The 57671-nt window shown below is 72.5% G+C and carries 48 protein-coding genes (2 of these 48 running past the window's edge); 22 read left to right on the forward strand and 26 right to left on the reverse strand.

Going from position 1 to position 57671, the window contains the following annotated elements; translation table 11 throughout:
- Together ESG85_RS13880 and ESG85_RS13885 are read left to right on the forward strand one after the other, a co-directional pair.
- Positions 1 to 215: the 3' portion of a heavy-metal-associated domain-containing protein gene (locus ESG85_RS13880; RefSeq protein ID WP_128979021.1), read on the forward strand. 4 nt of this gene lie to the left of the window's left edge; the window shows 215 of its 219 coding nt (coding positions 5–219); its start codon lies off the left edge, out of view; its stop codon occupies positions 213 to 215.
- Between the two features lie 86 nt (positions 216 to 301).
- Positions 302 to 2551, forward strand: a complete 2250-nt coding sequence (locus ESG85_RS13885) for a heavy metal translocating P-type ATPase (RefSeq protein ID WP_128979023.1) — start codon at positions 302 to 304, stop codon at positions 2549 to 2551.
- Positions 2552 to 3055: 504 nt separating this feature from the next.
- On the opposite strand, the gene ESG85_RS13890 is transcribed toward ESG85_RS13885, so the two are convergent.
- Positions 3056 to 4345 carry a citrate synthase gene (locus ESG85_RS13890; protein WP_128979025.1) on the reverse strand — a complete coding sequence of 430 codons (1290 nt, stop codon included), beginning with the start codon at positions 4343 to 4345 and terminating at the stop codon, positions 3056 to 3058.
- 179 nt (positions 4346 to 4524) lie between these two features.
- Positions 4525 to 6750, reverse strand: a complete 2226-nt coding sequence (gene recD2, locus ESG85_RS13895) for an SF1B family DNA helicase RecD2 (protein ID WP_128979027.1) — start codon at positions 6748 to 6750, stop codon at positions 4525 to 4527.
- A gap of 67 nt (positions 6751 to 6817) precedes the next feature.
- Between recD2 and ESG85_RS13900 the strand changes: the two genes are divergently transcribed.
- Complete coding sequence (locus tag ESG85_RS13900; RefSeq protein ID WP_181019032.1) at positions 6818 to 7060, forward strand: PIN domain-containing protein; 243 nt, start codon at positions 6818 to 6820, stop codon at positions 7058 to 7060.
- Between the two features lie 6 nt (positions 7061 to 7066).
- Here ESG85_RS13900 and ESG85_RS13905 read toward each other — a convergent pair whose 3' ends face one another.
- Genes ESG85_RS13905 through ESG85_RS13915 form a run of 3 tightly spaced genes read right to left on the reverse strand, consistent with a single transcriptional unit; the run spans position 7067 to position 10187 of the window.
- Positions 7067 to 7840: a sugar phosphate isomerase/epimerase family protein gene (locus ESG85_RS13905; protein WP_128979170.1), complete on the reverse strand. Its 774-nt coding sequence runs from the start codon at positions 7838 to 7840 to the stop codon at positions 7067 to 7069.
- A gap of 26 nt (positions 7841 to 7866) precedes the next feature.
- On the reverse strand, positions 7867 to 9033 hold the full coding sequence (locus ESG85_RS13910; RefSeq protein ID WP_246095004.1) for a dihydrodipicolinate synthase family protein: 1167 nt from the start codon (positions 9031 to 9033) through the stop codon (positions 7867 to 7869).
- The gene (locus tag ESG85_RS13915; protein ID WP_128979029.1) at positions 9030 to 10187 is read right to left on the reverse strand and encodes a Gfo/Idh/MocA family protein; all 1158 of its coding nucleotides are present in this window, start codon (positions 10185 to 10187) and stop codon (positions 9030 to 9032) included. Before ESG85_RS13915 ends, ESG85_RS13910 begins: the two co-directional genes overlap by 4 nt.
- A gap of 131 nt (positions 10188 to 10318) precedes the next feature.
- On the opposite strand from ESG85_RS13915, the gene ESG85_RS13920 reads away from it, so the two are divergent.
- Positions 10319 to 11515 carry a LacI family DNA-binding transcriptional regulator gene (locus ESG85_RS13920; RefSeq protein ID WP_128979031.1) on the forward strand — a complete coding sequence of 399 codons (1197 nt, stop codon included), beginning with the start codon at positions 10319 to 10321 and terminating at the stop codon, positions 11513 to 11515.
- 105 nt (positions 11516 to 11620) lie between these two features.
- Here the strand turns inward: ESG85_RS13920 and ESG85_RS13925 are convergent, their stop codons facing one another.
- The gene (locus ESG85_RS13925) at positions 11621 to 12193 is read right to left on the reverse strand and encodes an AAA family ATPase (RefSeq protein WP_128979033.1); all 573 of its coding nucleotides are present in this window, start codon (positions 12191 to 12193) and stop codon (positions 11621 to 11623) included.
- Positions 12190 to 13173 carry an EamA family transporter gene (locus ESG85_RS13930; protein WP_128979035.1) on the reverse strand — a complete coding sequence of 328 codons (984 nt, stop codon included), beginning with the start codon at positions 13171 to 13173 and terminating at the stop codon, positions 12190 to 12192. The genes ESG85_RS13925 and ESG85_RS13930 overlap by 4 nt, the downstream gene beginning before the upstream one ends.
- A 114-nt stretch (positions 13174 to 13287) precedes the next feature.
- Here ESG85_RS13930 and ESG85_RS13935 point away from each other — a divergent pair, with 114 nt between their 5' ends.
- Positions 13288 to 14199 carry a LysR family transcriptional regulator gene (locus ESG85_RS13935; protein WP_128979037.1) on the forward strand — a complete coding sequence of 304 codons (912 nt, stop codon included), beginning with the start codon at positions 13288 to 13290 and terminating at the stop codon, positions 14197 to 14199.
- A gap of 94 nt (positions 14200 to 14293) precedes the next feature.
- Positions 14294 to 16129 carry a glycoside hydrolase family 3 protein gene (locus tag ESG85_RS13940; protein WP_128979039.1) on the forward strand — a complete coding sequence of 612 codons (1836 nt, stop codon included), beginning with the start codon at positions 14294 to 14296 and terminating at the stop codon, positions 16127 to 16129.
- A 175-nt stretch (positions 16130 to 16304) separates the two neighbouring features.
- Here the strand turns inward: ESG85_RS13940 and ESG85_RS13945 are convergent, their stop codons facing one another.
- The 8 genes from ESG85_RS13945 to speB form a co-directional block, all read right to left on the reverse strand.
- Positions 16305 to 17750, reverse strand: a complete 1446-nt coding sequence (locus ESG85_RS13945; RefSeq protein WP_128979041.1) for an alpha/beta hydrolase family protein — start codon at positions 17748 to 17750, stop codon at positions 16305 to 16307.
- 87 nt (positions 17751 to 17837) lie between these two features.
- Positions 17838 to 18194, reverse strand: a complete 357-nt coding sequence (locus ESG85_RS13950; protein WP_246095006.1) for a hypothetical protein — start codon at positions 18192 to 18194, stop codon at positions 17838 to 17840.
- A gap of 164 nt (positions 18195 to 18358) precedes the next feature.
- Positions 18359 to 18760, reverse strand: coding sequence for a hypothetical protein (locus ESG85_RS13955; RefSeq protein WP_128979045.1), 402 nt, complete (start codon positions 18758 to 18760; stop codon positions 18359 to 18361).
- A gap of 150 nt (positions 18761 to 18910) precedes the next feature.
- Entirely contained in the window at positions 18911 to 22717 is a 3807-nt protein-coding gene (locus tag ESG85_RS13960) for an ABC transporter ATP-binding protein (protein WP_128979047.1), read from the reverse strand.
- Between the two features lie 135 nt (positions 22718 to 22852).
- Positions 22853 to 23275, reverse strand: a complete 423-nt coding sequence (locus tag ESG85_RS13965; protein WP_128979049.1) for a PIN domain nuclease — start codon at positions 23273 to 23275, stop codon at positions 22853 to 22855.
- Complete coding sequence (locus tag ESG85_RS13970) at positions 23272 to 23481, reverse strand: type II toxin-antitoxin system VapB family antitoxin (RefSeq protein WP_128979051.1); 210 nt, start codon at positions 23479 to 23481, stop codon at positions 23272 to 23274. Before ESG85_RS13970 ends, ESG85_RS13965 begins: the two co-directional genes overlap by 4 nt.
- A 111-nt stretch (positions 23482 to 23592) precedes the next feature.
- Entirely contained in the window at positions 23593 to 25275 is a 1683-nt protein-coding gene (locus tag ESG85_RS13975; protein ID WP_128979053.1) for a thiamine pyrophosphate-binding protein, read from the reverse strand.
- 237 nt (positions 25276 to 25512) lie between these two features.
- Positions 25513 to 26490 (reverse strand): agmatinase, encoded by a 978-nt coding sequence (gene speB, locus ESG85_RS13980; RefSeq protein ID WP_128979055.1) that lies wholly within the window; start codon positions 26488 to 26490, stop codon positions 25513 to 25515.
- Positions 26491 to 26589: 99 nt separating this feature from the next.
- Between speB and ESG85_RS13985 the strand changes: the two genes are divergently transcribed.
- Positions 26590 to 28224 (forward strand): PucR family transcriptional regulator, encoded by a 1635-nt coding sequence (locus tag ESG85_RS13985; protein ID WP_128979057.1) that lies wholly within the window; start codon positions 26590 to 26592, stop codon positions 28222 to 28224.
- A 7-nt stretch (positions 28225 to 28231) separates the two neighbouring features.
- Here ESG85_RS13985 and ESG85_RS13990 read toward each other — a convergent pair whose 3' ends face one another.
- Entirely contained in the window at positions 28232 to 28837 is a 606-nt protein-coding gene (locus ESG85_RS13990; protein WP_128979059.1) for a hypothetical protein, read from the reverse strand.
- A gap of 164 nt (positions 28838 to 29001) precedes the next feature.
- Between ESG85_RS13990 and ESG85_RS13995 the strand changes: the two genes are divergently transcribed.
- The 3 genes from ESG85_RS13995 to ESG85_RS14005 all read left to right on the forward strand — a co-directional run bounded on the left by ESG85_RS13995 (position 29002) and on the right by ESG85_RS14005 (position 32539).
- Positions 29002 to 30390, forward strand: coding sequence for a helix-turn-helix domain-containing protein (locus ESG85_RS13995; protein WP_128979061.1), 1389 nt, complete (start codon positions 29002 to 29004; stop codon positions 30388 to 30390).
- Between the two features lie 115 nt (positions 30391 to 30505).
- Positions 30506 to 31663, forward strand: a complete 1158-nt coding sequence (locus ESG85_RS14000; protein WP_128979063.1) for an acyl-CoA dehydrogenase family protein — start codon at positions 30506 to 30508, stop codon at positions 31661 to 31663.
- On the forward strand, positions 31664 to 32539 hold the full coding sequence (locus ESG85_RS14005; RefSeq protein WP_128979065.1) for an acyl-CoA thioesterase: 876 nt from the start codon (positions 31664 to 31666) through the stop codon (positions 32537 to 32539).
- Positions 32540 to 32555: 16 nt separating this feature from the next.
- On the opposite strand, the gene ESG85_RS14010 is transcribed toward ESG85_RS14005, so the two are convergent.
- From ESG85_RS14010 to ESG85_RS14020, 3 genes are all read right to left on the reverse strand, one after another.
- On the reverse strand, positions 32556 to 35255 hold the full coding sequence (locus ESG85_RS14010) for a SpoIIE family protein phosphatase (protein WP_128979067.1): 2700 nt from the start codon (positions 35253 to 35255) through the stop codon (positions 32556 to 32558).
- A gap of 117 nt (positions 35256 to 35372) precedes the next feature.
- Positions 35373 to 36155 carry a phosphatase gene (locus tag ESG85_RS14015; RefSeq protein ID WP_128979069.1) on the reverse strand — a complete coding sequence of 261 codons (783 nt, stop codon included), beginning with the start codon at positions 36153 to 36155 and terminating at the stop codon, positions 35373 to 35375.
- A 143-nt stretch (positions 36156 to 36298) separates the two neighbouring features.
- The gene (locus ESG85_RS14020; RefSeq protein ID WP_128979071.1) at positions 36299 to 36892 is read right to left on the reverse strand and encodes an SACE_7040 family transcriptional regulator; all 594 of its coding nucleotides are present in this window, start codon (positions 36890 to 36892) and stop codon (positions 36299 to 36301) included.
- A 112-nt stretch (positions 36893 to 37004) separates the two neighbouring features.
- Here ESG85_RS14020 and ESG85_RS14025 point away from each other — a divergent pair, with 112 nt between their 5' ends.
- From ESG85_RS14025 to ESG85_RS14040, 4 genes are read left to right on the forward strand one after another with little or no spacing between them, the layout of a single operon-like run.
- Positions 37005 to 38612, forward strand: a complete 1608-nt coding sequence (locus tag ESG85_RS14025; RefSeq protein ID WP_128979073.1) for a carboxyl transferase domain-containing protein — start codon at positions 37005 to 37007, stop codon at positions 38610 to 38612.
- Positions 38613 to 38638: 26 nt separating this feature from the next.
- Positions 38639 to 40570: an acetyl-CoA carboxylase biotin carboxylase subunit gene (locus ESG85_RS14030; RefSeq protein ID WP_128979174.1), complete on the forward strand. Its 1932-nt coding sequence runs from the start codon at positions 38639 to 38641 to the stop codon at positions 40568 to 40570.
- Positions 40567 to 41505 (forward strand): hydroxymethylglutaryl-CoA lyase, encoded by a 939-nt coding sequence (locus tag ESG85_RS14035; protein WP_128979075.1) that lies wholly within the window; start codon positions 40567 to 40569, stop codon positions 41503 to 41505. The genes ESG85_RS14030 and ESG85_RS14035 overlap by 4 nt, the downstream gene beginning before the upstream one ends.
- A gap of 2 nt (positions 41506 to 41507) precedes the next feature.
- On the forward strand, positions 41508 to 42668 hold the full coding sequence (locus ESG85_RS14040; protein ID WP_128979077.1) for an acyl-CoA dehydrogenase family protein: 1161 nt from the start codon (positions 41508 to 41510) through the stop codon (positions 42666 to 42668).
- Between the two features lie 1130 nt (positions 42669 to 43798).
- On the opposite strand, the gene ESG85_RS14050 is transcribed toward ESG85_RS14040, so the two are convergent.
- From ESG85_RS14050 to ESG85_RS14070, 5 genes are all read right to left on the reverse strand, one after another.
- Positions 43799 to 44311 carry a hypothetical protein gene (locus tag ESG85_RS14050; protein ID WP_181019033.1) on the reverse strand — a complete coding sequence of 171 codons (513 nt, stop codon included), beginning with the start codon at positions 44309 to 44311 and terminating at the stop codon, positions 43799 to 43801.
- A 78-nt stretch (positions 44312 to 44389) separates the two neighbouring features.
- Positions 44390 to 44833 (reverse strand): glycine-rich domain-containing protein, encoded by a 444-nt coding sequence (locus ESG85_RS14055; RefSeq protein ID WP_128979081.1) that lies wholly within the window; start codon positions 44831 to 44833, stop codon positions 44390 to 44392.
- Between the two features lie 309 nt (positions 44834 to 45142).
- Positions 45143 to 45973, reverse strand: a complete 831-nt coding sequence (locus ESG85_RS14060; protein ID WP_128979083.1) for a helix-turn-helix domain-containing protein — start codon at positions 45971 to 45973, stop codon at positions 45143 to 45145.
- Positions 45970 to 46491 (reverse strand): DUF6879 family protein, encoded by a 522-nt coding sequence (locus ESG85_RS14065; RefSeq protein ID WP_128979085.1) that lies wholly within the window; start codon positions 46489 to 46491, stop codon positions 45970 to 45972. The genes ESG85_RS14060 and ESG85_RS14065 overlap by 4 nt, the downstream gene beginning before the upstream one ends.
- Positions 46478 to 46669 carry a hypothetical protein gene (locus ESG85_RS14070; protein WP_128979087.1) on the reverse strand — a complete coding sequence of 64 codons (192 nt, stop codon included), beginning with the start codon at positions 46667 to 46669 and terminating at the stop codon, positions 46478 to 46480. The genes ESG85_RS14065 and ESG85_RS14070 overlap by 14 nt, the downstream gene beginning before the upstream one ends.
- A gap of 346 nt (positions 46670 to 47015) precedes the next feature.
- On the opposite strand from ESG85_RS14070, the gene ESG85_RS14075 reads away from it, so the two are divergent.
- From ESG85_RS14075 to ESG85_RS14100, 6 genes are all read left to right on the forward strand, one after another.
- Positions 47016 to 48071 carry an ABC transporter substrate-binding protein gene (locus ESG85_RS14075; RefSeq protein WP_128979089.1) on the forward strand — a complete coding sequence of 352 codons (1056 nt, stop codon included), beginning with the start codon at positions 47016 to 47018 and terminating at the stop codon, positions 48069 to 48071.
- A gap of 3 nt (positions 48072 to 48074) precedes the next feature.
- Entirely contained in the window at positions 48075 to 48926 is an 852-nt protein-coding gene (locus ESG85_RS14080) for a siderophore-interacting protein (RefSeq protein WP_128979091.1), read from the forward strand.
- A gap of 235 nt (positions 48927 to 49161) precedes the next feature.
- Entirely contained in the window at positions 49162 to 50625 is a 1464-nt protein-coding gene (locus tag ESG85_RS14085; RefSeq protein ID WP_128979093.1) for a pyridoxal phosphate-dependent decarboxylase family protein, read from the forward strand.
- Positions 50612 to 51895 carry a lysine N(6)-hydroxylase/L-ornithine N(5)-oxygenase family protein gene (locus tag ESG85_RS14090; RefSeq protein ID WP_128979095.1) on the forward strand — a complete coding sequence of 428 codons (1284 nt, stop codon included), beginning with the start codon at positions 50612 to 50614 and terminating at the stop codon, positions 51893 to 51895. The genes ESG85_RS14085 and ESG85_RS14090 overlap by 14 nt, the downstream gene beginning before the upstream one ends.
- Entirely contained in the window at positions 51892 to 52491 is a 600-nt protein-coding gene (locus tag ESG85_RS14095; RefSeq protein ID WP_128979098.1) for a GNAT family N-acetyltransferase, read from the forward strand. Before ESG85_RS14090 ends, ESG85_RS14095 begins: the two co-directional genes overlap by 4 nt.
- A complete protein-coding gene (locus ESG85_RS14100; protein ID WP_128979099.1) occupies positions 52488 to 54272 on the forward strand; it encodes an IucA/IucC family protein in 1785 nt (594 codons plus the stop codon). The genes ESG85_RS14095 and ESG85_RS14100 overlap by 4 nt, the downstream gene beginning before the upstream one ends.
- Before the next feature lie 120 nt (positions 54273 to 54392).
- On the opposite strand, the gene ESG85_RS14105 is transcribed toward ESG85_RS14100, so the two are convergent.
- A complete protein-coding gene (locus tag ESG85_RS14105; protein ID WP_128979101.1) occupies positions 54393 to 54842 on the reverse strand; it encodes a hypothetical protein in 450 nt (149 codons plus the stop codon).
- Positions 54843 to 54937: 95 nt separating this feature from the next.
- Here ESG85_RS14105 and ESG85_RS14110 point away from each other — a divergent pair, with 95 nt between their 5' ends.
- The gene (locus ESG85_RS14110; RefSeq protein ID WP_128979103.1) at positions 54938 to 55777 is read left to right on the forward strand and encodes a helix-turn-helix domain-containing protein; all 840 of its coding nucleotides are present in this window, start codon (positions 54938 to 54940) and stop codon (positions 55775 to 55777) included.
- Complete coding sequence (locus ESG85_RS14115) at positions 55774 to 55983, forward strand: DUF397 domain-containing protein (protein WP_128979105.1); 210 nt, start codon at positions 55774 to 55776, stop codon at positions 55981 to 55983. Before ESG85_RS14110 ends, ESG85_RS14115 begins: the two co-directional genes overlap by 4 nt.
- Positions 55984 to 56046: 63 nt before the next feature.
- Here ESG85_RS14115 and ESG85_RS14120 read toward each other — a convergent pair whose 3' ends face one another.
- Positions 56047 to 57671, reverse strand: partial view of a beta-N-acetylhexosaminidase gene (locus ESG85_RS14120; protein WP_128979107.1) — the 3' portion only. 61 nt of this gene lie beyond the right edge of the window; 1625 of the gene's 1686 nt are visible here — the last part of the coding sequence; the start codon falls outside the window, past its right edge; the stop codon is at positions 56047 to 56049.

Here is a 57671-nt window from a genome sequence, read left to right on the forward strand (position 1 = left end):
CCACCACCGTCGTCTACAAGGTCAGCGGAATGACCTGCGGCCACTGCGAGGGCGCGGTCACCGAGGAGATCTCCGGGATCGCCGGCGTCTCCTCGGTCAAGGCCGTCGCCGCCACCGGCGAGGTCACCGTGACCTCCGCCGCGCCGCTCGACGAGGAGGCCGTCCGTGCCGCCGTCGACGAGGCCGGCTACGAGCTGGTGGGCCCGGCCGCCTGAGCCCCGGGCGGACGACTTCCCGAAGCACCCCCGCAGGGCCGTACGGTGACTACGTACGGCCCTGCTCCCGTTTGGAACCCCGCCCCATGGACACGCTCACGACCTCCGCCGTCACCGAGCTCACGATCGGCGGCATGACCTGTGCCTCCTGCGCCGCCCGCGTCGAGAAGAAGCTCAACCGCATGGAGGGCGTGACCGCGACGGTCAACTACGCCACCGAGAAGGCGCGCGTCGAACACCCGGCCGACCTGCCGGTCGCCGACCTGATCGCCACCGTCGTGAAGACCGGCTACACCGCCGAGCAGCCCCCGCCACCGGAGCCCGAGCCCGCACCCGCGCCGGAGGGCGCCCCCGGGACGGGCGCGGCGCCCGAGCCCGACCCGGAGCTCGCCTCGCTGCGGCAGCGGCTCACCGTCTCCGCCGTGCTCTCGCTGCCGGTCGTGCTCCTCTCCATGGTCCCGGCCCTCCAGTTCGACGACTGGCAGTGGCTGAGCCTCACCCTCGCCGCGCCCGTCGTGGTCTGGGGCGGGCTGCCCTTCCACCGGGCGACCTGGACGAACCTGCGGCACGGGGCCGCCACCATGGACACCCTGGTCTCGGTCGGCACCCTCGCCGCCTTCGGCTGGTCGCTGTGGGCGCTCTTCCTCGGCGATGCCGGCATGCCCGGCATGCGCCACGACTTCGACCTCACCGTCACCCGCGACCACGCCTCCTCCACCATCTACCTGGAGGTGGCGGCAGGAGTGGTCACCTTCATCCTCCTCGGCCGCTACCTGGAGGCCCGCGCCAAGCGGAAGGCCGGCGCCGCCCTGCACGCCCTGCTGCGGCTCGGCGCCAAGGACGTGGCCGTCCTGCGCGACGGCACGGAGGTACGGGTGCCGGTGGCCGCGCTGCGGGTCGGCGACCGGTTCGTCGTACGGCCCGGCGAGAAGGTCGCCACGGACGGCACCGTGACCGAGGGCGCCTCCGCCGTCGACGCCTCCCTGCTCACCGGCGAGTCCCTGCCGGTCGACGTGGTCCCGGGCGACGCCGTCACCGGCGGCTGCGTCAACGCCTCGGGCCGGCTGGTCGTCGAGGCCACCCGGGTCGGCGCCGACACCCAGCTCGCCCGCATGGCGAAGCTCGTCGAGGACGCCCAGAACGGCAAGGCCGCCGTCCAGCGGCTCGCCGACCGCATCTCCGCCGTCTTCGTGCCCGTCGTGCTGCTCCTCGCCCTCTGCACCCTCGGCTTCTGGCTGGGCACGGGGCAGGGCCCGACCGCCGCCTTCACCGCGGCCGTCGCCGTGCTGATCATCGCCTGCCCCTGCGCGCTCGGCCTGGCCACGCCGACCGCCCTCATGGTCGGCACCGGGCGCGGCGCGCAGCTCGGCATCCTCATCAAGGGCCCGGAGGTCCTGGAGTCCACCCGCCGCGTCGACACGGTCGTCCTCGACAAGACCGGCACCGTCACCACCGGCCGCATGGAACTGACCGGGGTGCACGTGTACGGAGGCGCCTACGGCACCGCCCGCACCGACGAGAACGAACTGCTGCGCCTCGCGGGCGCCCTGGAGCATTCCTCGGAGCACCCGGTCGCCCGCGCCGTCGCGGCCGGCGCCGTCGCGCGGGTGGGCGAGCTGCCCGTACCGAAGTCGTTCGAGAGCGTGCCGGGCCTCGGCGTGCGCGGCTCGGTCGAGGGGCATCTCGTGCTCGTCGGGCGCGCGGCGCTGCTCGCGTCCGAGGAGATCGAGGTCCCGGCGGAGGCCGGCCCCGGCGTCGTGCACGTCGCCTGGGACGGGCGGGCCCGCGGCACCCTGACCGTCGCCGACACGGTCAAGGAGACCAGCGCCGAGGCGGTGTCCCGGCTGCGCGCCCTGGGCCTGCGGCCGGTGCTGCTGACCGGGGACGGTCCGGCGGTGGCCGAGCGGGTGGCGGCGGAGGTCGGCATCGACGAGGTGATCGCCGAGGTGCTGCCGCAGGACAAGGTGGACGTGGTGCGGCGGCTGCAGGCCGAGGGCCGCATGGTGGCGATGGTCGGCGACGGCGTGAACGACGCGGCGGCGCTGGCGACGGCCGACCTGGGGCTCGCGATGGGCACGGGCACGGACGCCGCGATCGAGGCGAGCGACCTCACCCTGGTGCGCGGCGACCTGCGGGTCGCGGCCGACGCGATCCGGCTGTCCCGGCGCACCCTGGCCACGATCAAGGGCAACCTGGGCTGGGCCTTCGGGTACAACGTGGCGGCGCTGCCGCTGGCCGCGGCGGGGTTGCTCGACCCGATGATCGCCGGGCTCGCGATGGCCTTCTCGTCGGTCTTCGTGGTGACGAACAGCCTGCGGCTGCGCCGCTTCCGCTGAGCTCCCGCCGGGCGGCGCGCGGCCGGCGACCGCGCGCCGGTCCAGACCGGGCCGAGGCATGCCAAAACCGGACCAAGATCACGCCATGCCCACGTCACCATCACTCCTCGATCATGCGAATTCACCTACACGTGACGCACAGGACCTTCACAAAGAGATCTAGATCACAGATATTGGGGGGTAACCATCTGGGCTGTTCGCGAGTCTAAGTGGGCGATGCCGAGAACGTCTTGGGGGACGTTCATGGAGAGGTCTTGGGGGACGTCTCCAGGCAAGCGCGGCCGGGGCACGTGCACCGGGGAGCTTTGAGCGGCCCTCCCGTACGTACCCCGGCAGACCGCGCGAGCAGACGCCCGGCCCGGATCCCGTGGGGGGAATCCGCACCGGGGAAATGGGAAGCGCCCCGCTCGCCGACCCGTGGGGGGATCGGCGGCGGGGCGCTTTCGTCACGTACGGCGGCCGTACGGGGCGCGAACGCCGCGTACGGAAGCGGGCCGGCCTCGGTCAGCGGCTCTCGACCGGGACGAAGTCGCGGAGGACCTCGCCGGTGTAGATCTGGCGCGGGCGGCCGATGCGGGAACCCGGCTCCTTGATCATCTCGTGCCACTGGGCGATCCAGCCCGGGAGGCGGCCGAGGGCGAAGAGCACGGTGAACATCTCGGTCGGGAAGCCCATCGCGCGGTAGATGAGGCCCGTGTAGAAGTCCACGTTCGGGTAGAGGTTGCGCGAGACGAAGTAGTCGTCGGAGAGCGCGTGCTCCTCGAGCTTCAGCGCGATGTCGAGCAGCTCGTCGGACTTGCCGAGGGCCGACAGGACGTCGTGCGCCGCCGCCTTGATGATCTTGGCGCGCGGGTCGAAGGACTTGTACACCCGGTGGCCGAAGCCCATCAGGCGGACGCCGTCCTCCTTGTTCTTCACCTTGCGGATGAAGGAGTCGACGTCGCCGCCGTTGGCCTGGATGCCCTCGAGCATCTCCAGGACGGACTGGTTGGCGCCACCGTGCAGGGGGCCCCACAGGGCCGAGATGCCGGCGGAGATCGAGGCGAACATGTTCGCCTGCGAGGAACCGACCAGGCGGACGGTGGACGTCGAACAGTTCTGCTCGTGGTCCGCGTGCAGGATCAGCAGCTTGTCGAGCGCGGAGACCACGACCGGGTCCAGCTCGTACTCCTGGGCCGGGACCGAGAAGGTCATGCGCAGGAAGTTCTCGACGTACCCGAGGTCGTTGCGCGGGTAGACGAAGGGGTGGCCGATCGACTTCTTGTACGCGTACGCAGCGATCGTCGGCAGCTTGGCGAGCAGCCGGATCGTGGAGAGGTGGCGCTGCTTCTCGTCGAACGGGTTGTGGCTGTCCTGGTAGAAGGTGGACAGCGCGGAGACCACGGAGGACAGCATCGCCATCGGGTGGGCGTCACGCGGGAAGCCGCGGAAGAAGTTCTTGACGTCCTCGTGGACCAGCGTGTGCTGGGTGATCTCGTTCTGGAAGGTGGAGAGCTCCTCCGCCTTCGGCAGCTCACCGTTGATCAGCAGGTACGCCACCTCGAGGAAGGTGGACTGCTCGGCCAGCTGCTCGATGGGGTAGCCGCGGTACCGCAGGATGCCCTGCTCACCATCGAGGTAGGTGATGGCGGATTTATAGGCGGCGGTGTTGCCGTATCCGCTGTCCAGGGTGACCAGCCCGGTCTGGGCCCGGAGCTTCCCGATGTCGAAGCCCTTGTCGCCGACGGTGCTCTCGACCACCGGGTAGGTGTATTCACCGTCCGCGTACCGCAGTACTACAGAGTTGTCGCTCACGTCATCCCTCACCGACGTAGTGCCTCTTCTTCGAGGTGCCCTGACTGTCTCTACCATCCCCCATTTGGCTCAGCAGAGTGCACTCGGGGTCGACCATTGGGCCAATTGGCGGCACTCAGTGCCGTCAACCTGCTCATCCTGCCCCCTTCGCCCCGGTTCCGGAAGTCCTCCGTGATCTTTCACACCACACTGTCCCCTGTGAGCCGATATGCGAGTGCGGTGAAGCGGCGCCCCGCCGAGACCGTGCGCACCGCCTGGGCGATCGCCTTGCGCGACCCCACCAGGACGACGAGCTTCCTGGCCCGGGTGACGGCCGTGTACAGCAGGTTCCGCTGGAGCATCATCCAGGCGCTCGTGGTGACCGGGATCACCACCGCCGGATACTCGCTGCCCTGGGAACGGTGGATGGTCACAGCGTAGGCATGCGCCAGCTCGTCCAGCTCGTCGAACGCGTACGGCACCTCCTCGTCCTCGTCGGTGCGCACGACCAGCCGCTGCTCGACCGGGTCGAGCGAGGTGACGACGCCCACGGTGCCGTTGAAGACGCCGTTGGCGCCCTTCTCGTAGTTGTTGCGGATCTGGGTGACCTTGTCGCCGACCCGGAACACCCGGCCGCCGAAGCGCTTCTCCGGGAGGTCCGGCCGGGCCGGGGTGATCACCTGCTGGAGCAGCCCGTTGAGCGTGCCGGCTCCGGCCGGACCGCGGTGCATGGGCGCGAGGACCTGGATGTCGCGGCGCGGGTCGAGCCCGAACCTGGCCGGAATCCGCCGGGCGGCGACCTCCACGGCGACCCGGGCGGCGTCCTCGGTCTCCTCCTCGGCGAAGAGGAAGAAGTCGGGCAGACCGTGCGTCACGGGCGGCAGGCCCTCGTTGATCCGGTGCGCGTTGGTGACCACCCCGGACTGCTGGGCCTGACGGAAGATCCGGGTGAGCCGGACGGCCGGCACCGGGCCGCCGGGGGCGAGGAGGTCCGCGAGGACCTCGCCCGCGCCGACCGACGGCAGCTGGTCCACGTCGCCCACGAGCAGCAGGTGGGCACCCGGTGCCACGGCCTTGACCAGCTTGTTCGCGAGCAGCAGGTCCAGCATGGAGGCCTCGTCGACGACGACCAGGTCGGCGTCGAGCGGCCGGTCCCGGTCGTACGCGGCGTCGCCGCCCGGCTTCAGCTCCAGGAGCCGGTGCACCGTCGACGCCTCGGCGCCGGTCAGCTCCGCGAGCCGCTTGGCGGCCCGGCCGGTGGGCGCGGCGAGCACCACCTTGGCCCGCTTGGCCCGCGCCAGCTCCACGATCGAGCGGACCGTGAACGACTTGCCGCAGCCCGGGCCGCCCGTGAGCACCGCGACCTTACGGGTCAGGGCGAGGCGCACGGCCTGCTCCTGCTCCGGCGCGAGCGAGGCGCCGGTGCGGTCGGCGAGCCAGGCAAGGGCCTTGTCCCAGGCGACGTCCCGGAAGGCCGCGAGCCGGTCCTCGTCCGCGGCGAGGAGCCGGCGGAGCTGCCCGGCGAGGGACAGCTCGGCCCGGTGGAACGGGACGAGGTAGATCCCGTTGACGGGCAGCCCCTCGGGGCCCGGCACCTTCTCCCGCACGACGCCCTCCGGATCCCCGGCCAGCTCGCCGAGGCACTCGATGACGAGCCCGGTGTCGACCTGGAGCAGCTTCACGGCGTCGGAGATGAGCCGCTCCTCGGGCAGGAAGCAGTGGCCCTGGTCGGTGGACTGCGACAGCGCGTACTGCAGCCCCGCCTTGACCCGGTCGGGGCTGTCGTGGGGTATGCCGACGGCCTGGGCGAGCCGGTCGGCGGTGAGGAAGCCGATGCCCCAGACGTCGGCGGCCAGCCGGTAGGGCTGGTTCTTCACCACGGAGATCGAGGCGTCCCCGTACTTCTTGTAGATCCGCACGGCGATGGACGTGGAGACGCCGACGCCCTGGAGGAAGACCATCACCTCCTTGATCGCCTTCTGCTCCTCCCAGGCCGCGGCGATGTTCCCGGTGCGCTTGGGGCCGAGGCCCGGGACCTCGATCAGGCGCTGCGGCGACTCCTCCAGGATCGTGAGGGTGTCCAGGCCGAAGTGGGTCGTGATGCGGTCGGCGAAGACGGGCCCGATGCCCTTGATCAGGCCCGAGCCGAGATAGCGGCGGATGCCCTGGATGGTGGCGGGCAGGACGGTCGTGTAGTTCTCGACGGTGAACTGCCGCCCGTACTGCGGGTGCGAGCCCCAACGGCCCTCCATGCGCAGGGACTCCCCCGGCTGGGCGCCGAGCAGCGACCCGACGACCGTCAGGAGATCACCGGAACCGCGTCCGATGTCGACGCGGGCGACCGTGTACCCGTTCTCCTCGTTGGCGTAGGTGATCCGCTCCAGGACCCCTTCGACCACTGCGAGACTGCGGACTTCGCTGGACATGATCCGACGGTAGCGAAGGCCACGGACAACGGGGGCGGCGGTGTGGACGACGCCCGGTCGTCAGCGCATGCCGTCGGCCCTGTTCGCCACCGTCCGGGTACCGAAGGACGCCTGGCGACGGGTGGGGACCGCCCCGTACGAGCTCACCCGGAAAAGGCGGCACCGCGCGGCCGGGGTCGTCGGTCTTCCCGTCTGCGCCACGGCCGACCACCACGGGCTGACGATCCTGCACAGGGACGACGACTTCGCGACGGTCGCCCGCGTGCTCAAGGAAGTCGACCAGCAGGACGTGCGGCGGGCCGGAGGCTGACCGTGTTCAGAGGGCGAGGTACGCCTCCAGCGTCTCCTCCAGGGCCTCCACGCCGTCCCTCGACCACAGGTCGTCGTTGAAGAGCTCGACCTCCACCGGGCCCTCGTAACCCGCCTTCGCGACCAGTTCGCACCAGGCCGGCAGGTCGATCGTGCCCGTGCCCAGCTGGGCCCGGCCGTTGAGGACTCCGGCCGGGAGCGGGGTGGTCCAGTCGGCCAGCTGGAAGGAGTGGATGCGGCCGGCCGCGCCCGCGCGGGTGACGGCGGCGGGGGCGCGGTCGTCCCACCAGAGGTGGTAGGTGTCGACGACCACGCCCACCTGGCCGGCGGGGAAGCGTTCCGCGATGGCCAGGGCCTGGTCCAGGGTGGAGACCGCGCAGCGGTCGGCGGCGTACATCGGGTGGAGCGGCTCGATCGCGAGCCGGACGCCCCGCTCTCCCGCGTACGGGGCCAGGGACCCGATCGCGTCCGCGATGCGGGCCCGCGCCCCCGCCAGGTCGCGGCTGCCGGGCGGCAGGCCGCCCGAGACGAGGACCAGGGTGTCGGTGCCGAGGGCCGCCGCCTCGTCGATCGCCGCGCGGTTGTCGGCCTCCCACCCGTCGTTCGTGAAGAAGCCGCCGCGGCACAGGGTGGTGACGGCGAGCCCGGCGTCCCGTACCAGCGCGGCCGCCGCCTCGACCCCGTACTCCCTGACGGGTTCGCGCCACAGGCCGATGCCGGGGATGCCCAACCGCACGCACTGGGCGACCAGTTCGGGCAGCGGCAGCTGCTTGACGGTCATCTGGTTGATGCTGAAGCGGTCGATGTTCACCGGGGGACTCCGTGGACGTCCAGCAGGGAGCGCATCCTGGCCTCGGCGCGCGCCGGGTCGGGGAACAGGCCGAGGCCGTCGGCGAGTTCGTACGCCCGGGCCAGGTGCGGGAGCGAGCGGGCGGACTGGAGGCCGCCGACCATGGCGAAGTGGTCCTGATGGCCGGCGAGCCAGGCGAGGAACACCACGCCCGTCTTGTAGAAGCGGGTCGGCGCCTGGAAGAGGTGGCGGGAGAGCGCCACCGTCGGGTCCAGGAGCTCGCGGAAGCCGGCCACGTCGCCCGTGTCGAGCGTCCGCACCGCCTCCGCCGCCAGCGGGCCCAGCGGGTCGAAGACGCCCAGCAGTGCGTGGCTGAACCCCTGGGCGTCCCCCGCGATCAGCTCCGGGTAGTGGAAGTCGTCGCCCGTGTAGCAGCGGACGCCCTGCGGCAGCCTCCGCCGGAGGTCGACCTCGCGCCGCGCGTCCAGGAGCGAGACCTTGATGCCGTCGACCTTGTCCGGATGCGCGGCGATGACCTCCAGGAACACCTCCGTGGCCGCGTCCAGGTCGCCCGAGCCCCAGTAGCCCTCGAGCGCCGGGTCGAACACCGGACCCAGCCAGTGCAGGATCACCGGCTCGGCCGCCTGCCGCAGGAGGTGGCCGTAGACCTCCGCGTAGTCCTCCGGGCCCTTCGCCTCGGCGGCCAGGGCGCGCGAGGCCATGAGGACCGCCTGGGCGCCCGATTCCTCGACGACGGCGAGCTGTTCCTCGTACGCCGCCCGGATCGCGTCCAGAGACCCGCCGGTGCCGGTGAGCTGGTCCGTCCCGACTCCGCACGCGATCCGCCCGCCGACCGCCTTCGCCTCGGCGGCGGACCGGCGGATCAGCTCCGCCGCCCCCGCCCAGTCCAGGCCCATGCCGCGCTGCGCGGTGTCCATCGCCTCGGCGACGCCGAGACCGTGGGACCACAGGTGCCGGCGGAAGGCGAGCGTCGCGTCCCAGTCGACGGCGGCGGGAGAGTCGGGGCTGGTGTCGGCGTACGGGTCGGCGACGACGTGGGCGGCCGCGAAGACCGTACGGGAGGTCAGCGGGCCGGTCCCGGAGGGCGCGAGCGGTTCGGCGCGCGGCGCGTACGCCCGCAGCTCGCCGCCCGCGTGGGGCAGCAGGATCACGGACGGACTCACAGCGAGACCTCCGGGACCTCGAGCCGGCGGCCCTCCGCCGCCGACCGCAGGCCGAGTTCGGCGAGCTGGACGCCGCGCGCGCCCGCGAGCAGGTCCCAGTGGTACGGCTCGCCGAGCGCGACGTGGCGCAGGAACAGCTCCCACTGCGCCTTGAAGCCGTTGTCGAACACGGCGTTGTCCGGCACCTCCTGCCACTGGTCGCGGAAGGACTCGCCGGCGCTCAGCGGGAGGTCCGGGTTCCACACCGGCTTCGGGGTGGCGGCGCGGTGCTGGATCCGGCAGCCGCGCAGCCCGGCGACGGCGGAGCCGTGGGTGCCGTCGACCTGGAACTCGACCAGTTCGTCGCGGTGGACGCGGACCGCCCAGGAGGAGTTGATCTGCGCGACGGCCCCGCCCTCCAGCCCGAAGATGCCGTAGGCGGCGTCGTCGGCCGTCGCCTCGTACGGCTTGCCCGCCTCGTCCCAGCGGCGCGGGACGTGCGTGGCGACCTGGGCGGTGACCGAGGTGACCCGGCCGAAGAGCTCGTGGAGCACGTACTCCCAGTGCGGGAACATGTCGACGACGATGCCGCCGCCGTCCTCGGCGCGGTAGTTCCAGCTGGGGCGCTGGGCGTCCTGCCAGTCGCCCTCGAAGACCCAGTAGCCGAACTCCCCGCGTACGGACAGGATCTCGCCGAAGAAGCCGCCGTCGACCAGCCGCTTGAGCTTGCGCAGGCCGGGCAGGAACAGTTTGTCCTGGACGACGCCGTGCCGGACGCCCTGTTCCTCGGCCAGGCGGGCGAGTTCGAGCGCGCCGGCGAGGTCGGCGGCGGTGGGCTTCTCGGTGTAGACGTGCTTGCCCGCCGCGATGGCCTTGGTGAGGGCGTCGGCGCGGGCGGAGGTGACCTGGGCGTCGAAGTAGACGTCGACGCTGTCGTCGGCGAGCACGGCGTCGAGGTCGGTGGACCACTCGGTCAGGCCGTGGCGCTCGGCCAGGGCGCGGAGCGCGTGCTCCCGGCGGCCGACGAGGACCGGCTCGGGCCAGAGGGTCGTGCCGTCGCCGAGGTCGAGGCCGCCCTGCTCGCGCAGGGCGAGGACCGAACGGACGAGGTGCTGGCGGTAGCCCATGCGTCCGGTGACGCCGTTCATGGCGATGCGGACGGTTCTGCGTGTCACGAAGGTGGTCCTCTCCTGGGCGCACACGTGCGTCGCGCTCACCGGAAACACGGATGGAAAGCGCTTTCTATCGGGCAGGACGCTAGCCTGCCGACATCACCGCCGACAAGGCCTCTGGAGGTACGCACGCGATGACCGTCACCCTGGCGGACGTGGCCGCCCGCGCCCGGGTCTCCCCCGCGACCGTCTCTCGCGTGCTGAACGGCAACTACCCGGTCGCCGCCGCCACCCGCGAGCGGGTCATGCGCGCGGTGGACGAGCTGGACTACGTCCCCAACGGCCCCGCGAGCTCGCTCGCCGCGGCCACGTCCGACCTGGTCGGCATCCTCGTCAACGACATCGCGGACCCGTTCTTCGGGATCATGGCGGGGGCGGCGCAGGGGGCGATCGGGGCCGGCGGGGCCGGCGACGCTCTCACGGAGGCGGGGCGGGCGGCTGCCGGGACGGCGCACGAGAGGCCGACGGGCACGTCGACCGACAAAGCGACCGCCAAAGCGACCGACAAGACAAGCGACAAGACAAGCGAGAAGGTGAGCGAGAAGGCCGGCGGCGAGAAGCTGGCCGTCGTCTGCAACACCGGCGGCTCGCCCGCCCGCGAACTCACCTACCTCACCCTGCTCCAGCGGCAGCGCGCCGCCGCCGTGATCCTCACCGGCGGATCCCTGGAGGACCCGGAACACCTCGCCGCGGTGGCGGCCAAGCTGGCCCGGCTCGCGGAGGCCGGCACCCGCGTGGTGCTGTGCGGGCGGCCGCCGCTCGGAGAGCCCCCGGCCGGCGAGCCGGCGGTCGCCGCGACGCTCGCCTTCGACAACCGGACCGGCGCGCGCCGGCTCACCGAGCACCTGCTCGCGCTCGGCCACCGGCGGATCGGTTACGTGGCGGGCCCGGAGAACCGCACCACCACCCGGCACCGCCTCGAGGGCCACCGCGCGGCGCTCGCGGCGGCGGGAGTGGCCGAGGGGCCGACCGTGCACGGTCGCTACGACCGCTCGTCCGGTTACGAGGCGACCGTCGAACTCCTCGGCCGCGAACCGGACCTGACCGCGGTCGTGTCCGCCAACGACACGGTCGCGCTCGGCGTGTGCGCGGCCCTGCGCGACCGCGGCCTGAGCATCCCCGGCGACGTCTCGGTCGCCGGCTTCGACGACCTGCCCTTCGCCGTCGACGCCGTGCCCGCCCTGACGACCGTACGCCTGCCGCTGCACGACGCCGGCGCCCGCGCGGGCCGGCTCGCGCTCGGCACGGAGGCGCCGCCGCAGGGCGGCGTGGCGACGATCGCGGCGGAACTGGTCGTACGGGGCTCGACGGGGGCCCCACGCGGGGCCTGACGGGCACCACGGCGACGCCTGACGGGACGACGCCATGCCGTTCGGGCCGCCCCGCCCCCGGGACGCCACCCCGTACGGCCCGCCCCCGGGCCCGCCGGCTCCGGCCTACCGCGGAGACCGGAGCCCCCCGAGCCCCGTCGCGTCCAGCACCGCGGCCACGGTCTCCTCGACCGTCTGCCCGGCGTTGTCGATCCAGACGCCCTCGCCCGCGAGTTCGGCGCGCATGGCCTCGTCCAGCGGCGCCCAGTCGGTGGTCAGGCGCTTCTCGCGGGCGTTGTTGCGCTCCCATGCCTTCTCCGGGCCCGGGGCGAGGACGACCAGGTGGAGCGGGCCGTCGCTCAGCCGCGCGCGGTAGTGGTCGAGGTGGGAGCGGCGGACCACCACGTCGTCGACGACCGGCAGGAAGCCGGCCGCGCGGAAGCTGTCGGCCAGCAGGCAGGCGTTGCGGGCGCGCAGCAGGATCTGCCGGTCGGCTTCCGGGTCGCCGTCGGGCGTGGGCCAGTGGCCGCCGCGGACGATCAGCTCCTGGAGCGCGTCGACCTCGATGTGGGCGGAGCGCTCGAAACGAGCCGCGAGGGCCGCCGCGACGGTGCTCTTGCCGCTGCCGGGGATGCCGATGACCAGGACGGTGCCGGGGGCGGGTACGGGGCTGTCGACGGTGACGTTCTCGAAGGTCATGCACGCTCTTCCACGGCGACGCGGGCGGGGTCGGGGCCTGATCCGGTCCGTACGCCCGGGGTCTCGCCCGGGGCGCGCACGGGGTCGGGGCCCGGTCGCACGCTACTGGCTTCCGCCTCCCTCCGCCTCCGGATATTCAGCGACGTCAGTGCCACTCCGCCGACCAGCAGTGCCGCCGCGCACCAGCGCAGCGGGCTCACCGGCTCGTCCAGGACGAGCGCGGCCGAGGTCATGCCGAAGACCGGGACGAGGAGTGAGAACGGGGCCACCGAGGAGGCGGGGTGGCGGCGCAGCAGCCAGCCCCAGGCGCCGAAGCCGAAGACGGTGGCGATCCACGCGACGAAGACGATGACGCCGACGCCCGCGGGGTCGAGCGCGCGCAGCGCGGCCAGGTCGCGTGCGGGGCCCTCCACGAGCAGGGAGAGGCCGAGCAGCGGCAGGACGGGCACGGTGCTGACCCACACCATGAAGTTGAGGGGATCGGGCGGGGCGGCCCTGCGGGTGAGGACGTTGGACACGCCCCAGGCGACGGCGGCCGCGATCACCAGGGCGAAGCCGGTCAGGGAGCTCGACGCGCCCTCGTCGACGGCGGCGACGCCGATGCCGGCGAGGGCCACGGCCATGCCGAGCACGCGGACGCGGCCCGGCCGCTCGCCGAGCGCGAGGAAGGCGAACAGCGCCGTGAACACGGCCTGGACCTGGAGGATCAGCGAGGACAGACCGGCCGGCGCGCCCAGGCTCATGCCGGTGAAGAGCAGGCCGAACTTGGCGACGCCCAGGGCCAGTCCGACGCCCAGGATCCACTTCCAGGCGACCTTCGGCCGGCCGACGAAGAACACGGCGGGCAGGGCGGCGACCAGGAAGCGGAGCGCGGAGAAGAGCAGTGGCGGGAAGTGGTCGAGGCCGATCTCGATGACGACGAAGTTGACGCCCCAGAGGGCGGCGACCAGGGCGGCGAGGGCTACGTGGGCGGGGCGCATGTCCTCGAGGATCACCCCGCCCGACCGTGTAGCACCAGCACGGATTCCTTCATGGTTGGATGAAGCACTGCTACATTCACCCGTCCCGTCCCCTCGGCCGCCAGGGAGGCCTCGGTGCTCGATCTCGGACGCCTGAGGGCGCTGCACGCCGTCTCCGTGCACGGCACGGTCGGCGCGGCGGCCGCCGCCCTCGGCTACACCCCGTCCGCCGTCTCCCAGCAGATCGCCAAGCTGGAGCGGGAGACCCGGACGACGCTGCTGGAGCGCAGCGGCCGGGGCGTCCGCCTCACCGACGAGGCCCGCCGGCTCGCCGCGACCGCCGAGCGGGTGCTCGCGCTCGTCGAGGAGGCCGAGGTGCGCCTGGAGGAGCGGCGCGGGCAGCCGGAGGGCCGGCTGCGGATCGGCTGCTTCCCGAGTGCGGCGCGCGGGCTGATGCCCCGGGTCCTCGCCGACCTGGCGCGCCGTCACCCCGCGCTCGACGCCCGCCTGACGGAGGTGGATCCGCACCTGTCGGTGGACCTGGTGGGCCGCGGCGTGCTCGACCTGGCCGTGGCGCACGACTGGGACATCGCCGCGCTGCCCGTACCGCCGGGCGTGGAGCAGGCGGTGGTGGGCGACGACGGCTGCGACATCCTGGTGCCGCGGGACCATCCGCTGGCGGCGCGGGAGAGGGTGCGGCGCGAGGACCTGAGCCGGGAACGGTGGATCACGCAGCCGCCGGGGACGGTGTGCCACGACTGGCTGATCCGGACCCTGCGGGCGACGGGCTACGAGCCGCTGATCGCCCATCAGGCGGAGGAGAACCACACGCAGGTGGCCCTGGTCGCGGCCGGTCTCGGCATCGCGCTCGTCCCGAGGCTCGGGCGCGGGCCGCTCCCGCCGGAGGTGGCGGCGCTGCGGCTCGAACCGGTGCCGGTGCGGCGGCTGTGGGCCCTGTGGCGGGCCGGTGCGGCGCGGCGGCCCGCGATCACGGAGACGGTGCGCACGCTGCAGGAGCTCTGGCCGGAGGTCTCCGCGGCCAGGTGACGGAAGGGCCTTTCCTTGCGCGGAGCCTTGACCTGGCAGTTACTTTCCGGCTATCCGTGGCACCTTGGAAGTTTCCTTCACGGAAGGAGCACCAGTGCACCACCGCGCCCCGTCCCCCTCCAGACGCACCCTCCTGACGGTGACGGCCGCGACCGCCGCGGCCGCCGTCACCGGAACCACCCCCGCGCACGCCACCCCCGCGCACACCGCCGGCCACGGCCAGGACGCGAGGCTGCGCGCCCTCCTCTCCCGCATGTCGCTGGAGGAGAAGGTCGGTCAGCTGTTCGTCATGCGGGTCTACGGCCATTCCGCCACGGCCCCCGACCAGGCCGACGCCGACGCCAACCTCAAGGAGATCGGCGTCCGCACCGCAGCCGAGCTGATCGGGCGTTACCACGTCGGCGGCATCATCTACTTCACCTGGGCGCACAACACCCGCGACCCGCACCAGATCGCGGACCTGTCCAACGGCATCCAGCGCGCCGGGCTCGCCCAGCCCACACCGGTCCCGCTGCTGATCTCCACCGACCAGGAGCACGGCATCGTCTGCCGGGTCGGCGAGCCGGCGACGCTGCTGCCCGGGGCGATGGCGCTCGGCGCGGGCGGGTCGCACGCCGACGCCCGCAGGGCGGCGCAGATCGCGGGCGCGGAGCTGGCCGCCGTCGGCATCCGGCAGAACTACGCGCCGGTCGCCGACGTCAACGTCAACCCGGCCAACCCGGTCATCGGCGTCCGTTCCTTCGGCTCCGACCCGCAGGCCGTGGCCGGTCTGGTCGCCGCCCAGGTCAAGGGCTACCAGCGGGCCGGCGTCGCGGCCACCTCCAAGCACTTCCCGGGGCACGGCGACACGGCCGTGGACAGCCACTACGGTCTGCCGGTCATCACCCACACCCGCGCGCAGTGGGCCGAGCTCGACGCGCCGCCGTTCCGCTCGGCGATCGCCGCCGGCATCGACTCGATCATGACCGCGCACATCGTCGTGCCCGCGCTCGACCCGAGCGAGGACCCGGCGACGCTGTCCCGGCCGATCGTCACCGGCATCCTCCGCGAACAGCTCGGCTACGACGGCGTCGTCGTGACCGACTCGCTCGGCATGGAGGGCGTGCGGACCAAGTACGGCGACGAGCGCGTCCCGGTCCTCGCGCTCAAGGCGGGCGTGGACCAGCTGCTCAACCCGCCGGACCTCGCCGTGGCCTGGAACGCGGTCCTGAAGGCCGTCAGGGACGGCGAGCTGACCGAGGCCCGGCTCGACGAATCGATCCTGCGGATCCTGCGGCTCAAGGCGAAGCTGGGCCTGTTCAAGGGCCCGTACGTCAGCCACGCCGACGTGGACCGCACCGTCGGCACCGCGGCCCATCTGGCCCACGCCGACCGGATCGCCGAGCGGACCACGACGCTGCTCGTCAACGAGGGCGGCTTCCTGCCGGTCAGCCGGCGCAGCCATCCCCGGGTGCTCGTGGTCGGCGCCGATCCGGCCTCCCCGTCCGGCACCACCGGCCCGCCGACCACCACCCTGGCCGGCGCGCTCACCGAACTCGGCTTCACCGCACGGGCGTTGTCCACCGGCATCACCCCGACCGCCGCGAGGATCGAGGAGGCGGTGGCCGCGGCGGCGGGACAGGACCTGGTCGTCGTCGGCACGTACAACGTCTCGGCCACCAGCCCGCAGCGCACCCTCGTCTCCCGTCTCGTCGCGACCGGCGTGCCCGTCGTGACGATCGCCATCCGCAACCCTTACGACGTCGCCCGGGTCGACGGCCAGCGGGCCACGCTCGCCGGCTACTCCTGGACGGACGTCGAACTGCGCGCCGCCGTACGGGTGCTGGCGGGCCGGGCCGAACCGCGCGGCCGGCTGCCCGTGCCCGTTCAGAGCGCGGACGACCCGGCGAAGGTGCTGTATCCGGTGGGCCACGGGCTGACCTACCGCTGAGCCCGCGCCGGGAGACGGGCCCGCAGACGCCCGCGGACGCGCCGGCCCCCGTCCGTACGGTCACGGACGGGGGCCGGCGCGTCAGCCGCGCGCGAGGCGCACGAGGCGCACGAGGCGCACGAGGCCCGCGAGGCCCGCGAGACGTGCGGCGGGCGCGGGGCGCGTCAGGCGCGGGTCACGGGCGCAGGCCGTGCGCCTTGGTGGCGTCCTCGTCGACCGGCTTGTCGATGCGCGCGTCGAAGCGGGCCAGCGGCTTGGCGGCCTGGACGGCGGGCGCCTCGACGCCGGCCCAGGCGAGGATGCGAGCGGTGGCCCTGGCCTTCTCCGCCTCGACCAGACCGGCCACGTTCGCCCCGTGGTTGGCGCCCGGCGCGACGTAGACGTAACTGTCACGCGCACCCTTGCCGAGGTGGAACTTCTCCGAACCCCATGGGTCGTTGCCGCCGTAGACGAACAGCATGCGGTTCGCGTTGTGGCGGACCCAGTTGTCGACGTCCCGCATCACCCACGGCTTGAAGCGCATCGGGATGTCGCTCGGCACGAAGTTCCGGGCGGGCTGGTAGCCGTAGCGGCTGAGGCCCTTGAGGTGGGGCTGCCGGATGGTCGGCGAGCCGAGCTCGGTGGCCGCCTGGTAGTAGTACGGGGTGTACCCCTCCAGGCCCTGGTCGGTGTACGCGGACCAGCCGGAGTAGGCGTCGATGGTCTCGTAGACGGTGTCGTCGCTCGCGGTGGCCGCGTCCGGGATCCGGTCGCAGACGTCCTGGCCGTAGTACTGCCAGAAGCCCCACACGAAGTCGAGGACGACGGCCTCGTAGGCCTTGTCGAGCGAGCCCAGCGTGTTGAAGGTGGCGCCCTCGTCCTTCGCCCAGGCGGCCAGCTTCTTCTGCAGCGGCTCGCGGCGCACCAGCGCCTCGCGCTGCATGGCGTTCAGCCGGTTCCGGCAGTCCGCGGTGCCGACGGTCGCGAAGAACCGGTCGTAGGCCGAGTCCTCCTTCTCGACCACGTCGTTGGGCGCCACGTACGCCACGACGCCGTCCATGTCGCGCGGGTAGAAGCGCTCGTAGTAGGTGGCGGTCATGCCGCCCTTGGAGGCGCCGGTGGACAGCCAGTTCTTGCCGTAGATCCGCTTCAGCGCGGTGAAGATGCGGTGCTGGTCGCTGGCGGCCTGCCAGATGTCGAGCTTCGACCAGTCGGCGGGCTGCGGCCGGGACGGCGTGAAGAAGCGGTACTCCATGGAGACCTGGTTGCCGTCGACGATGCGGGTCGGTTCGCTGCGGCTGGGCGTGGTGCTCAGCGAGTAGCCGCTGGTGCGGAAGACGGTGGGGCGGTCGGTGTCCTTGTGGAGGACGGAGATCCGCTGCGGGAACGTGCCGGCCCACGGGCGGCGGTGGTCGACCGGCTGCTCGTACTCGAGGACGAAGAAGCGGTAACCGGCGTACGGCTTCTCCTCGATCAGGCTCATGCCGGGTATCGCCAGGATGCGGTCCTTGATGTCCGCACTCTGCGAGTCGGCGACGGCCTTGCTGTCCACGTCCGGTTCCGCGGCGGTGGCCACACCGGTGGAGCCGACGGTGCCTATGAGCACCGACAGCGACAGCAGCCATCTGAGCGACTTGCGCATTCACCCTCCCCTTGGTTCACAACGGTGTCGCGAACCTAGCGGGGGTAACGTGCGGGCCGCCAGACCCGGTTGAGCCTTACCTATGCCTCAGCACAGGATCCAGCCGGTGGACGTGCCCCGGCCGGAGACGGTGGCGGACGCCCGGACGCAGCGGTTGAGGGCGTGGACGGTGACCGGTCCGGCCTGCCGGGTGAAACTGCCGGAGTTGACGGCGGCCCGGCCGCCGCGGGGCTGCAGCGACACCGACATCGCCTGCCGCGGTCCCGGCTTCTTCGTCACGGCGAGCGCGCAGACGTACTGCCGGGTGCGGTAGAGCCTCAGCTCGCCGGTGGCGAAGCCGACGGTCCGGGTGGGCCGCCCGGCGCAGACGGACGCGGCGTCCGCGCTGCCGGCCGCGGGCCCCGCCAGGACGAGGAGCCCGGCCGCGACGACCAACGTCAGCACGTACGCGGCCGCCCGGCGAACCGCTCTCCCCGCAACCCCACCGAACACCCGCACTCCTCCCCTGCACCGGCCGTACACGCATACGACGCGACGGGGGCGGGTTCGGTTGCCGCCGGCCGCCCCCGGTGGGGGCGCGGTGGCCGGGATCGGCCCCCGCGCGGCGGTCAGCCGGCGAAGTGGACGACCAGGAGGAAGAGGAAGAAGACCTCGGCGCCGACCAGGGTCCGGTACGCGGCCTTGCGGTGGGGCGCGGGCGAGACCGGAGCGGCGTCGTCGGCGTCCGCGGAGCGGGCGTCCGCGGCGGACGGGCGGGGCTCCGGGGTGGTCAGGGCCCAGATCCAGGCGACTCCCGCCACGGCGAGGGTGGCGAGGTACACGGGCCCCGGGACGTCACCGCAGGGGCCCACCATGACGCAGGCCGTCCCCTGCTCGGTGGCGAGCATGAGGATCACCACGAGGAGCGTCGCCGGGGCGAGGGCGAGGCCGGTCCACAGGGCACGGCCGCGCAGCCGCGTGGCCTCGGACGTCGGGCCGGGCGGTGCCGGCGGGTGGCGGAACTCGTTCATGACGCCGATTCCACCGGCGCCGCCGGATGGCCGGAATGCGCTGTCGTACTCAGACGACCGGGTTCCCGGGCTCAGAACGCCCCGGGCGCGGACGGGCCCGGACCCGGGCCACCCTTCGCCCGCCGGTCCGGTCCGGCCCGGGCCCCCGGCTCAGACCGTCTCGACGCTCGCCGGTTCCTGCTCCGTGTCCTCGCCGATGAACGTGCGCCACAGGGACGCGTACCGGCCGTCGCGGGCCAGGAGTTCGTCGTGGGTGCCGTCCTCGGCGACGCGGCCGTGGTCCATGACGACCACCCGGTCCGCCCGGGCCGCCGTGGTGAGGCGGTGGGCGACGACCAGGGTGGTGCGGCGGCCGGCGAGGCGGTCGGTGGCCGCGTTGACCTGGGCCTCGGTGGCCAGGTCGAGGGCGGCGGTGGCCTCGTCGAGGAGCAGCACGTCCGGGTCGACCAGTTCGGCGCGGGCCAGGGCGATCAGCTGGCGCTGGCCGGCCGACAGGTTCCGGCCGCGCTCGGCGACCTCGTGGAGGTAGCCGCCGTCGAGGGTGGCGATCATGTCGTGGGCGCCCACCGCGCGGGCCGCGGCTTCCACCTCGGCGTCGGTGGCGTCCGGGCGGCCGTACGCGATGGCGTCGCGGACGGTCCCCTCGAAGAGGTACGCCTCCTGCGGCACGACGCCGAGTCGGTGCCGGTACGCGGTGAGGTCGAGCTCGCGCAGGTCGGTGCCGTCGGCGGTGACCCGGCCCGCCGTCGGATCGTAGAACCGGGCGACCAGCTTGACCAGTGTCGACTTGCCCGCGCCGGTCTCGCCGACGAAGGCGACGGTCTGGCCGGCCGGGATCCGCAGGTCGATGCCGGTGAGGGCGTTCTCGCCGCCCGGTCCCTTCGCGCCGTCGTCACCGGCCCCGGCGGAGCCGTAGCCGAAGGAGACGTTCTCGAAGGCGATCTCGCCGCGCAGCGACGGCACGGCGCGCGGGGCGTCGGCGGCGGCGGTGGAGGCCGGCTCCTGGAGCAGCTCCTGCATCCGCTTCAGGGACACCGCGGCCTGCTGGTAGCCGTCGAAGACCTGCGACAGCTGCTGCACGGGCGCGAAGAACAGGTCGATGTAGAGGAGGTAGGCGACCAGCGCGCCGGTGGTCAGCGTGCCCGCCTCGATGCGGTTCGCGCCGACGATCAGGACGGCGGCCGCGGCCGCCGAGGACAGCAGGGTGACGAACGGGAAGTAGACGGAGATCAGCCACTGGCCGTGGACGCGGGCCCCGCGGTACGCCTCGCTGCGGGCCGTGAACCGCTCGGCGCCCGCGTGCTCGCGCCGGAAGGCCTGCACGATCCGCAGGCCGGCGACGGACTCCTGGAGCTCCGCGTTGACCACGCTGATCCGCTCGCGGGCCAGCTCGTACGCCTTCACGCTGGCGCGGCGGAAGAAGTACGTGGCGACGGCCAGGACCGGCAGGGTCGCGAAGACCACGAGGGCGAGCTGGAGGTCGAGCACGAGCAGCGCGACCATGATGCCGAAGAAGGTGACGACGGAGACGAAGGCCGTGACCAGACCGGTCTGGAGGAAGGTCGACAGGGCGTCGACGTCGGTCGTCATCCGGGTCATGATGCGGCCGGTGAGCTCGCGCTCGTAGTAGTCCAGGCCGAGCCGCTGCAGCTGGGCGAAGATCTTCAGGCGCAGCGCGTAGAGGATCCGCTCGCCGGTCCGGCCCGTCATCCGGGTCTCGGCGGTCTGCGCGACCCACTGCACGAGCACGGTCACCAGGGCGAGCGCGGACGCGGCCCACACGGCGCCGATCGCGAGCCGGTTGACGCCCTCGTCGATGCCGTGCCGGATGAGGACCGGCAGCAGCAGACCGGCGCCCGCGTCGAGGGCGACCAGGCCGAGGCTGATCAGCAGCGGAAGCCCGAAGCCGCGGAGGAGGCGGCGCAGGCCGTAGGAGTCCTCCGGGGAGACGGCCCGGGTCTCGTCGACGTCCGGGACGTCGACCGCGGGCGGCAGGGCCTCGACGGCGGCGAGCAGCTCCGGCGTGGCCCCGGGCGCCGCGGTCTCGCGGTCGTCGGTGTCCTCGCGCACCCACAGGGCGGGCGTGATGCCGCGCTCCGCGTCGAACTCGGCGTCCAGCTCGGCCCGCAGCGTGCGGTCCTCCGGCGGTTCGACGGGCAGCGCGTGTCCGGGCGAGACGGCGCCCAGCTCGTCGGGGTCGGTGAGGAGGCGCCGGTAGAGCGCGGAGCCGCGCTCCAGCTCCTCGTGGGTGCCGATCGCGGCGAGCCGGCCGCCGTCGAGGACGGCGATCCGGTCGGCGAGGCCGAGGGTGGAGCGGCGGTGCGCGATGAGGAGGGTCGTGCGGCCCGCCATCACCGACTTCAGGGCCTCGTGGATCTCGTGCTCCACCTTGGCGTCGACGGCGGAGGTGGCGTCGTCGAGGACGAGGAGCCGCGGGTCGGTGAGGATGGCGCGGGCCAGCGCGATGCGCTGGCGCTGGCCGCCGGACAGGGTGAGTCCGTGCTCGCCGACCTTGGTGTCGTAGCCGTCGGGGAGCTCGGCGATGAAACGGTCGGCCTGCGCGGCGCGCGCGGCGGTCTCGATCTGCTCCTGGGTGGCGTCGGGGACGCCGTACGCGATGTTGGCGCGGACGGTCTCGGAGAACAGGAAGCTGTCCTCGGGGACCATGCCGACGGCCGCGCGCAGCGAGTCGAGGGTGAGCTCGCGGACGTCGTGGCCGCCGACGAGGACGGCGCCGCGGGTCACGTCGTAGAAGCGGGGCAGGAGGAGCGAGACGGTGGACTTGCCGGAGCCGGAGGCGCCGACGACGGCGACGGTCTCGCCGGGCCGGATCTCGAGCGAGAAGCCCTCCAGGACGGGGTTGGCCTTGCCGTCGGCGCTCTCGTACGCGAAGGACACGTCGTCGAACTCGACGGTGGCGGGCGCGTCCGCCGGGAGCTCCTTGGTGCCGTCCTCGATGCTCGGCTCGGTGTCGATCAGCTCCAGGACCCGCTCCACGCCGGCCCGGGCCTGCTGCCCGACGGTGAGGACCATGGCGAGCATGCGGACCGGGCCGACGAGGGAGGCGAGGTACGAGGAGAAGGCGACGAAGGTGCCGAGGGTGATCTGCTGGCGGTAGGCGAGCCAGCCGCCGAGCGCGAGCACGGCGACCTGGCCGAGCGCGGGCACGGCCTGCAGGGCGGGCGTGTACCGGGCGTTGAGCCGGATGGTGCGCAGCCGGCCCGCGAACAGCTTCCGCCCGGCCTCGCGGACCTTGCCGGTCTCCTGCTCCTCCTGGCCGAAGCCCTTCACGACGCGCACGCCGGTCACGGCGCCGTCGACCACACCGGCGACGGCGGCGGCCTGCTGCTGCGCGTACCAGGTGGCGGGGTGGAGGCGGGTGCGGCTGCGGCGGGCGATCCACCACAGGGCGGGGGCGACGGCGAGGGCGACGAGGGTGAGCGGGAGGGACAGCGCCGCCATCACGCCGAGCGATATGAGGAACAGCAGCACGTTCCCGATGGTCATCGGGAGCATGAAGAGCAGGCCCTGGATCAGCTGGAGGTCGCTGGTGGCCCGCCCGACGACCTGCCCGGTGGACAGCTCGTCCTGCCGCCGCCCGTCGAGCCGGGTGATGGTCCCGAACATCTCCGTGCGCAGGTCGTGCTGGACGTCGAGGGCGAGGCGTCCGCCGTAGTAGCGGCGGATGTAGGTGAGGACGTAGACGACGACGGCGGAGGCGAGGAGGAGACCGGTCCACAGGCCGAGGGAGCCGGAGCCGTCACCCTTCGCGCCGATGACGTCGTCGATGATCACCTTGGTGATGAGCGGCGCGAGCGCGAGCACGGCCATGCCGGCCAGGGAGGACCCGAGCGCGAGCACCACGTCGGTCCTGTGCCGCCACGCGTACCCCCACAGCCTGCGCGCCCATCCGGGCCCGCGCTCCCCCGCCTGCTTGTCCTGCCCCACCGCCGCCACGTGGCGCCTCCCGTTCGTCCTGCCCTACCGGAAGCCCCAACACGGCCGACGTGCGATTTCATCCCGCCGCAACGATCCGGAGGCGGGGAGTGGGGCCGGTGAGGCGCCCGGCGGGGCGCGCCCTGGGGCGTTCGGTCACGCGGTCCCCGGCGGCGCGACCCACCGCATCGGCTGCCCGGTGACGCGGGCGATCACGTCGAAGTCGCGGTCGTAGTGGAGCAGGGTGAGTCCGGACAGCTCGGCCGTGGCCGCGACCATGAGGTCCACCGGCCCGGCGCTGCGGTGCTCGCCCCGTTCGGTCAGCATCTCCTGGACGCGACGGGCACGGGAGTAGACGCCGTCAGGGACGGCGGTCCAGGTGAAGAGTCGTTCGAGGAGCTGTTCCTTGGCGAGCCGGTCGGGGGCGGACCGGGCCGAGTAGAGGATCTCCAGCTCGGTGATGTCACACAGGGCGACGACACCTTCGGTCGTGAACTTCCGCCACTCGTCCTGGACGTGCTTCCTGGCGATGATCCTTACCGCGGCCGAGGTGTCCACCAGGTAGGTGGCGACGTTCATCGGCGGTAGTTGGCCTTGTCCATGAGGAGGTCGAAGTCGCCGCGCTCGGCCATCTCCGTGAGTTCTTCCAGCGCCCGCAGCCGCTCGTGGCGCCGCGCGACCTCGCGCAGGGCCGCGTTGACCGTGTCCTTCTTGGTCTTGGTGCCCAGTATCTCCGCCGCCTCGGCGAGGGCCAGGTCGTCGACCTCGACGTACAGATTCGACACGGGACGACCTCCATATGCGGGCAACACCTGAAGCATATGTCCGGGGCGATCGGGGCGGCAACGCGCGGCGGCCTCGTTCGCTCCCACGGGTGATGCCCGACCGGGCCGGGGTCAGAGGTGGGTCGGTTCGAACATGCGGAGGAGGGCCGGGAGGACGACCACCGACGGGCCCGGGGTCTTCAGGGCCTCGGTGAGGTCCTCGGCCAGGGTGTCCGGGGTGGTGAGGGTCGCCGGGACGTCGAAGGACCGGGCCAGGGAGACGAAGTCGGGGCGGGCGAGTTCGGTAGCCGTGGCCTCGCCGAAGGAGTCCGTCATGTACTCGCGCAGGATGCCGTAGCCGCCGTCGTCGACGATCAGCCACGTCACGTCGAAGCCGTGCTGCTTCGCCGTCGCCAGCTCCGCGATCGAGTACATCGCGCCGCCGTCGCCGGAGACCGCGAGCACCGGCGTCGTCGGATCCGCGGCGGCCGCGCCCAGCGCGGCCGGGAACGCGTAGCCGAGGCCGCCCGCGCCCTGCGCCGAGTGCATGGTGTTCGGGCGGCGGGCGTCGAACGCCGACCAGGCCCAGTACGCCAGGATCGTCATGTCCCAGAAGCTGGGCGCCGTGTCCGGCAGGGCCTTCCGGACCGCCGTCACCACCTGCTGCTCCAGCTCCAGGCCCTGGGCCGCCAGGCGGTCCGCGACCTTGGCGAGGACCGCCGCCACCCGCTGCGGTGCCGTGGCGTCCGAGCGCGTCTCCACCGTCTCCAGGAGCGCCTGGAGCGCCAGCCGCGCGTCCGCGTGGATGCCCAGGGCCGGGTGGTTCGACTCCAGCTTCCCGGCGTCGGCCTCGATCTGGATCACCCGGCCGCGCGGCGCGAAGGTGTGGTAGTTCGACGACAGCTCGCCGAGGCCCGAGCCGACCACGAGCAGGACGTCCGCGTCCTCCAGGAAGTCCGTGGTGTGCCGGTCCTCCAGCCACGACTGGAGCGACAGCGGATGCCGCCACGGGAACGCGCCCTTGCCGCCGAAGGTCGTGACCACGGGTGCGTCGATCCGCTCCGCGAGCGCGCGGAGCTTGCCCGAGGCGTCCGCGCGGACCACCCCGCCGCCCGCGATGATCGCCGGGCGCTCCGCGTTCGCCAGCAGGTGCGCCGCCACCGCCGTCAGCTCGGGCCGGGGTGCCGGCTCGTCGGGCGTCGCGTCCACGGCCGTGACCACCGGCAGGATCGTCTCGGCGAGCAGCACGTCCTGCGGGATCTCGACCCACACCGGGCCGTGCGGCGCCGTCAGCGCCGACTTCCACGCGGCGGCGATCGCCGACGGGATCTGCGACTGCGTCCTGACCGTGTGCACCGACTTCACGACGTCCCGGAACGACGCCTGCTGGTCGCGCAGCTCGTGCAGATAGCCGTGCCGGCCGCCGCCGAGACCCGCCGTCGGGACCTGCGCGCCGATCGCGAGCACCGGCGCCGACGCGGCCGCCGCCTCCTGCAGCGCCGCGAGCGACATCAGCGCGCCGGGGCCGGCGGAGAGCAGCAGCGGGGCCGCCTCGCCGGTGACGCGGCCGTACGCGTCGGCCGCGAAGCCCGCGTTGTTCTCGACGCGGAGGCCGACGTAGCGGAGGGAGGAGCGGCGCAGGGCGTCGAACACGCCGAGGGCGTGCTGGCCCGGGAGCCCGAAGACCGTCGTCGCGCCGAGGCCGGAGAGGGTCTCGACGACGAGGTCGCCGCCGGTGCGGCCGGGGGGCGGCGTGAGCGCGGCGGCGGTCTGGGCGGGGGTGGGGCGCAGGACGAGGTCGTGGTCGTGGGTCATGCGGGGTCCCTTGGGGCGGCGTGCTGCGTGCGGGTTGGTGTGGGTGGCGGGGCGGGACGGGGGCGAGGCGGGACGGGGGCGGGACGGGGCGGGGGCTTGTCCGGGGCTTCGTCCCGGACCCCTCCCCGCCATCATCCGCTCCCCCTGGACGGGGGGATGAGGCGGGCCCCCTCGCCGTCGTCCGCTTCCCTGACCCGTGGGAGTCGCGAGACGGCGAGGGGCGGCCCCGCGTCGGGCTTACTTGTCCGTGCGGCTCGCCGCGATCTGGCGGGACATGATCGTCGTCAGCTCGTACGCCGTGTGGGAGGCGGCGACCGCCGTGATCTCGGCGTGGTCGTAGGCCGGGGCGACCTCGACGACGTCGGCGGAGACCAGGTTGCAGGAGGACAGGCCGCGGAGGATCTCCAGGAGCTCGCGGGAGGTCATGCCGCCCGCCTCCGGGGTGCCCGTGCCCGGCGCGTGGGCGGGGTCGAGGCAGTCGATGTCGATGGAGATGTACAGCGGGCGGTCGCCGATGCGCTGGCGCAGCTGGTCGGCGACCTCGTCGGCGCCCCGGCGGTAGATGTCGGCCGAGGTGACGATGCCGAAGCCCATCTTCTCGTCGTCCGTCAGGTCCTGCTTGCCGTACAGCGGGCCGCGGGTGCCGACGTGGGAGAGGGCCTCGGTGTCGAGGATGCCCTCCTCGACGGCGCGGCGGAACGGGGTGCCGTGGGTGTACTCGGCGCCGAAGTAGGTGTCCCAGGTGTCGAGGTGCGCGTCGAAGTGGAGCAGGGCGACCGGGCCGTGCTTCTTGGCGACGGAGCGGAGCAGCGGCAGGGCGATGGTGTGGTCGCCGCCCAGGGTCATCATGCGGGCGCCGGTGCCGAGGATGTCGTCGGCGGCGGCCTCGATCGTCTCGACGGCCTCGTTGATGTTGAACGGGTTCGCCGCGATGTCACCCGCGTCCGCGACCTGCGCGAGCGCGAACGGCGAGGCGTCCTGCGCCGGGTTGTACGGGCGGAGCAGGCGCGAGGCCTCGCGGATGGCGTTGCCGCCGAAGCGGGCGCCCGGGCGGTAGGAGACGCCGCTGTCGAAGGGGACGCCGACCACGGCGACGTCGGCGGTGCCGACCTCGTCGAGTCGCGGCAGCCGGGCGAACGTCGCGGGACCGGCGTACCGCGGGATGCGGGACGAGTCGATCGGGCCGCGCGGCGTGTTCTGGTCGCTGCTGCTCATGGTCGGGTCCTCCTGGGGATGTCGGTGGGGTCCGGATCGACGGTAAGTGGCCCGAAAGCGACATTGAAGTGTACGTTTCCTCCACTGTACGGGCGGTCGATGGAGGAAGGGTCCACAGTCGTGTCGGACGTGAGTGCCGTGCCCCCGCCGGAGCCCTCCCCGCATCCCGCGCCGCCGGTCCCGCTCGCCTCGCTGCTCGCCCGCGCGGAGCTCGGCCTGCGCCTGCGCGCCGGTTCGCCCGAGGTCTCGCTGCACTGGGTGCACACCTCCGAGATGGCCGACCCCTATCCGTACCTCCTCGGCGGCGAGCTCCTGCTGACGGCGGGCGTCCAGCTGACCGATCCGGCGCGGTACGTCGAGCGGGTCGTGGAGGCGGGCGCGGCGGCGCTCGGCTTCGGCGTCACGCCGGTGTACGACACGGTGCCGCCCGCGCTGGTGGAGGCGTGCGCCGCGCAGGGGCTGCCGCTGATCGAGGTGCCGCCGCGGACGCCGTTCACGGCGGTGGCCCGGGCGCTGTGGCGGCTGATGGCGGAGGCCCGGCTGCACGAACTGCGCCGGGTCAGCGAGGCCCAGCAGTCCCTCGCGACGGCCGCCGCCCGCCCGGCGCCGGTGCCCGCCGTCCTCGGCGCCCTCGCCTCCCGCCTCGGCGGACGGGCCGTCCTGTTCGGCCCGAACGGTACGGAGTCGGCGGTGGCCGGCCGCGAGATCCCGCCGGAGGCCGGCCGGGCGCTCGCCGATCTGGCGCGCGTCCTCGGACCCCGGCCCGGCGGACCCGCCTCCGCGAGCGGCGAGGGCGGCGGGCTCCGGCTCGCCGCGTACGCGCTGGGCGGCGGCGAGGGGCTGACCCTGGGAGTGGCCGCGGAACGGCGCGCGCCGGGCGACCACACCATCGCGGGCGTCGCCGTCGTCCTGCTGTCCCTGCTCACGGCCCCGCACCGCGCCGCCGGCGTCACCGCCCGCGACACGGCCCTGGTCCGTCTCCTGCTCGGCGCCACCCCCGTGGACGCCGCCCAGGCCCTCGGCCCCGGCCCCTGGACCGTGGTGCACGCCTCCGGCGGCGACGGCACGCCCTTCGCGGCGTCGGCCCTGGCGGCGGCACTGGGCACGCCGCTGCTCGACGCGGGCCGGGCCGACGGGTCGAGCGGGGCCGTGGGTGACGCACCGCCCGGGGCCGGGGGCGACGCCGCCGGGAGCCGTGCGGCCGGAGACGTACGGTCCGGGGCCGGGGGCGACGCCGCCGGGAGCCGTGCGGTCGGAGACGTACGGTCCGGGGCCGTACCGTCCCGGGGCGGCCGGCCGCCGGCCGTGCGGCTGCTGCTGCCCGCTTCCTCCGCCGTCACCGCCCAGCCCGGCTGGATCCTCGGCGTGAGCGCGCCCGCCGAGGCCGGCGCGCTCGCCGCCGCCGACGCCGAGGCCGCCCGCGCCCTGCGCCGGGCCGAGGCGACCCGGACGCCGCTCGTACGGCACCGGGCCGCCGGGTTCGCGGGCCTCGTCGACCCGGACGAGGCGGCGGCCCACGCCCGTACCCTCCTCGCCCCGCTCTCCCCCGTGCTGGCCGACACCCTGCGCACCTGGCTGTCGCTGCACGGCAGCTGGGACCGGACGGCGGTCGCGATGGACATCCACCGCAACACCGTCCGCCAGCGCATCGCCCGCGCCGCGACGCTCCTCGACCGGGACCTGGACGACCCGGACGTCCGGATGGAGCTGTGGTTCGCGCTCAGGTCCGGCTGACCGCCGGTCAGTAGAGCTTGTTGACCGCGGTCTTCGTCGTGGTGCGGAACGCGGTCAGCGGAGCGTCCTTGAGGTCGCCCATCTGGCCCCAGCGGACGAGGGTGACGGTGCGGCCGTCGCGGCCGACGGAGAAGAGGTGGATGTCGGTGCTGCCGATCTGCGGCTCGGCGGTGTCCAGGCTGTAGACCCAGGCGCCCTCCTCGACGGCGAGCTTGCCGTGGTACGCGCTGACGGCCTTCAGGCCCGGGTTCTGCCGCTCCAGCTGCGCGCCGCAGCCGGCCAGGGACTTGCGGAGGGCGTCGACCAGCTTCACGGCGTCGGCCTCGGTGCGGGCGACGTTGGTGACCTGGACGGCGTTGGTCTCGAGCTCGGTGCGGAACTCGCGGTAGCGGCTGTTCTGCGCCGGGATCTTGTACGAGGCGCAGAGGACGCCGCCGTTCTCCGGGACGCCGGTGAATATCCGGGTGGCGGTCCACGGCGTCGACGACGCCGGCATCTGGGAGGCCGCGAGGAACGCGGGCTGGGCGGCGGCCTGCGCCGGGGCCGTCGCGAGGGCCGCGAGCCCGAGGGCGGCAGCGGCGGCGGTGGCCAGTGCGGTACGGAACGTGTTCATGGTGGTGGATCCCCCGTCGGTTCGTTCGGTCGGTGCTCCACCAGCCTCGGGCCGGCGCCCGCCGTCTCGCAACGGTGACGCGCCCGCCGTCCGTCCCGGAACCATTCCACCCCCGCTGACGTGCAAGAACGTGAAGGGTGAGACGCAGGGTCGAGGGGGATGGAATGCCGAAGGACGCCGCCGTCGAGGAGTTCGCGCGGCTCGTGAGCGCGCTGAAGGCGCGGCACGGGAGGAGTTACGAGGCGCTGGGCCGGCGCCTCAACGTCAGCGCGTCCACCCTCCACCGGTACTGCTCCGGGGCGACCGTGCCGGAGGGCTTCGCGATCGTCGACCGCCTGGCCGTCCTGTGCGGCGCCGACGAGGAGGAACGCCGTGCCCTGGAGGCGGCCTGGCAGCGCGCCGACCGCGCCCGCCGCCCGGCGGCACAGACCGCGCCGGCGCCGGCTGCCACGCCGACACCCCCTGCAGTGTCGGCCCCGGACGCGACCGCGGGACCGGCTGCCGCCCCGGCCGTAGACGCCGCCCCGCGCCCGACGGCGGCCCCGGTCGCGGCCCCGGACCCGTCCGTGAACCCTGCTTCCGCGGGCCCTGCTGTCGCCCTCCCCCGCCCCCTCCCCGCCACAGGCACCGCCCTCGACGACGAGCGCCCCGTCGACACCGGCCTCGGCCCCGCCGGCACCGGCCTCGGCCCCGTCGACACCGACATCAGCCCCGTCGTCCCCGTCACCCGTACCGGAGCCGCCCCCGCCCGCCCCCGCCGGCGCCCTCTCCTCGTCGTCGGTGCCGCCGCCGCCGTCGCCGCCCTCGGGCTCGGGCTCGGGGCGCTGCTGCTCCCGACGCCGGGCCCCGGTACCGGTGCGCCCACCACGCCGCCGGCGGCGTCGAGCAGCGCCGGCCCCGCCCCGCTCACGGTCTCGGCCGTCTCCGACGTCCCGCAGGGCGGTTGCGGCGGCACCTACCTCGTCGACCGCGCCCCGCAGCGGATGCCCGCGCCGCCCGACGCCTCCGACGTCTCCGGGGCCGCCGGGTGGGTGCGGGCGCAGGGGGCCGTGCCCGCCGGCGAGACGCCGGTGCGGGTCACGGTGCAGGGGCGGTCGGGGGCCGCCGTCGTGCTGCGGGGGCTGCACGTGCGGGTGGTGGAACGCGGCGAGCCGCTGCCGTGGCGCGCGTACCGGTCGTCCCCGGGCTGCGGCGGGGCCCTCACCCCGCGCCATTTCGCCGTCGACCTCGACCGGCCGCGTCCGCTCGCCCGGCCGGTCGACGGCTACGACGCCTCCGGGGAGGGCCGGTCGATCCCGGCCGTCGCCTTCCCCTACAAGGTCACCGTCTCGGAACCCGAGGAACTGCTCGTCTCGGCGCGGACGGCGGGCTGCGACTGCCGGTGGTACCTGGAGCTGGAGTGGAGTTCGGAGGGGCGGTCGGGGACCGTGCGGATCACGGACGAGGGCGGGCGGCCGTTCCGTACCAGCGGGGCCGCGGGCAGGCCCACGTACGAGTACGACGGCGAGAGTCGGCGCTGGATCACATCGGAGGACTCTGGACAGAGCGGGTGACTGCTGGGTAACTTCGAGGAAAAGAAGGCTGAGCAAGCGCTTAGACAGCATCCACGATGCATCTGAGCGCCGGGCGGCGGCCGGATACCAGGACAGGACCCGAAGGAGGCGGCTCGTGCGCCGTACCGTATTCAACGAGGACCACGAGGCGTTCCGGGAGACCATCCGCGCCTTCATCGAGGCCGAGGTCGTCCCGGTCTACGACGAGTGGTTCGCCGCCGGTCAGGCGCCGCGCGACTTCTACCACAAGCTCGGTGAGCTGGGCATCTTCGGCATCAACGTGCCGGAGGAGTTCGGCGGCGCCGGCCTGGACACCCACAAGTTCGAGGCCGTCCTCTACGAGGAGACCTCCCGCGCCGGCGTGCAGTTCGGCGGCTCCGGCGTGCACGTCCTGCTCGCCCTGCCGTACATCAAGATGCTCGCCTCCGACGAGCAGAAGAAGCGCTACCTCCCGAAGTTCGTCTCCGGCGAGGAGATGTGGGCCCTCGCGATGACCGAGCCGGGCACCGGCTCCGACGTCGCGGGCATGAAGACCACCGCCAAGCTCTCCGAGGACGGCACCCACTACGTCCTCAACGGCGCCAAGACCTTCATCACCGGCGGTGTCCACGCCGACCGCGTGATCGTCTGCGCCCGCACCTCCGCCCCGTCGGCCGAGGACCGCCGCTTCGGCATCTCCCTCTTCGCCGTCGACACCAAGTCCGAGGGATACTCCATCGGCCGCAAGCTGGACAAGCTGGGCCTGCGCACCTCCGACACCGCCGAGCTCGCGTTCGTCGACGTCAAGGTGCCGGTCGAGGACCTGCTCGGCGAGGAGGGCAAGGGCTTCTACTACCTCGGCCACAACCTCGCCTCCGAGCGCTGGGGCATCGCCTTCGGCGCGTACGCGCAGGCCAAGGCCGCCGTCCGGTTCGCGCAGCAGTACGTCACGGACCGCACGGTCTTCGGCAAGCCGGTCGCGCACTTCCAGAACACCAAGTTCGAGCTGGCCGCCTGCCAGGCCGAGGTCGACGCCGCCGAGGCCGTCGCCGACCGCGCCCTGGAAGCCCTGGACGCGGGCGAGCTGACCCCGGCCGAGGCCGCCTCCGCCAAGCTCTTCTGCACCGAGGTCGCGCACCGCGTCATCGACCGCTGCCTCCAGCTGCACGGCGGCTACGGCTACATGAACGAGTACCCGATCGCCCGCCTGTACGCGGACAACCGCGTCAACCGCATCTACGGCGGCACCAGCGAGATCATGAAGTCGATCATCGCCAAGTCGATGGGCCTGTAAGTGCCCGACGCGCACCATTCGGCACTGGATGACCTGCTCGATCTGCTCGATCTGGAGCGGATCGAGCAGGACATCTTCCGCGGCGAGTCCCGCCCGTCGATCGTCCCCCGCGTCTTCGGCGGCCAGGTGGCCGCCCAGGCGCTGGTGGCGGCGGGCCGGACCGTCCCCGACGACCGCCCCGCCCACTCGCTGCACGCCTACTTCCTGCGGGCCGGCGACCCGGGCGCGCCGATCGTCTACAACGTGGACCGCATCCGCGACGGCCGCTCCTTCACCACCCGCCGGGTCGTGGCGGTCCAGCACGGCCAGCCGATCTTCCACCTCTCGGCGTCCTTCCAGGCGTACGAGGACGGCCTGGACCACCAGGACGCCATGCCGGCCGCGCCGGACCCGGAGTCGCTGGAGACACCGGCCGAGATGCTGCCCCGCCACCTCCCCCGCGAGGTCGCGGACCGGCTGATCGAGGCGCGGGCCGCGGTCGACCTGCGCTACGCCGAGACGCCCCCGTGGGGAACCGTCGGGCAGCCGCGCGAGCCGCGCTCCCAGGTCTGGTTCCGGACGAACGGCAAGCTGGCCGACGACCCGCTGCTGCACGTCGTCCTGGCCACGTACGTCTCCGACATGACGCTGCTCGACTCGATCCTCCTCGCCCACGGGCGCGGCGGCTGGGCCGTCGGCGACGTCGTGGGGGCCTCCCTCGACCACGCCATGTGGTTCCACCGCCCCTTCCGGGCGGACGAGTGGCTGCTGTACGACCAGGAGTCGCCGACCGCGTCCGGCGGGCGTGGACTGGGGCAGGCCCGCATCTACACGCAGGACGGCAGGCTCGCGATCTCCGTCATCCAGGAGGGCGTGGTCCGCGTCCCGCGGGCCTGAGCGAGCGCGCCGTTCCTCACCGGCCGCTGCCCCGCGCCTTGCCGCCGGGCAGCGGCTGTTCCGCCCAGATGATCTTGCCGCCGTCGGCGGTGTAGCGGGTCCCCCAGCGCTCGGCGAGCTGGGCCACCAGGAACAGGCCGCGGCCGCCCTCGTCCGAGAGGGCCGCCCGCCGCAGGTGCGGGGCGGTGCTGCTGCCGTCGGAGACCTCGCAGATCAGCGCCCGGTCGCGGATCAGCCGTACCCGGACCGGGTCGACGCCGTAGCGGATGGCGTTCGTGACCAGCTCGCTGAGGATCAGCTCGGTGGTGAACACCTCTTCCTCCAGGCCCCACTCCTCCAGTGTCCGGGTGGCCGCGGCGCGCACCGGCGCCACGGCGGACGGATCGGAGGGCACCTCCCAGGCGGCGGTGCGGTGGGCGTCGAGGACGCGGGTCCGGGCGACGAGCACGGCGACGTCGTCGCCCGGGTGCCGGGGCAGTACGGACTCCAGGACGGCGCGGCAGATCTCCTCCGGGGTGCGGCCGGCCCGGGCGACGGTGCGGCGCAGCAGGTCGAGGCCCTCGTCGATGTCGTGGCCGCGAGCCTCGACGAGGCCGTCGGTGTAGAGCACCAGGGTGCTGCCCTCGGCGAGTTCCAGCTCGGCCGTCTCGAAGGGCAGCCCGCCCAGGCCGAGCGGCGGTCCGCCGGGGACGTGGGGGAACTCGGCGGTGCCGTCGGGGCCGACGAGAACGGGGCCGAGGTGCCCGGCGCGGGCCAGGGTGCAGATCCGTGACGTCGGGTCGTAGATCGCGTAGAGGCAGGTGGCGCCGGTGACCGGCACGACCGTGTCGGCGTCGTCTCCGGCCTCCTCGTCCTGGTCGATGCGGGTGACCAGCTCGTCCAGGTGCCACAGCAGCTCGTCCGGTGGCAGGTCCAGGTTGGAGAAGTTGTGGACGGCGGTCCGCAGCCGTCCCATGGTGGCGGCGGCGTGCAGGCCGTGCCCGACGACGTCGCCCACGACGAGCGCCACCCGGGCGCCGGGCAGCGGGATGACGTCGAACCAGTCGCCTCCGACGCCGCCCACCCCGCCGGCTCCGGCGTGCGCCGGCAGATAGCGATGGGCGACCTCCACGGCGGTCTGCTCGGGCAGGGCACGGGGCAGCAGGCTGCGCTGCAGGGTGACCGCCATGGTGTGCTCGCGGGTGTAGCGGCGGGCATTGTCGATGCTGACGGCGGCGCGGGCGACCAGCTCCTCGGCCAGGGAGCAGTCGTCCTGCTCGAAGGGCTCGGGCTGCTCCGCGCGCCAGAACGTCGCCACGCCCAGGACGACGCCCCGGGCCCGCAGCGGGGCCGCGATCATCGAGTGGATGCCGTGCGCGAGGAGCCGCCGGGCCCTGTCCGGGTCCTGGTGCTGCCACCCGGAGAGCGCGCCCATGTCCGCCTCCATGACGACCTTTCCGGAGCCGAAGCCCGTCGCCTGGGGCGTGGACGAGACGAAGCTGATCAGCTTGCCGACCGAATAGAGCGGGCTGTCTTCGCGGACGCCCCGGTACGCCACCCGGCGCATGTCGGCGTCCCCGCCCGTGGGCTCGTCCCCGCCGATGACGGGATCGGCGAGGTCGACGGTGACGTAGTCGGCGAAGCGGGGGACGGCGAATTCGGCCAGTTCCTCGGCGGTCCGCACCACGTCGAGCGTGGTGCCGATCCGTACGCCGGCGTCGTACAGCAGCCGCAGCCGTTCCCGTGCGATGTCCGCACGGCCGGCGAGCGCCCGCAGTTCGGTGGTGTCCCGCAGGGTGACGACGGTGCCGGAGGGGCCGCCGTTCCGGTCGGTGGGGCGCTGGTTGACCGCGAGCAGCCGGTCGCCGGCCACGTGCACCTCGTCGGCGGCGGTCCGTCCGGAGTCGAGCAGCAGGGTCATGTCCGGGTCGACGCCCAGTTCCCGCGCCGTGCGCCCCTGGGTGTCGGCGGGCAGGTCGAGCAGCCGGCGGGCCTCGTCGTTGGCGAGGACGAGCCGGCGGTCGCCGTCGAGGATGAGCACGCCCTCGCGTACGGCGTGCAGCACCGCGTCGTGGTGCTCGTACATCCGTGTGATCTCGGCGGGTCCCAGACCGTGGGTCTGGCGCATGAGCCGTCGGCTGACCAGGGCGGTTCCGCCGGCGGTGAGCGCGAGGGTGCCGGCCGCGGTCCCGAACAGCAGGGGCAGCTGGTCCTCGGCGGCCCCGCTGACCTCGTCGACCGTGACGCCGGCGGCGACCAGGGCGATCACGTCGCCGTCCTCGCCGACGACGGGCACGACGGCCCGGATGGACGGGCCGAGGGTGCCGGTGACGGTCTCCCGGACGACGCCGCCGGCGACGGCGGGGCCGATGGTGCCGATGTAGTTGCGCCCTATCTGGTCCGGGTTGGGATGGGTGTAGCGCACACCTTCGGGCGTCATGACCACGATGAACGACACCTCGGAGAGGTTCCTGGCCCGCTCGGCCCTGGGCTGCAGCACCTTGGAGGGATCGGGCGAGGCGAGGGCCTCCTCGATGCCGGGCGCGCTCGCGAAGGCCTGCGCGACGGCGAGGGAGCGGCTGCGTGCCTCCCGCTCGCTGTCGCTGCGGGACTGCAGGACGAGCGCCACCATGGCCGCGACGACGAGGAGCACCACGATCGCCACCTGCAGGAGGAAGACCTGCCGGGCGACGGTGCGCGCGCTCAGCATCGAGCGCAGGCGGCCGGTTCCAGCCATGCCTCCAGTTCTAGCACCGAGGGTGAAGTTCGCACCCCCGCGCGCCCCGGCATCGCGCCCGCCGCGCCCCGGCGCCCCGCCGCGCCCGCCGCGCCCCGGCACCGCGTCCGCCCGTCCTCAGTCCAGCAGGCCCGCCGCGTCCAGGACGTACGCGGTCAGCGGCTCGTAGGAGCGCGGGTCCACCACGTGGTCGTCCAGCGGGACGGTGACCTGCATCGTGCCCTCGGCCTCCGCCAGGAACAGCGCGGGGTCGTTGCAGTCCGCGTAGCCCACGGAGTCCACACCGCGCTGGGCCGCGCGTCCCGCCCACCCGTGGTCGGCGACCACGAGGTCCGGCGCGGGCTCGCCCAGCGCCGCGAGGCCGTCGAGGATGGCGTTCATGGGCTCCGGGGAGTGGGTGTGCCAGAGCGAGGCACCGCGCTCGAAGACGGCGACGTCGGAGAACTGCACCACGTAGCCCTCGTCCGCGGTCAGCCCGCCGGGGATCCGCACGATGTCGCAGCCGCGCGTCCGCAGCGCGGCGGCGACCCGGCCGTGGGCGTCGATCAGGGAGCCCGGGTGGCCGGTCGCGAACAGCACGCGCTCCTGCGCGGCGGCGGCCTTCGCGAGCCGGGCGGCCATCCGGTCGAGGGCGGCGACGGTCAGCTCGGGGTCGATGGTGTCCTGTCCGGTCCGGTGCGCCGGGTCGTCGACGACGCCGCACCGCTCGGCCATCACGGCGAGCACGTCCTGCTCGTCGCTCCACCGGTCGCCGAACTCGAGGCCGAACCAGTAGTGCCGGTCGCCGTTGGCGAGCTTGCGGTAGTGGCTGAGGTTGTTGTCACGCGGGGTGGCGACGTCTCCGGCGATACGGGTCCGGACGAGGTGCTCGACGAGGTCGGCGCGGCTGAGTATCGGCATGGGCCCCATTCTGCCGGGCCCACGCGCTCAGCGGCGCACCGTTTCGCCCGGACCCGCGCGGCGCGGGTCCGCCCGGCCCTGCCCGCACGAACCGGTGCCCGGCACGAACCGGTGCCCGCACGGCGCCCGGCCGGCGCCGCCCGTCAGTCGCCCAGCGCCCCGAAGGCGCCGTCCGCCAGGCCGCGCAGCAGGCGTTCCATGCCCGTGCGGTCCAGGGGGGCGCCGCCCAGGTGGGGGGTGGAGTTGAGGAGGCCGAAGACGGCGTGGACGGCGGCGCGGGCCTCGGGTTCGCCCGCGCGCGGGTACAGCTCGCGCACGACCGTGACCCACAGCTCCACGTACTGCCGCTGGAGCTGGCGCACCCGCTTGCGGTCCTCGTCCTTGAGGCGGTCGAGCTCGCGGTCGTGGAGGGTGATGAGGGGCCGGTCGTCGAGGGCGAAGTCGATGTGGCCGTCGATGAGGGAGCCGAGGACGGCGCGCGGGTCGCCGTCCGACTCGGCCACCCGCAGGCGGCCGCCGTCGAGCAGCCGCTCGCTGATGCCGACGAGCAGTTCCGCGAGCATCGCGTCCTTGCCGGGGAAGTGGCGGTAGAGCCCGGGGCCGCTGATGCCGACGGCGGCTCCTATCTCGTCCACGCCCACCCCGTGGAAGCCGCGCTCGGCGAAGAGGCGGGCGGCCTCCTTCAGGATCTGCTCGCGCCGCGTCGGGGCGTCGGTCCGCGTGGGGCTCGTGGTCATGGATTCGATTCTAGACAACCCCGTTAGCGGTCGTTAACCTGGAGGGCATACGTTAACGGTCATTAACAGCACTCCTGAGCGAGTGGACCGACCGAGCAAGGGAGCTCGACGGATGCAGCAGGCACCTGTGCTGACGAGCGCGGCCGATCCCGCGTCGGCGGCCTGGCAGGCCAACGAGGCGGCTCACCACGAGCTGGCCGCCACCCTGCGGGCCAAGCTCGCCGCGGCCGCCCTCGGCGGCGGCGCGAAGGCCCGCGCCCGGCACACCGCGCGCGGCAAGCTGCTGCCGCGCGACCGCGTGGACACCCTCCTGGACCCGGGCTCGCCCTTCCTGGAGCTGGCCCCGCTCGCCGCGAACGGGATGTACGGGGACGCGGCGCCGGCCGCGGGCGTGATCGCGGGCATCGGGCGGGTCTCGGGCCGCGAGTGCGTGATCGTCGCCAACGACGCGACGGTCAAGGGCGGCACGTACTACCCGATGACGGTGAAGAAGCACCTCCGCGCGCAGGAGGTGGCGCTGGAGAACCGTCTCCCCTGCCTCTACCTGGTCGACTCGGGCGGCGCCTTCCTGCCCATGCAGGACGAGGTGTTCCCGGACCGCGAGCACTTCGGGCGGATCTTCTACAACCAGGCCCGGATGTCCGGCGCCGGCATCCCGCAGATCGCCGCGGTCATGGGCTCCTGCACGGCCGGCGGCGCGTACGTCCCCGCGATGAGCGACGAGGCCGTGATCGTGCGCGAGCAGGGCACGATCTTCCTGGGCGGCCCGCCGCTCGTGAAGGCCGCGACCGGCGAGGTCGTCACGGCCGAGGAGCTCGGCGGCGGCGAGGTCCACTCCCGGATCTCCGGCGTCACCGACCACCTGGCCGAGGACGACGCCCACGCGCTCCGCATCGTCCGCAACATCGTCGCCACCCTGCCCGAGCGCGGCCCGCTGCCCTGGAAGGTGGAGCCGTCCGAGGAGCCGAAGGTCGACCCGGCGGGTCTGTACGGCGCGGTGCCGGTGGACTCGCGCACGCCGTACGACGTGCGCGAGGTGATCGCGCGGGTCGTGGACGCCTCCCGCTTCCAGGAGTTCAAGGCCGAGTACGGGCAGACGCTGGTCACCGGCTTCGCCCGGATCCACGGCCACCCGGTCGGCATCGTCGCCAACAACGGCATCCTGTTCGCCGAGTCGGCCCAGAAGGGCGCGCACTTCATCGAGCTGTGCGACCAGCGCGGCATCCCGCTGGTGTTCCTGCAGAACATCACCGGCTTCATGGTCGGCAAGGCGTACGAGCACGGCGGCATCGCCAAGCACGGCGCCAAGATGGTGACGGCCGTGGCCACCACCCGGGTGCCGAAGCTGACCGTGGTCGTCGGCGGCTCGTACGGCGCGGGCAACTACTCGATGTGCGGCCGGGCGTACTCGCCGCGCTTCCTGTGGATGTGGCCCAACGCCAAGATCTCCGTCATGGGCGGCGAGCAGGCCGCCTCCGTCCTCGCCACGGTCAAGCGCGACCAGCTCGGCGACGCGTGGAGCGCCGAGGAGGAAGAGGCCTTCAAGGACCCGATCCGCGCGCAGTACGAGACGCAGGGCAACGCCTACTACGCGACGGCCCGGCTGTGGGACGACGGCGTCATCGACCCGATGGAGACCCGGCAGGTGCTGGGTCTCGCCCTGACCGCCTGCGCCAACGCGCCCCTGGGTGACCCCCAGTTCGGCGTCTTCCGGATGTGAGGGACACCCAGACGATGCAGCAGCACATGTTCGACACCGTCCTCGTCGCCAACCGCGGCGAGATCGCCGTCCGGGTCATCCGCACCCTGCGCGAGCTCGGCGTGCGTTCCGTCGCCGTGTACAGCGACGCGGACGCCGACGCCCGGCACGTACGGGAGGCGGACACGGCGGTACGGATCGGGCCCGCACCGGCCTCCGAGTCGTACCTCTCCGTCCCGGCCCTGCTCGACGCCGCCGCCCGCACCGGCGCACAGGCCGTCCACCCCGGCTACGGCTTCCTCGCGGAGAACGCCGCCTTCGCGCGGGCCTGCGAGGAGGCGGGCCTGGTCTTCATCGGCCCGTCCGCCGACGCCATCTCCCTGATGGGCGACAAGATCCGGGCCAAGGACACGGTCCGGAAGGCGGGCGTGCCGGTCGTCCCGGGCGCCGCCGACCCCGACATCGCCGACGCCGCCCGCGAGCTGGGCGCGCCCGTGCTGCTCAAGCCGAGCGCGGGCGGCGGCGGCAAGGGCATGCGCCTGGTGCGCGACCTCGCCGTCCTGGAGGAGGAGATCGCGGCGGCGCGGCGCGAGGCCCGGTCCTCGTTCGGCGACGACACCCTGCTCGTGGAGCGGTGGATCGACCGGCCCCGGCACATCGAGATCCAGGTCCTCGCCGACGCGCACGGCAACGTGGTGCACCTGGGCGAGCGCGAGTGCTCGCTGCAGCGCCGCCACCAGAAGATCATCGAGGAGGCGCCGAGCGTCCTGCTGACCCCGGAGATCCGGGCGGCGATGGGCGCGGCGGCGGTCGAGGCGGCGCGGTCCTGCGGCTATGTGGGCGCGGGCACGGTCGAGTTCATCGTGCCGGGCGGCGACCCGTCCTCGTACTACTTCATGGAGATGAACACCCGTCTCCAGGTCGAGCACCCGGTGACCGAGCTGATCACCGGACTCGACCTGGTCGAGTGGCAGCTGCGGGTGGCGGCCGGCGAGCCGCTGTCGTTCGGACAGGACGACGTCCGGCTGGACGGCTGGGCGATCGAGGCCCGGATCTGCGCCGAGGACCCCTCGCGCGGATTCCTGCCGTCCGGCGGCACGGTCCTCGCGCTGAACGAGCCGCAGGGCGACGGGGTCCGCACCGACTCGGGCCTCGCCGAGGGCACCGAGGTCTCGTCCCTCTACGACCCGATGCTGTCGAAGGTCATCGTCCACGCCAAGGACCGGCCCACCGCCCTGCGCAAGCTGCGCGCGGCCCTCGCCGACACGGTCACCCTGGGCGTGCCCACCAACGCGGGCTTCCTGCGCAGGCTGCTGGCCCACCCGGACGTCGTCTCCGGCGACCTGGACACCGGTCTGGTGGAGCGGGACGCGGAGAGCCTGGTGCCGCGGGGCGTGCCGGACGAGGTGTACGCGGCGGCCGCGGCGGTACGGCTCGACGCGCTGGCGCCGGAGGCCCGGGACGGCTGGACGGACCCGTTCTCGGTGCCGAGCGGCTGGCGCATGGGCGGCGCCCCGAAGCCGCTCGCCTTCCCGTTCCGCGTACCGGGACTCGAGCCCGTCACTCACTCGGCGCCGTCCGGCGGGCGGGTCGCGGAGCGGTCGGTGACCGTGACCGTGGACGGGCTCACCCACCACTTCCACCGCGCCGGCCACTGGCTGGGCCGCGACGGCGACTCCTGGCACGTGCTCGACCACGACCCGGTCGCCGCCGCGCTGTCCGGCGCCCGCCACGGCGGTGCCGACACGCTCGCCGCGCCGATGCCGGGCACCGTCACGGTCGTCAAGGTGGCGGTCGGCGAGGAGGTGGCGGCCGGCCAGAGCCTGCTGGTCGTGGAGGCGATGAAGATGGAGCACGTCATCTCCGCCCCGCACGCCGGCACCGTCACCGAGCTGGACGTCACGCCCGGCACGACCGTCGCCATGGACCAGGTCCTGGCCGTGGTGACGCCCCGCGAGACCGCCGAGGAGGACGCATGACCGCCGGTCTGCCGATGACCGTGCCCGCCGCCGGGCTGCCCGCCCGGGTCAGGATCCACGAGGTCGGGCCGCGCGACGGCCTGCAGAACGAGAAGACGGCCGTCCCGACGGACGTGAAGGCCGAGTTCGTGCGGCGGCTGGTCGCGGCCGGTCTGACGACCGTCGAGGCGACGAGCTTCGTGCACCCGAAGTGGGTGCCCCAGCTCGCCGACGCCGAGGAGCTGTTCCCGCGCGTCCGTGACCTGCCCGTGCGGCTGCCGGTGCTGGTGCCGAACGAGCGCGGCCTGGACCGGGCGCTGGCGCTCGGCGCCCGCGAGGTCGCCGTGTTCGCGTCGGCCACCGAGTCCTTCGCCAGGGCCAACCTCAACCGGACCGTCGACGAGGCGCTCGCGATGTTCGCGCCGACCGTCACCCGGGCCGTGGAGGCCGGTCTGAAGGTCCGCGGCTACCTCTCCATGTGCTTCGGCGACCCGTGGGAGGGCGCCGTCCCGGTCGAGCAGGTCGTCCGGGTCACCAAGGCCCTCGCCGACATGGGCTGCGACGAGCTGAGCCTCGGCGACACCATCGGCGTCGCCACGCCGGGCCACGTCAAGGCGCTGCTCGCGGCGCTGAACGAGGCCGGGGTGCCCACCTCCCGCCTCGCCGTGCACTTCCACGACACCTACGGGCAGGCCCTCGCCAACGCCTACGCGGCGCTGGAGCACGGGGTCACCGTCTTCGACGCCTCCGCCGGAGGCCTCGGCGGCTGCCCGTACGCGAAGTCCGCCACCGGCAACCTCGCCACCGAGGACCTGGTGTGGATGTTCCGCGGTCTCGGCATCGAGACCGGGGTCGATCTGGCCGCCCTCACCGACACCAGCGTGTGGATGGCCGACCAGCTGGGCCGACCGAGCCCGTCCCGTACCGTCCGCGCCCTCTCCCACAAGGAGTCCTGAGCATGTCCCTCGACCACCGGCTCTCCGAAGAGCACGAGGAACTCCGCCGTACCGTCGAGGAGTTCGCCCACGACGTCGTGGCGCCGAAGATCGGCGACTACTACGAGCGGCACGAGTTCCCGTACGAGATCGTCCGCGAGATGGGCCGCATGGGCCTGTTCGGCCTGCCGTTCCCCGAGGAGTACGGCGGCATGGGCGGCGACTACCTGGCGCTCGGCATCGCCCTGGAGGAGCTGGCCCGGGTCGACTCCTCGGTCGCCATCACCCTGGAGGCGGGCGTCTCGCTGGGCGCGATGCCGGTCTACCGCTTCGGCACGGAGGAGCAGAAGCGGGAGTGGCTGCCGAAGCTGTGCGCGGGCGAGATGCTCGGCGCGTTCGGCCTGACCGAGCCGGGCGCCGGCTCGGACGCGGGCGGCACCCGCACCACCGCCGTCCGGGACGGCGACCACTGGGTGATCAACGGCTCGAAGTGCTTCATCACCAACTCCGGTACGGACATCACGGGTCTGGTCACGGTCACCGCCGTCACCGGCCGCAAGGCGGACGGCAAGCCGCTGATCTCCTCGATCATCGTCCCGTCCGGCACGCCGGGCTTCACGGTCGCCGCCCCGTACTCGAAGGTCGGCTGGAACGCCTCGGACACCCGTGAGCTCTCCTTCGACGACGTCCGCGTCCCGGTGGAGAACCTCCTCGGCGAAGAGGGCCGCGGCTACGCCCAGTTCCTCCGCATCCTCGACGAGGGCCGGATCGCCATCGCGGCGCTCGCGACGGGTCTCGCGCAGGGCTGCGTCGACGAGTCCGTGAAGTACGCGAAGGAACGTCACGCCTTCGGCCGCCCGATCGCCGACAACCAGGCCATCCAGTTCAAGATCGCCGACATGGAGACGTGCGCCCACATGGCCCGCATCGGCTGGCGCGACGCGGCCTCGCGCCTGGTGATGGGCGAGCCCTTCAAGAAGGAGGCGGCGATCGCGAAGCTGTACTCCTCCACGGTCGCCGTCGACAACGCCCGCGAGGCCACCCAGATCCACGGCGGCTACGGCTTCATGAACGAGTATCCGGTGGCCCGCATGTGGCGCGACTCGAAGATCCTGGAGATCGGCGAGGGCACGAGCGAGGTCCAGCGCATGCTGATCGCCCGGGAGTTGGGCGTGACCGGCTGACCCCTGGTCGACGGTTGATGTGAATGCGGCCCGCCGAGTACGCCTCGGCGGGCCGTTCGCACGCCGTGGCGCATCAGGGTCCGATGCTGAGCCCGTCACCCACAAGTGGCATATTCACACAACGCGTCCATCCGGACACTCTGCGTGCGGTACGGTTCACACAAATCGGCCCCCGCGATGGCGGGAACCATCCGCGAGGGCCTAGACCACCAGTGGAAAGCGCTCCACCGTGATGTACCGGCACTTTATCGCGCCCTCGCGCGGCTTCACCCAGTTCTCCCACGAGCTCATCCGGCACCCACGCCTCAGCTCCGACGCCGTACGCCTCCTGGCCTGGCAGCTTTCCCTTCCCGACGGCGCCCGCGAATCACTCTCCCGAACGGCTGAACGTGCCCGGATCGGGGCATGCGCCTTCACCCGCGCGAAGCGGCAGCTCAAGGAGGAAGGGTTCGTCCACGAGCGGCGGGTCCAAGGACCCGGTGGACGGTGGGTGACCCAACAGCTGGTCTCCAACCGGCCGTTGAGCGCGGGCGAAGCCGCCAAGCTGCTCGGGCGGACACCCGCCCCCGTCACCCCCTCACCGAGTCCCGCGAATCCGGCCGCCGGTGAGCCGACACCCCCGCCCGCCGACGGTCATCCAAGGCAAGACCCCGGCGAAGACACCTCCAACCGTCCGCCCGAGCCGGATCGCGCCCCCGGCCCCGCACCCGACACCCCCGGCCCCGGTCCCGCACCCGACACCCCCGCCCCCGCCCCCGCCCCAGCCCCCGACGCCCCCGTACCCGTACCCGTACCCGTACCCGACGCCCGCGAAGAGGCCCGCGCCCTCGTCGGCGGCCTCCCCCTCCTCTCCCCCGCCCTCCGCGGCATCCCGGCCGGCATGCGCACGGAACTCGCCCACCTCGCCACCGCCTGGCTCAGCGCCGGACACAGCCCCGCCGACATCCAGGCCCACATCCACCGCAACCTGCCCTCCGGCGGCACGCCCGTACACCGCCCCGGCGGGCTCGTACGGTACCTACTCCGCGAAGTCCCGCCCGTAGCACCGCCACAGCCCCCACCACCCACCGCGCCCGGGATCTCCGCCCGACTCGCCTCGACCCGGGAATGCGAGGGCGCACACGACCAAGTCATGCTGTTCCGGCCCGTGGGCGACGAGACACTGTGCCGCCTGTGCACGCCTGACCTGATCGGCCAGGGCGGATCCTAGACAGTCCCTCAACCGTGTAGGTCGTGGGCTTGGGCGCCACCATGTCCGGTGTGGTGCCTTCAACGGTCAGGTTCCCGGTCCACAGCTCGTACCGGTTGCACCAGGCGCCGCCGAAGTCGACGCGTCGCCCGCCGGGCTCCAGTTTCCAGCCCGCCGCCTCCCAGCGGGCGAGGAGGTCACCGCAGACGAAGGCCCGGTGAGCTTGCAGCATGACCCACCTGCCCTTGTCGACCTCGGTCGCCGAGTCCTTGTTCATGGCAGACGCCATCTGCCACAGACACGACCAGTCCACACCCGGAGTCAGCGGGCCGACAATGCCGACCTCCCCCAGCCTCCGCTCGTCCAGATGATGCGTGGCATAGCCGAAGACGGTACCGAACAGGGGAAACGCACAGGTCCGCGTCCGGCCTTCCGCACCACTGACATTGCGCATAACGTCAACTCCGATAGCAGCGCGGCCCGGACGTCTTCTCCACACCCGGGCCGCGCTGTGTCCGATGGGTCGGTCAGGTCAGCAGCACGGACCGTCACCACAGCAGGCCGGCGCGTTGCAGTCCGCCGCGAACCCCCACAACGACCTGTCCACCTCGAACCCGGCGCCGCGGATCAGATCCATGACGTCGAGCATCAGACCGGTCGTGCGGGTCTTGGAGTTCGGCGCGTGGTGCAGGAACCGGCCGAAGTGCTCCTCACACCACTCCGCGTACTCCTGGCTGTGGAGCATGAACGTGTGCCACGCCGGATCCACATCCCGGCTGGGCGCCATCACATCGCCCTTCTCGGTCGCCCCCATCACCCACAGAAACGCCAGGCCTTCGTTCATGACCCGACCGGCCCTGCCCACATCCATGCCGTACTCGTCGGCGCAGAACGCCGTCAGCCTGTCGAACAGCTCAGGGGACACAAGGTCCTGACCGCGCCGCAGGGCGACGGGCCTCTCGGGTGCAAGCGTCATGAGGAAGTCCCTTCTTCGGTAGGCGTGATGGGAGGCTGTGGCGCAGCGGGCTGGGGACACCTGTCGGTGTGCCAGTAGGCGGGGACCAGATTCACGGCGTCTCCCGGACGCCGATAGCCGCGCCGCACCGGCTCATTCCGCTCGATCGCCTGCCTGCACGCAGGACAGATCTGCCCCTCAGGCGCGTACGTGCCGTATTCCACCAGCCGGGCGTGAGTGCCCGCCGCCGACGCCGTTCCCGCTCTCGCCATACCGTCCGCCTCCTGGATTTCGCGACAGGTCGATAATCCTGCGGGCAGCCGAGCGCATCTAGCCTGTTTCCCGTTCCCTCAAGAAGTCGTCCCGAATTTCTTCTACATGGGCTCGCATTTCGTCGCCTGAAAGTGCCGAACACGCGAATCCATCGAACTTTCGAACGTAAGTCGTCACGTCACGTGGATCGGTCACCACTATCTCGGCATGCACCGTCTCGACCGTGACCATGCGGCCATCACGAATGACAAAGGCATGGTTCGCGATGTCGTTCTGCCGAGACGCCAGTGGAACGACCCGGATGTCGATGTGCGAGAGTCTCGACACAGAGATGATGCGGTCGAGTTGGGCAGCCATCATCAACGGAGAGACGATCTTCCAGCGAAGAGCGGTCTCGGTCATGACGAAGCGAAGCGTCTTGGAACCGTCGAACAGGACGGATTGGCGTTCCAGTCGGCCGCTGATGGTTCGGTTGAGCGCGTCGACACTCAGTTCATGGCGCCTGAGCACGGCACGGATGTACTCGGGCGTCTGGAGAAGTCCAGGCACAAGGGCCGGCTGGAACAGACGCAAGGTGGTCATCTGGGCTTCGAGCGCCATGGCTGCGGCCTGGCCCTTGTGGATGCCGGCACGCTTGAGGAGCCGCCAGGCGGTAGCCTCCGCGGTGGCTGCCCTGGCGACCTCTGTGAACTCTGCCTTGATCTCTGCGGACACACCGATGGCCGTAAGGATGCGTTCGACGTCGGTGGCGCTGGGCAGAAGCTTGGCGTTCTCGATCTTCGACAGCTTCGACGGAGACATGAGCGCGCTGCGGGCTACTGCTTTGGCCTCCCTTCCGGATGCCTCACGCAGAGCTCGCAGCGCCGCCCCCAACTGTGCGTTGTTCACTTGCCGTACTTGGCCCACCAGTCGGTGAACGGCTCGGCGTGTGCAAGCGCCGCCTGCCGGTAGACAAGAAATCTCTCCGTCTCCGCTACCGGCAGCACGTTCGCACCTCGGAAGGCACCGTGCTCGTCGTACTCCATCACTGCCGTGTCAGCCGAGTCGAAGAGCCAGAAATCGGGCACCCCGGCCAGCGGGTTCGGCGCGTCCGTCACGTCGAGAATGAAGAATTCCTCCCCTCCGGTCATGTTCTTTCGGTACCCCCAGCCCAGCTCGAAGCGCAGATACTCCGTGAGCGGTCGAGTCAGGACATGAACGCGATAGACACGCTTGCCCCGGCCGGTGTGAGACCGGAGCTCCGCCACCCATTCGGCGTTGTATCCGTCCGGTTGCGGCTCTCCCGCCCGAAACAACTCATAGGCGTCCGTGTTCCCGGACCGGCTGTAGTCGTCCAAGGTCTCCAGGCGGAACGCCTCCCGCTCGAACGAGTCGAAGAGGTCGCCGAGCGTCCTAGACGAGCCCATCGGCAATGGCCTTCTTGAGCAGCTCCGCGGGGATCTCGACCAGCGTCTCGTGAGCGGGAATTCTGAGCCCGTGGTCGGTCGGGGTCTCCCCCTGCACGAGAAACGTCCCACGATCGGTCGCGTAGATCGTCGGACAATCCTTGAGGTCGCACGTACTGACGAGCTTGGTCACCTGCATGCCGATCGGTTCCCCTCTCCGTCTGGTTGATGCCGAGTTCGATGCTCCCGAGGACACGGCACAAGGGGCAAGGGATCACGGTTGAAAGAACGGGAAACCGCCTCCGTCACTCCATCAGAGGGCCCGACCGCTCCTGCATTCGACGGCCGGAGCCGGACCCGTCTCGCGGAGGTCCCGACCGGAGGTGGCAGGCCTTCGTCGCTTTCGGGTCACCCCGGGGCTGTTGATCCAAGTGAGGGTAGGCTAACCTGCTCGCCATGAGGTAAGGCTTACCTACCTCACCCCCCCTTTTTTTGCGACCCTCCGGAAGCCGACCGGCCCGGCACGTACCGAAAGCGACTCCGCCATGCCCAGCACCGCCCGAGCCACCTCCCTCACCCGTCGCGGCCTGCTTGCCGCGGGCGGCGCCCTCGGGATCGGCGCCGCGCTCGCCGCGTGCGGCGGGAAAGACGCGAAGGACGGCGGCTCCGCGAAGCCCTCGGCCTCCGGCAAGTCCGGCGCCTGGGAGTTCAAGGACGACCGCGGCCAGACGGTGAAGACGGCGGCGACGCCGAAGAACATCGTCGCCTTCACCGGCATGGCCGCCGCCCTGAAGGACTTCGGCATCGAGGTGAAGGGCGTCTTCGGCCCGACCTACGTCGAGGACCCCAAGACGAAGACGAAGAAGGCCGACGTCCAGGCCGGCGACCTCGACATCGACAAGGTCACCGTCCTCGGCAACGTCTGGGGCGAGTTCAAGATCGAGGAGTACCTCAAGCTCCAGCCCGAGGTCCTCATCACGGACATGTGGGAGAAGGACGCCCTCTGGTACGTCCCGGAGGAGCAGAAGGACAAGATCCTCAAGATCGCTCCCAGCGTCGCCCTGTGGGCCGCCGGGACGTCGATGCCCACCGTGCTCCAGCGCCACGTCGACCTCGCCGCCTCGCTCGGCGCCGACGTCACCAGCGACCGGATCAAGGCGGACAAGGCCCGCTTCGAGGCCGCCGCCGAGCGGGTCCGCAAGGCCGCCAAGGCCAAGAAGGGCATCAAGGTCCTCATCGGCTCCGGCGCGCCCGACACCTTCTACGTCTCCGCCCCGGCCCGCCCGACCGACACCCTCTTCTTCCAGGAGCTGGGCGTCGACCTGATCGTCCCGGACAAGCTGGACCCGACCGGCTGGTTCGAGCTGCTCAGCTGGGAGAACGTCGACAAGTACAAGGCCGACGTCATCCTCCTCGACAACCGCACCTCCGCCCTCCAGCCCGAGGCCCTGAAGGCCAAGCCGACCTGGGCCGCGCTGCCCGCCGTCAAGGCCGGCCAGGTGTTCCCGCGCGTCACCGAGCCGATCTACTCGTACGCCAAGTGCGCCCCGCTCCTGGAGGACCTGGCCAAGGCCCTCGAGAACGCCAAGAAGGTGTCCTGACCCGTGACGAACGCCGAGACCGCCCCGTTCCAGTTCTTCTCCCTCCAGGTCGACCGGACGCGGCGGCTCGGCCCGTCCCTGGTCCGCGTCACCTTCACCGGTGAGGACCTGAAGCGCTTCGCCGCCGGCGGCCGCGACCAGTCGCTCTCGCTGTTCCTGCCCCACCCGGGGCAGGACGCGCCGGTGCTGCCGCCGCTCGACGACCCGGACATGTACGCGATCCTCGGCGCCTACCGGGCCATGCCGCACGACGAGCGGGCCGTGATGCGCTCGTACACCGTCCGCGCGCAGCGGACCTCCCCGGTGGACGAGGTCGACATCGACTTCGCCGTACACGAGGACGGCGGCCCCGCCTGCCGCTGGGCCCAGCAGGCCACGGCAGGCGACAAGGTCGTCGTGCTCGGCCCCGCCGTGGCCGAGAACACCGGGGTGCGCTTCCAGCTGCCCGCGGACGCCGACTCCGTGCTCCTCTGGGGCGACGAGACGGCACTGCCCGCCGTCTCCGCGATCCTGGAGTGGCTGCCGGCCGAGACCCGCGCCCACGTCTACCTCGAAGTCCCGTACTCCGGCGACCGCGTGGAGCTCGCGACCGAGGCCGACGCGACCGTCACCTGGCTGGTACGGGAGGAGGGCGCGCCGTCCGCCGTCGAGGCGATCGCGGGCGCCGGGCTGCCCGGCGAGTCGCCCTACGTGTGGATCGCGGGCGAGTCCGGCTCCGTGAAGGCGCTGCGCCGGCACTTCGTGCGCGAGCGCGGGATCGACAAGCGCCGCGTGACGTTCGTCGGGTACTGGCGCAAGGGCCTGTCCGAGGACGCCCTGCGCGAGGTCCCGGACGAGACGCAGGAAGAGGCTTAGGCCCACCCCGCCCCACGGTCCCGGGATGCCCTGCGCGAGACCCCGGACGAGACGGACGAGACGCAGGAAGAGGCCTAGGCCCACCCCGCCCCACCAGACGCGTAGTCCCGCCCCACCCGTCCACGGGTTCGAACGGCCCCCCGACCCACTGAGGTCGGGGGGCCGTTGTGCGAAGAATTTAGGTTAGGCTAACCTTACCTAGACCGACCGAGTCCGCTCCCCGGAAGGGCCCCACATGCGCTCCCACCTCCTCAACGCCGCGACGGCGGAGTCGTACCGACGCTCCGTCACCGAAGGAGTGGACCGGGTCGCGAGGAAACTCGCCACCGCGCGCGGCCCGTTCACCGGCGTCACCCCCGCCGAGCTCGCGCCCGTCGTCGACGCCGTCGACCTCGACAAGCCGCTCGGCGACGCCTCCGCCGCCCTCGACGAGCTGGAGGACGTGTACCTGCGCGACGCGGTCTACTTCCACCACCCGCGCTACCTCGCCCACCTCAACTGCCCCGTCGTGATACCGGCGGTGCTCGGCGAGGCCGTCCTGTCCGCCGTCAACTCCTCCCTGGACACCTGGGACCAGAGCGCCGGCGGCACCCTCATCGAGCGCAGGCTCGTCGACTGGACCGCCGGCCGGATCGGCCTCGGTCCGCTCGCCGACGGCGTGTTCACCAGCGGCGGCACCCAGTCCAACCTCCAGGCGCTGCTCATCGCCCGCGAGGAGGCCCGGCTCGGCCGCGACGGCCGCCCCGGCACCGACGACCTGGCGAAACTGCGGATCTTCTCCTCCGAGTGCAGCCACTTCAGCGTCCAGAAGTCGGCCACCCTGCTCGGCCTCTCCCGCGACGCCGTCGTCTCCGTCCCCGTCGACCGCGACCGCCGCATGCAGTCCGTCGTCCTCGCCGCCGAGCTGGAGGCCTGCCGGGCCGAGGGCCTGATCCCGATGGCGATCGTCGCCACCGCCGGCACCACCGACTTCGGCTCCATCGACCCGCTGCCGGAGATCGCCGCCCTGGCCGCCGAGTACGGGGCCTGGATGCACGTCGACGCCGCCTACGGCTGCGGACTGCTCGCCTCGCCGACCCGCCGCCACCTCCTCGACGGCATCGAGCGCGCCGACTCCGTCACCGTCGACTACCACAAGTCCTTCTTCCAGCCGGTGAGTTCCTCCGCCGTCCTGGTCCGCGACGGCGCCACGCTGCGCCACGCCACCTACCACGCGGACTACCTCAACCCCCGGCGCGCGCTCGCCGAGCACATCCCCAACCAGGTCGACAAGTCCCTGCAGACCACCCGCCGCTTCGACGCCCTCAAGCTGTGGCTGACCCTGCGCGTCATGGGCGCCGACGGCATCGGCGGCCTCTTCGACGAGGTCTGCGACCTGGCCCGGGCCGGATTCGAGCTGCTCGCCGCCGACCCGCGCTACGACGTGGTCGTCGAGCCGCAGCTGTCCACCCTCGTCTACCGCTACGTCCCCGAGGACGTCACCTCGCCCGAGGACGTCGACCGCGCCAACCTCCACGCCCGCAAGGCCCTGATGGCCTCCGGCGAGGCCATCGTGGCCGGCACGAAGGTCGACGGCCGCCAGTACCTCAAGTTCACCTTGCTCAACCCCGAGACGACCGTGGCCGACATCGCCGCCGTCCTCGATCTGATAGCCGGCCACGCCGAGCAGTACCTGGGAGAGAACCTTGTCCACGCCTGAGACGACCGACGCGTACGACTTCATCGGCATCGGGCTCGGTCCCTTCAACCTCGGCCTCGCCTGCCTCACCGAGCCCATCGACGAGCTGAACGGCCTGTTCCTCGAGTCCAAGCCGGACTTCGAATGGCACTCCGGGATGTTCCTGGAGGGCGCCCACCTCCAGACGCCGTTCATGTCGGACCTGGTCACCCTCGCCGACCCGACCTCGCCGTACTCCTTCCTCCAGTACCTGAAGGAGAAGGGCCGGCTCTACTCCTTCTACATCCGCGAGAACTTCTACCCGCTGCGCGCCGAGTACAACGACTACTGCCGCTGGGCCGCCGCGCAGCTCTCCTCGATCCGCTTCTCCACCACCGTCGCCTCGGTCTCGTACGACGAGTCCGCCGAGGAGTACGCGGTGACCACCGAGGCCGGCGACACCTTCCGCGCCCGCCGGATCGTGCTCGGCACCGGCACCCCGCCGTACGTCCCCGAGGCCTGCCGGGGCCTGGGCGGCGACCTCGTCCACAACTCGCGCTACCTGCCCAACAAGGAAGCGCTGCAGAAGAAGAAGTCGATCACGATCGTCGGCAGCGGCCAGAGCGCCGCCGAGATCTACTACGACCTCCTCAGCGAGATCGACGTCCACGGCTACCGCCTCAACTGGGTGACCCGCTCCCCGCGCTTCTTCCCGCTGGAGTACACCAAGCTCACCCTGGAGATGACCTCGCCGGAGTACGTGGACTACTTCCACGCGCTGCCCGAGCGGACCCGCTACCGCCTGGAGAGCGAGCAGAAGGGCCTGTTCAAGGGCATCAACGGCGACCTCGTCGACGCCATCTTCGACCTGCTCTACCAGAAGAACTTCGCCGGCCCGGTCCCCACCCGGCTGCTCACCAACTCCGCGCTGCACTCCGCCGCGTACGACGAGACGAGCGGCACGTACACGCTCGGCTTCCGCCAGGAGGAGCAGGAGAAGGACTTCGCGATCGAGACCGAGGGCCTGATCCTCTCCACCGGCTACAAGTACACCGTCCCCGCCTTCCTGGAGCCGGTCGCGGACCGCCTCCGCTGGGACTCCCAGGGCCGCTTCGACGTGGCCCGCAACTACTCGGTCGACACCACCGGCCGCGCGGTCTTCCTGCAGAACGCCGGCGTCCACACCCACTCGATCACCTCGCCCGACCTGGGCATGGGCCCGTACCGGAACGCCTACATCATCGGAGAGATGCTGGGTCGCGAGTACTACCCCGTCGAGAAGACCATCGCGTTCCAGGAGTTCGCCGTATGACCCCCCGCACCCCCGACATCCGCATACGCCCGTACGACCCGCTCAAGGACGCCGAGCTCATCCACCCCTGGGTCACCCACCCCAAGGCGACCTACTGGATGATGCAGGACTTCAAGCTCCAGGACGTCGAGCGCGAGTACATGGCGATCGCCGCGAACCCGCACCACGACGCCTTCATCGGCCTCGTCGACGGCGAGCCCGCCTTCCTCATGGAGCGCTACGACCCCGCGCACGTCGAGCTCGTCGGCCTGTACGAGCCGCTGCCCGGCGACGTCGGCATGCACTTCCTCGTCGCGCCCACCGACACCCCCGTGCACGGCTTCACCCGTACGGTGATCACCGCCGTCATGGCCGAGCTGTTCGCCGACCCGGCCACCGCCCGCGTCGTCGTCGAGCCCGACGTCCGCAACACCGCCGTCCACGCGCTCAACGAGGCCGTCGGGTTCACACCCGAGCGGGAGATCCGGAAGCCGGAGAAGAACGCCCTGCTCAGCTTCTGCACCCGCGCCGCCTTCGAGGCCGCGACGGGCCTCACGGCCGGCTCCCGTACGGCCTCCGAGGGCACCGCCGCGTCCTCCGTGGAGGTGGCCGCGTGAACGCCTCCGCCGACAGCCCCGTCGCCCACCTCACGCCCGAGCGCTGGGCCGACGCCAACCGCGCCCTGATCCGCAAGGGCCTCGCCGAGTTCATCCACGAGCGGCTGCTCGACCCGCAGGAGCTCGGCGACAGCCGCTACCGGGTGCTCAGCGACGACCGCCGCACCGAGTACCGCTTCACCGCCGACCGCTTCGCGCTCGACCACTGGCAGGTCTACCCGGAGTCCATCAGCCGGCACCGGGGCAGCGAGCAGCTGCCGCTGGACGCCCTGCAGTTCATCACCGAACTGCGCGGCTCGCTCGGCCTGAGCGACGAGATCCTCCCGGTCTACCTGGAGGAGATCTCCTCCACGCTGGCCGGCACCGCGTTCAAGGCGACCAAGCCGCGCGTGGGCTCCGCCGAGCTGGCCCGGGCCGGCTTCCAGGCGATCGAGACCGGGATGACCGAGGGCCACCCCTGCTTCGTCGCCAACAACGGACGGCTCGGCTTCGGCGTCGACGAGTACCGCGCCTACGCCCCCGAGGCCGCCCGGCCGATCCACCTGGTGTGGCTGGCCGCGCACCGCGACCGCACCACCTTCACCGCCGGCAAGGACATCGCGTACGACTCCTTCATCCGCGCCGAGCTCGGCGACGCGACGGTGGACGGCTTCGCCGCCGCCCTCGCCGAGCGCGGCCTGGACCTGGCCGACTACCTGCTGATGCCGGTGCACCCCTGGCAGTGGTGGAACAAGATGGCCGTCACCTTCGCCGCCGAGGTCGCCCAGCAGCGGCTCGTGTACCTGGGCGAGGGCGACGACGCCTATCTGGCGCAGCAATCCATCCGCACCTTCTTCAACACCACCGACCCGGCGAAGCACTACGTGAAGACGGCCCTGTCCGTCCTCAACATGGGCTTCATGCGGGGCCTCTCGGCCGCCTACATGGAGGCCACGCCCGCCATCAACGACTGGCTGGCCGGGCTGATCGAGGCCGACCCGGTCCTCCAGGCGGCGCGCTTCTCGATCATCCGCGAGCGGGCGGCGGTCGGCTACCGGCACCTCGAGTACGAGGCCGCCACCGACCGCTACTCGCCCTACCGCAAGATGCTGGCCGCGCTGTGGCGCGAGTCCCCGGTGCCGTCCCTCGCCGAGGGCGAGCGGCTCGCGACGATGGCCTCGCTGCTGCACGTCGACCACGCGGGCGCGTCCTTCACCGGCGCCCTGATCAAGGAGTCGGGCCTGGCACCGACGGAGTGGCTGCGCCGCTACCTGGACGCCTACCTGCTGCCGGTGCTGCACTGCTTCTACGCGTACGACCTGGTCTACATGCCGCACGGCGAGAACGTGATCCTGGTCCTCGACGAGCGGGGCGCGGTGTCCCGGGCGATCTTCAAGGACATCGCCGAGGAGATCTGCGTCATGGACCCGGCCGCGGTGCTGCCGCCGGCCGTGGAGCGGATCCGGGCCGAGGTCCCGGAGGACATGAAGCTGCTCTCCGTGTTCACGGACGTCTTCGACTGCTTCCTGCGCTTCCTCGGTGCCACCCTGGCCGCCGAGGGCGTCGTGGGCGAGGACGACTTCTGGCGCACGGTCGCGGAGTGCGTGCGGGGCTACCAGGACTCCCGCCCGGAGCTGGCGGACCGGTTCGCGCAGTACGACATGTTCACGGAGACCTTCGCGCTGTCCGCGCTCAACCGCCTCCAGCTGCGCAACAACAAGCAGATGGTGGACCTGGCGGACCCGTCGGCGGCGCTCCAGCTGGTCGGCGACCTCGTGAACCCGATCGCACGCTTCGCCTGACCCGCCCCCGAACCGATGTGAGCCCCGCCGGAGTACGGTCCTCCGCCGGGGCTCTCATCTCTTCCGGGTAGGGGCAGGAGTCCCGTGCCCCGCGCGGGCACGCGACGAGCGCCCGGGACGTCAGGGCTTCACGATGCGCATCTTCGGCGGGTCGTGCGGGTGGTTGCGGATCTCCACGACGCAGTCGACGGCGGCGGATTCGTCGTGCTGCGGGCCGGTGCCCATGTAGCGGTCGAACCACTGGACCAGGTGCGCGCACGCCGTGCAGCCCGGGACCGGCACGGGGCGGGGGCGGAGCTCGTGGTCGGCGGAGAGGACGAGCACGGGAGGGACGGGGTTGGCGAGGATCCGGACACTCGCCCACTCCCCCTCGGTGGGCGGCCGCAGGTTTCCGGGCGAAACGGCCCACTCGGCGCCACCGCCGACAGGCCGCACGTAGACGCTGCCACTCTCGTGGCGCGTGACCCTGCCGAGCCGGGTCACGCCGTTGCTGACGTCTGCGACGAACTCGCCGGCGACGGGGCCGGGCGGGGGCTCCTTCGGGGTCGGGGGGACGGCGCGTACGGACACGGGTCGCTCCTCTCCGTAGCTGAATCACTACCAGGGGTGCCCAGCGTGAACTACAGTCGAGTTCCCTTCAACTAGTCCGATCCGAAGGATGAGTTGTGGTCAACCGCAAGGAATTACGGCCGGACTCCAGCCCGCAAGCCGCCTACGGAGCTCATCTGCGCAGGCTGCGGGAAGAACGCGGCTGGACCCAGGAGGCCCTGGCCGGACCCATGGGCTGCACCAGCCAACACATCTCCGCGGTCGAAACTTGCCGCAAACCGCCGACCCTGCCGTTCTCGCGTAGAGCCGATCAGGTCTTCGGCCTCGCCGGGACCAGCGAGTCGCTCGAACGCGAGTGGCAGGACATGCGACACGGCGTGCTGCTGGAGGGCTTCCCGGAGTACGTGGGCTACGAGGGCCGGGCAGTGGAGATCCGGCTGTACGAGATCGGGATCGTCCCCGGACTGCTGCAGACCCCGGAATACGCGCGGGTGCTGGCATACAGCGCCGTGAAGCGAGGGGCTATCACCGCCGACCAGGCCGATGAGCGCATCGCCTTTCTGGCGGCGCGTCAAGCGGCACTTGAGCGGGCTCAACCGCCCATGATCTTCCTGGTAATGGACGAGAGCTGCATCCGGCGACCCGTCGGCGGCGACAGAGTCATGGGCGCCCAGCTGGAACGGCTCGTCGAGTTCGCGGACCACCCCAACAGCCTGCTTCAGATCGCTCCGTTCACCATGGGAGAGCGCCGCACGTTCAACCTGCCAGTCAACTTGCTCACCCTCGCGGACCGGTCCGTGGTCTGCTATGCCGAGTCACAGACACAGGGGCATCTTGACCGGGAAATCACCTCCGTGGTGCCCATGTTGACGGCCTACCATCAGCTCCAGGCCGAGTCGCTGTCTCAGGCGGAATCCGTGGCCGCGATCCAAGAAGCACGAAAGGGCACCTCGTGACGACCGAATCCCCCCGCTGGTTCAAGTCCTCCTACAGCGACAACGGCGGCAATTGCATTGAGGTCGCCACCAACCTCGCCGCCTTCCACGGCATCGTCCCCGTCCGCGACTCCAAGCGCCCCGCCGGCCCCGCCCTCCGGGTCGCCGCCACCGCCTTCTCGGTCTTCGTGGCCGGCGTCAAGGACAGCGGGTTCGGCAACGCCTGATCCGCGTGCCCGCGCGAGTCGCCCGGCCGGGTTTCCCCGGTCGGGCGTTCCCGTGGGTACGGGCTACTCGGTCGGCCACGGCACCTGCGGCGAGCGGTAGAAGTCGACGCCCAGCGCGGTCAGGCGCGGCCCCTGTGCGGCCAGCCGCGGCCGGTACGACTCCCAGTCGTGCGTGGCGGCCGGCGACCAGCCCAGTTCCGCGATGCCCGGCAGGCGCGGGAAGGCCATGTGGTCGATGTGGGCGCTCGTGGAGACCGTCTCGGTCCACAGCGGTGCCTCCACGCCCGCGATCGCCGACTCGGGCAGGCCCGGCAGCAGGGTCGCCGGGTCCCAGTCGTAGGACCGCTCGACCTCGACGTAGCCCGCCCAGGACAGGCCGAGCGGTGTGTCCTTCGTGTACTTCATGTCGAGGTAGGCGCGGTCGGCGGGCGAGAGGATCACCTTGGTCCCGGCCCGGCCGGCGGCCGCGACGCGTTCCTTCTCCGCCGCCGACGAGCGGTCGAGGCCCCACCACTGGGCGAGCGCGCCGGCGGCGGGCCGGGCGCCGGTCAGCTGGTGCCAGCCGACGACGGTCTTGCCGTACTTCGCGACGACGGCCTGGGCCCGGTCCATGAAGGCGACGTAGTCGGCGTGGCTGGTGGAGTGGGCCTCGTCGCCGCCGATGTGGAGGTAGCGGCCGGGCGTGAGGGCGGCGAGCTCGCGGACGACGTCGTCCACGAAGTCGTAGGTGATCTCCTTCGGCACGCACAGGGAGCTGAAGCCGACGCTCGTGCCCGTGTACAGCGGCGGTGCGACGCCGTCGCAGTTGAGCTCGGCGTAGGAGGCGAGGGCCGCGTTGGTGTGGCCGGGCATGTCGATCTCGGGCACGACCTCCTGGTAGCGGGAGGCGGCATAGCGGACGATCTCGCGGTAGTCGTCCTTGGTGTAGTGGCCGCCGGAGCCGCCGCCGACCTGGGTGGAGCCGCCGTACGCGGCCAGCCGGGGCCAGGAGTCGATCGCGAGGCGCCAGCCCTGGTCGTCGCTCAGGTGCAGGTGCAGCTTGTTGATCTTGTAGAGGGCGAGCTGGTCGATGTAGCGCTTGACCTGGTCGACGGTGAAGAAGTGCCGGGAGACGTCGAGCATGGCGCCCCGGTAGGCGAAGCGCGGGGTGTCGCGGACGGTGCCGCCGGCGATCTTCCAGGGCCCGGCCTGCACGGTGCGCTTCTCGACGGCGGCGGGCAGCTGCTGGCGCAGGGTCTGCACGCCGCGGAAGAGTCCGGCGGGCTCGTGGGCGGTGAGGGTGACGCCGCCGCGGCCGGAGCGCAGCTCGTAGCCCTCCTCGCCGAGCGCGGTGGCGCGGCGGTCGACGCGGAGCAGGATGCCGCCGCGGGCGGCGTGCTCGTCGACGACGGGCAGCGGATAGCCGGTGGAGGGCCGGAGCACTCCGGCGAGGTAGCGGCCGATCTCCCGGGTCGCGCGGTCGCCGGAGCCGACGCGGACGGCGGTGGCGGGCCCGAGGGTGTACGGCGTGCCGCCGGGCGTCACGGAGGCGGGGGCGGGCACGACGTCGCCGAGCGGCCGGACGTCCGGGGCGGCGGCCCGATCGGCGGCGGCCGGGTCGGCTGCGCCGGCCGGCGCGCCGGAGCTTCCGGCGACGGCGGCCGTGGCACCGGGGAGCCCGACGGCGAGGAGCAGGGAGGAGAGGAGGA

This window comes from Streptomyces roseicoloratus (genome assembly GCF_004117935.1).
GTDB classification, from domain to species: Bacteria; Actinomycetota; Actinomycetes; order Streptomycetales; family Streptomycetaceae; genus Streptomyces; species Streptomyces roseicoloratus.

Excerpts from the sequence above, each read along its gene's own strand:
- ESG85_RS13885 (WP_128979023.1), top strand. The coding sequence starts at position 302 with ATGGACACGCTCACGACCTCCGCCGTCACCGAGCTCACGATCGGCGGC.
- recD2 (WP_128979027.1), bottom strand. The coding sequence starts at position 6,750 with ATGTCCAGCGAAGTCCGCAGTCTCGCAGTGGTCGAAGGGGTCCTGGAG.
- ESG85_RS13900 (WP_181019032.1), top strand. The coding sequence starts at position 6,818 with ATGCCGTCGGCCCTGTTCGCCACCGTCCGGGTACCGAAGGACGCCTGG.
- ESG85_RS13905 (WP_128979170.1), bottom strand. The coding sequence starts at position 7,840 with ATGACCGTCAAGCAGCTGCCGCTGCCCGAACTGGTCGCCCAGTGCGTG.
- ESG85_RS13920 (WP_128979031.1), top strand. The coding sequence starts at position 10,319 with ATGACCGTCACCCTGGCGGACGTGGCCGCCCGCGCCCGGGTCTCCCCC.
- ESG85_RS13925 (WP_128979033.1), bottom strand. The coding sequence starts at position 12,193 with ATGACCTTCGAGAACGTCACCGTCGACAGCCCCGTACCCGCCCCCGGC.
- ESG85_RS13930 (WP_128979035.1), bottom strand. The coding sequence starts at position 13,173 with ATGCGCCCCGCCCACGTAGCCCTCGCCGCCCTGGTCGCCGCCCTCTGG.
- ESG85_RS13945 (WP_128979041.1), bottom strand. The coding sequence starts at position 17,750 with ATGCGCAAGTCGCTCAGATGGCTGCTGTCGCTGTCGGTGCTCATAGGC.
- ESG85_RS13955 (WP_128979045.1), bottom strand. The coding sequence starts at position 18,760 with ATGAACGAGTTCCGCCACCCGCCGGCACCGCCCGGCCCGACGTCCGAG.
- ESG85_RS13965 (WP_128979049.1), bottom strand. The coding sequence starts at position 23,275 with ATGAACGTCGCCACCTACCTGGTGGACACCTCGGCCGCGGTAAGGATC.
- ESG85_RS13975 (WP_128979053.1), bottom strand. The coding sequence starts at position 25,275 with ATGACCCACGACCACGACCTCGTCCTGCGCCCCACCCCCGCCCAGACC.
- speB (WP_128979055.1), bottom strand. The coding sequence starts at position 26,490 with ATGAGCAGCAGCGACCAGAACACGCCGCGCGGCCCGATCGACTCGTCC.
- ESG85_RS13985 (WP_128979057.1), top strand. The coding sequence starts at position 26,590 with ATGGAGGAAGGGTCCACAGTCGTGTCGGACGTGAGTGCCGTGCCCCCG.
- ESG85_RS13990 (WP_128979059.1), bottom strand. The coding sequence starts at position 28,837 with ATGAACACGTTCCGTACCGCACTGGCCACCGCCGCCGCTGCCGCCCTC.
- ESG85_RS13995 (WP_128979061.1), top strand. The coding sequence starts at position 29,002 with ATGCCGAAGGACGCCGCCGTCGAGGAGTTCGCGCGGCTCGTGAGCGCG.
- ESG85_RS14010 (WP_128979067.1), bottom strand. The coding sequence starts at position 35,255 with ATGGCTGGAACCGGCCGCCTGCGCTCGATGCTGAGCGCGCGCACCGTC.
- ESG85_RS14015 (WP_128979069.1), bottom strand. The coding sequence starts at position 36,155 with ATGCCGATACTCAGCCGCGCCGACCTCGTCGAGCACCTCGTCCGGACC.
- ESG85_RS14020 (WP_128979071.1), bottom strand. The coding sequence starts at position 36,892 with ATGACCACGAGCCCCACGCGGACCGACGCCCCGACGCGGCGCGAGCAG.
- ESG85_RS14025 (WP_128979073.1), top strand. The coding sequence starts at position 37,005 with ATGCAGCAGGCACCTGTGCTGACGAGCGCGGCCGATCCCGCGTCGGCG.
- ESG85_RS14030 (WP_128979174.1), top strand. The coding sequence starts at position 38,639 with ATGTTCGACACCGTCCTCGTCGCCAACCGCGGCGAGATCGCCGTCCGG.
- ESG85_RS14035 (WP_128979075.1), top strand. The coding sequence starts at position 40,567 with ATGACCGCCGGTCTGCCGATGACCGTGCCCGCCGCCGGGCTGCCCGCC.
- ESG85_RS14040 (WP_128979077.1), top strand. The coding sequence starts at position 41,508 with ATGTCCCTCGACCACCGGCTCTCCGAAGAGCACGAGGAACTCCGCCGT.
- ESG85_RS14050 (WP_181019033.1), bottom strand. The coding sequence starts at position 44,311 with ATGCGCAATGTCAGTGGTGCGGAAGGCCGGACGCGGACCTGTGCGTTT.
- ESG85_RS14055 (WP_128979081.1), bottom strand. The coding sequence starts at position 44,833 with ATGACGCTTGCACCCGAGAGGCCCGTCGCCCTGCGGCGCGGTCAGGAC.
- ESG85_RS14065 (WP_128979085.1), bottom strand. The coding sequence starts at position 46,491 with ATGGGCTCGTCTAGGACGCTCGGCGACCTCTTCGACTCGTTCGAGCGG.
- ESG85_RS14070 (WP_128979087.1), bottom strand. The coding sequence starts at position 46,669 with ATGCAGGTGACCAAGCTCGTCAGTACGTGCGACCTCAAGGATTGTCCG.
- ESG85_RS14075 (WP_128979089.1), top strand. The coding sequence starts at position 47,016 with ATGCCCAGCACCGCCCGAGCCACCTCCCTCACCCGTCGCGGCCTGCTT.
- ESG85_RS14085 (WP_128979093.1), top strand. The coding sequence starts at position 49,162 with ATGCGCTCCCACCTCCTCAACGCCGCGACGGCGGAGTCGTACCGACGC.
- ESG85_RS14095 (WP_128979098.1), top strand. The coding sequence starts at position 51,892 with ATGACCCCCCGCACCCCCGACATCCGCATACGCCCGTACGACCCGCTC.